This window comes from Pseudomonas sp. GZD-222, from assembly GCF_049310525.1.
GTDB lineage: Bacteria > Pseudomonadota > Gammaproteobacteria > Pseudomonadales > Pseudomonadaceae > Aquipseudomonas.
The window spans coordinates 1-57,098 of the sequence record NZ_JBMOWO010000114.1; the positions used below are offsets into that span (position 1 = coordinate 1).

Consider the following 57,098-nt stretch of genomic DNA (forward strand, 5'->3'; position numbering starts at 1 on the left):
CGGACAGTCGCCACTTCCAGCCTGTCGCACGCAATGTGCTTGACCGTCAGTTTTCGGTACAGAGCGCCAATCCAGCCTGGGTGAGCGACATCACCTACATTTCAACCCGAGAAGGCTGGCTGTACCTGGCGGTGGTCTTGAGCATCCAGACCCGCCAGGTGCTGGGCTACAGCTTGGCGGACAGGATGCCGGATGATTTGGTTGAGCGCGCATTTATCAACGCTTGGAACGCCTGTTTGGGGGTTTCTGGGGTTGTGTTCCATTCCGATCAGGGACGCCAATATACGAGCAGTAAATTTCGCCAAGCATTGGCCGAAAAAGGTTTTACGCAGAGCATGAGCCGCAAAGGAAACTGCTGGGACAATGCCGTCGCTGAAAGCTTTTTCGCTACGCTTAAGAAGGAAGAAGCAAGTGGGGTCTATCAGAGCAAGAGGCTAGCTTATGGGGCAATCGCGAGCTACATCCATGGTTTCTACAACAGCAGTCGGCTGCATTCGGCGTTGGGTTATCGTTCACCGAATGCTTATGCAAAGGGCTTGAAGCAGAAGCCTTAACACCCAGCTTCTTCGCGTCCGCTGCCAAGGGACAGTTCCAGAATTACTCTAAGGTGGCCCCGCTCTGGCAGAGGGCGAGCGCCGCGCTCAAGCTTTCGCCAGGCCTGACGATAAGCTAGTCAACGCGCTGCCGCCGTCTCGATGGCCCATGACCCATCGCCTGCAGGCCCAACGCTGAAGAAAACGAGGCGGCGCAGAGAGTCGCTTGTCCAGGAAGTCGCAGGGGCCTTATGAGTGCTTTTTCGCTTGATTCAGATGGTTTCGAGATTTTTTCGAACGCCATTCCCCAGCCTTACATCTCAGGTATCGAAACGGAACTGCTCGACGTCGCCGCCCAGTTGGCGGGCCAGTCCTTCGCCTCGCTGGACGCGGCCTGGAACCATTTCAAGGCGCATGACCGGGCACTGGGCGGGCTGCTATATAACGCCTTCAAGCGTCTGCCTTCGGTTATGAGCCTGGCCAGTTCCCCCGAGCTGCTGGCGTTGGCCCGTCGGCATGGCGACGTGGCGTCACCGGCGATCATCGATATCAATTGCCGCATCGACTCGTTCGGTGAGGACCGTTTCCTGTTCGACTGGCATCAGGACTACTGGTTTTCGGTGTGTTCGCCGCAATCGCTGGTGGCCTGGGTGCCACTGACGGCGGTGAACCAGCACACCGGCGGCCTGGACCTGATCTCCCATCGGCATACCCAGGGGCGGCTGTACCGGACCCGGCCCGGCGACACCTATGTCACCTATGCCGACTCGGTGCTGCTGGACGAGGCGATTCCGCAGGCGCACGCGCAGTCCATCGAAGGGCTGTGCTGCCCGGGCGATGTGGTGCTGTTCAGGTTCAATACGCTGCACAAGTCACGGCCGGTCGCGTCCGCGCAACACTCGCGGTTCACCATCCAAATCAGGATTGCCGACTTCGGCAATGCAGAATTCATCAGCCATGCGTTCAAACCCAATGTGGTTTCTTCGTTGTAGTTTTCAAAGTAAAGGTGGTCTATGGCGATCTGGGATCTAACCCCGCATGACGCACCCCTCGAACAGATGTACGGGGTGCAGTCTAACAAAGACAAAAAGTTCTGGAACGAACTGGAAGACATTCAAACCCAGTATCCGCACGGTACGCTGCACACGCTGACGCATTGGCCGGTGTACACCAAGCGGATCCTGATGACGCGTTTCCTGGCTCATTTCGAACTGTTCAAGATGACCGTGGACCTGCCGGGGAGCATCGTCGAGCTCGGCGTTTCGCGTGGCGTGTCGTTCTTCACCTTCCACAAGTTCCTGGAGATCTTCGCGCCCACCGACACCTCCAAGAAAGTCTATGGCTTTGACTCATTCGAAGGCCTGTCCGACTTCAACAGCAAGGATGGCGTGACGGTCAACGATCTGCAGGCCGACAAGAAGTCCGGCGGCTGGTCGGCCGAGTCGGTCGAGGGCGAGATCTTCGCCCTGACCCGGCTGTTCAATGAAGACAACATCCTCGCTCGGGAGCGCTCGCGGCTGATCAAGGGGCGGGTCCAGGACACCCTGGGGCCTTTCCTGGAGGCGACGCCTGGCCTGCGCATCAACCTGCTGCACTTCGACCTGGACCTGTACGAGCCGACGCTGTACACCCTGGAAAAGCTCTGGGACCTGGTGGTGCCGGGCGGCGTGGTGGTGTTCGACGAGTACGGCCTGCCGCCATGGGGTGGCGAGGCGACGGCGTTCGATGAGTTCGTCAAGTCGCGCAACATCAAGGTCACCTTGCGCAAGTTCCCTTGGTGCCTGACGCCAACGGCCTACTGCATCAAAGAGTGACCGTGGTTGAGCGGGCTCTTTGCGGGCCTGCAGTAAAAAAGAGGCTCACCGCAAGGTGGGCCTTTTTTGATTGTGTTTTAGTAACACCGTGCTCATGAGTTCCGAGGCTCAATCCCCCAACCGCTCAACCCTTCAGTGCTCGTGCATCAAACTCAAGGCTATAGGTCATCCAGCGAACGCTTTACCCGCTGAGGTGCAGCAAGACGTTCACGCACCGTGGCGAGCAGGGCCTCATCATCCTCAGTCATCAGCACTGGCTTGAACGGCAACTGGCCGCGCTCTACTACGTACTGCAGCGCTTGGCGCATCAGCTCAGATGGCGTGACGCCCAGCTTTTCAAGTTCGCGGTATGCACGCGCTTTGAGTTCGTCGTCGATACGAACGTTGATAGATGCCATGGCACTGGCCTCACTGTAATGACGTTAGTCTTTACAGTGACCTAAAGCGACTCGATGAGCATGCGCACCTGCAGACATGCCGACGGAGCGCCATGTCCACCGATGACCTTGCTTCTATCCCCGGTGATGACTGGCACGCCATTGCGAATAATTCTCATAATTTGTACTCTACCGCTCCTCACAGTCTTCTCGGCATCGGCCCTTCTGGAGCGCGCTTTGGCTGATAACATGGATCGGTTGTTTCGCCTCTATCACCGCGAGCTCCAGCAGATTGCCTACCGCCGCCTCGGTGATCGCGAGCTGGCTGCCGACCTTACTCAGGATACGTTCGTGCGCTATGTCGGCCTCGACCGTGCAGAGCGAACCCGTGATATCGCCAACCCGCACTTCTTCCTGATCCGCGTGCTGCGCAATCTCATCATCGACTTCACCCGCAGCCGTTCGCGCCGTGGCATTCAGGCTTCGCTGGAGGATGTGCGCGACGAGTTGTTCGACCCCGCACCGGGGCCAGCCGAATTGGTGTTGCTGCGGGAGCAGTTGCGTTTGTTGCACCAGGCGCTGAGTGAGCTTCCTGAAAGCTGTCACCAGGCTCTGTTGCTGAACCGGGTGGAGGGGTTGGGACACGCAGCAATCGCCGAGCGCCTCGGTGTTTCTCCGAGCATGGTCAGCAAATACATCATGCGCGCCCTGCACCATTGCGCCTGCCGTCTGAGCCTGATGGACAACTGAGTGAAAGCACGCCAATCCTCGGCCGCGGCCGACCAGCCCGAGCCCTCGCTGACCCAGCAGGCACTGCAATGGCTGGTCGATCTGCATTCGGGTGACGAGCAAAAGACCGACTGGGAAAGCTACCTGCGCTGGTGCGAAACCTCAGCAGAACATCAACGCGCTGCCCACGCGGCGGAGCAACTGTGGGAGCGCCTCGGCAGCGCCTTGCAACGACCCGCACCACGTTCGCGGCGTATGCCTGTGCTGGGGCTGGTACTAGCGCTCGGGCTAGGCACCGGGTTGACCTGGCAAGGAGGCGAACAGGGCTGGCTGGCGGATCAGCGCACCGGCCTGGGTGAGCGTCGTACCCTACAGTTGCAGGACGGTTCGCGGCTTGAGCTGGCACCGCAAACGCGGGTAGATATCGACCTGGATGGCAACCCGCGCTTGCTGCGTCTGTACAGCGGCGAGCTGTATGTTCAGGTGGCTGCCGATCCGCAGCGACCTTTCGAGGTCGAGGCCGCTGGCGGGCGGATTCGTGCGTTGGGGACCGAATTCGATGTGCGACGCAAGGCTGACGATGTGCATGTTGTGGTCACTGAACATGCCGTGCGTGTCAGCCTGTTGGCCGACGGTACGGCGCAAACGGCTGAAGTTCAGGAAGGTCAGGGCCTGGACTATGGAGCCCATGGCCTGTCCCGGCCTTACGCGGTTGACAAGAGTGCCGAGACCGCCTGGCGGCGTGATCGCCTGGTATTCAATAGCCGCTCGCTGGGCGATGTGCTGGACGAGATGAAGCCTTACCACCCCGGGCTGATCTGGGTCCGCGATGAGTCACTGCGCCAGTTGCCGGTCACCGGCATCGTCGGCACCGATGACCTCGCCGCTCAACTGCAGTTGCTGCAGCAATCCCTGCCTGTGCGGATCCGGCAGTTGCCGTGGCTGACCCTGATCGAGCGGGACAAATCCAAATCGGAGCCATTACGTTAAAAAAACTTTGTCGATCGCTGTCAGCTTTTCGAAGCCTGTCGTCTTTCCCTGTCGAGAGTGATTTTTATTTCGCTGATTTCAGCAGGGGAGCCGTATGCAGCATCTGATTCGACGTACCGCCTTGAGCCTGGCCATCGCCACGGCGACCAGCCTGGGCATGCCAATTACTGTCCTGGCCGCCGAGAGCGCACAGACGATCAGTCGAACCTTCAATATCGCTCCCGGCCCTTTAGACCAAGCTTTGACCCGCTTTGCCGACCAGGCGGGGTTGCGCTTGATGGTTGCCAGCGAGCTGCTGGATGAGCAGAAAAGCGCCGGCCTGCGCGGTCAGTTCACCGCGACCGAGGGCATCGAGCAACTGCTCAAAGGCAGCAAGCTGAAGGCCTCGTTCAATGGCGACATACTGCTGATCGAGAAGCTGCCGACTGCCGGGGATGCGTTGGAGCTCGGGTCAACGCTGATCCAGAGCCAGGGCTTGGGGATGGAGACCGAGAACACCGGATCCTACACCACTGGCGCGGTATCGGTCGGCGGCAAGACGCCCCAGGCGCTGCGCGAAATCCCGCAGTCGGTTTCGGTGATGACCCGGCAGAACATTGAAGACCAGGGCCTGCACAGCGTTGGCCAGGTCCTCAAGCAGACTACCGGCATCACCGTAGTCGGTGGCAACGACAATGATGTGTCGATCTACTCGCGCGGCTTCAAGATCACCAACGTCACCACTGACGGTGGCGCACCCACCATGCGCGATGAGTCGTACCAGTCGCTGCCCGACATGATCCAGTACGACCACATTGAGGTTCTGCGCGGCGCCGATGGCCTGAACTCGGGGACCGGCGAACCTGGCGGCACCATCAACCTGGTGCGCAAGCGTGCGCTGGACCATGCTCAGGTCAAGCTGAGCACCTCGGCTGGCAGTTGGGACAACTATCGCCAGGAAGTCGATGTGACCGGCCCGCTGGGCTTCGACGGCAAGTTACGCGGCCGCTTTGCCGCCGCCTATGAAGACCGTGATTACTTCTACGATAACGCCGACAGCCAGAAGCAAGCGTTCTTCGGCGTGCTGGAAGCGGACCTGACTCCGGATACCCTGCTCACCGTTGGCGGCAGTTACGAAAAGCGTGACATGGACGGCTATTGGGACAATGGCCTGGTTCGCTCCGTCACCGGCGATGACCTGGGCTTTTCGCGCCACACCTCGCTGGCATCCAAATGGTCGGCCGGCAATTCCGAAACCCTCGAAGGCTTCATCAAGGTCGAGCAGAACCTGAACGAGAACTGGAAGGCCGATGCCAGCTACACCTATACGAAATACGACACTCACCACGATCTCGGCCAGGTCGGCCTGAACGCCACCAACGGCACCTACTATTTCCAGCGCACCCTGCGCGAGTTCGAGAACGAACAGAACCTGTTCGCCGCCAATCTGCATGGCACCTTCGAAGCCTTTGGTCGCGAGCATGAACTGGTGATCGGTGCCGACCACGAGAACATCCACAAGTACTACGCCGACTACAGCAGCAACACGCCGAAGATCCCGGTCGACATCTTCAACACCGACATCGGCAGGATGCCCAAGCCGGTCAAACCGACGCTGTGGTACGAGTACCCGGAATGGGACACCAGGAAGACCGGCGGCTACATCACGCTCAAAGCGCGCCTGGCCGATCCACTCAAGCTGATCGTCGGCGCTCGCTACAACGACTATGAAGACACCCAGGTCAGTATCGTGCCGAGCTTCGGTTCAACCTTCGACCTCGGCGGCAAGACCAGCGGCGTGGTCACGCCCTACGGTGGCCTGGTCTATGACCTGAACGACAACTGGTCGGTCTACACCAGCTACGCAGAGATCTTCAAACCGCAGACCAACTACCTGTCTTTCGGCGCACAACAGCTCGAGCCTATCGAAGGCAAGACTTACGAGTTCGGGGTGAAAAGCGCGTTCTACGGCGGTCGCCTGAATTTCTCCAGCTCCGTGTACTACACCAAACGCGAGAACGAAGCGGTGCTGGTGGCGTACGGCGACACGCCTTCCAACAACTGCTGCTACGAAGCCGGCGGCGAGATCGTCAGCCGTGGCTGGGACACCGAGGTCAGCGGCGAGCTGGCCAGCGGCTGGCAGATGTCGGCCGGCTACACCTACAACATCAACGAACAGCGCAAGGCAGGCAACCCGGAAAACAATGGCATGCCATTGAGCAGCCAGACGCCCAAGCATCTGTTCAAGCTCTTCACCACCTATCAGTTGCAGGGTGATCTTGAGCGTTGGAAAGTCGGCCTTGGCGCCAACATCCAGAGCCACAACTACGTCTCCGGCAACGTACGTCTGCGCGGAGACGACGGCTCGCTGAGCCCTAGCACGACGCCGTTCGCCTATATCCAGCCTGGCTATGCGGTGTGGAGCTCCCTGGTCGAGTACCGCATCAACGACAACTGGACCGCGGCCTTGAACGGCAACAACCTGTTCGACAAGAAGTACTACCAGACCATCGGCAGCACAGATCGAGGCAACTGGTACGGCGAGCCGCGCAACTACATGCTGACGTTGCGGGCAGCGTTCTGATAGCAATCCTGCCTGCACAAAAACGCTCGATGCCTACTCTGCATCGGGCGTTTTCATCGCATAGCCAACTCAGGCCAATGCCACCATCCGCTGTAGCTAAAAAGGCCCCCAAGCCTGATCAGGAACTCTGCAGGACCTTCAGCGCAGCCTCTGCCAAAAAGCCTGAGCGGCTCTTCTGTTCTGGATGGTTTTTCACGTAAGCATCGATACGGCTGAGCAAATAGGCTGGCAATGTGATGTTCAGCTTCTCGGCCTTGCCCAGATACTTGCTGATATCAATATCAATCACAGCCCAGGTGCACCCCGCATAGGCCGGGTTGTTCGCATGGGTTGTCACCTTGCTGGCCTTGGGAATCATTTGCCCATCCTGGGCAAGAATCTCCAGATGGCCTTCGATGGCTTCACGCGCCATCGCCATGGCATCGTCCAGATCATCCCCTGCAGAGAAGCAACCCGGAATGTCCGGAACTTCTACTCCCCAGGCGTGACGCTCGTCACCAGGGAGAATCGCAATCGGAAAAAGCATCTCGAAATCCTCATCAGAGCTGGGCTTGTTTCAATATGCTGCTCGCAGTCCTGGCTAACAGATCCTTCTTCGGGTGAGGGATCGTCACCAGCCCAGGTTTAACTGGATGCTTGAAATGGTGGTGACTTCCTCTGATTCTCACCAGATACCAACCATCCGCTTCGATTTGAGCAATGAGCTGTCGGCTATTCATAGTCATCCTTGACCCGCCAGCTAGTGGTTATTATAACCACCAACCTGATTTTATCAACACTATAACCACCATGGGCTGGGTAACCAATCCGCTGAAGGCGGTGGGCGAACAGTATGACAAAGGCGGAGTTTCCCTCTCGTCATGAAGTGCTGCAGCATTTTGCCGTTGCCGCAACCTTGTAATCCCACCTACCGTCTCCCGGTAGCCTGAGGTTAGGTATCCGATTCGGATAGACGCTCCAATTGAGCCCCTACCCCAAACAACCGGTCGGCTATCTCCCGGCCTCGCTCCAGCCCTTCCTCCGTCAACCAAATCGATTTGTTCCTGTTGACCGGGTTGCTGATGAAACCATGTTCATGTAATCGGTTCATGATCTCGAAATCGAACCCTTTCCACGCATTGCCGTCATCGGAACTGAAGGTTGCCAAGAGGGCAAGCACGGCGTCTTCAATCAGCTTTTCATCGTATTCCATGGTCGCTGCTCCGCTCTTATTCAACAGATGTAGTCGAGCTTATGATTGTGAACTCAGGCGTCGGATCGCATCAGGGTGGGACGACTCCGTGCTCTCAAGATCAGGAACTCAACTTCCTGACCGCTCAGCCGCCTTCCGATAAACTTGCTCCCGCTCTCGTTTATCCACCGCGACCGACCCAATGAGCAAGCGCACCTGCAGACATGCCGACGGAGCGCTGATTAGGGGAGTAGTCGTTACAATTTGGCCAATTCTTGGCGTTGACCGTCATCTTCCGACGCCTATAATGCACCCCAACACACCCGCCAAGCCTAGGTTGACAAAGTCAGCATGCTCAAATCGTGCGGGTTTTTTTTGCCTGGAGAAAACTACATGAGGCCATTCGCCAAGCCGGCTCTCAATGTTGAACAGCAATTGGATCTGCTGAAACGACGTGGTCTGCACGTCGCGAATGAGACAAAGGCGCTGCGCTTTCTGGAAGTGGTCACGCTGTTTCGCCTGAGCCCTTATATGCGGCCGTTTCAAGAACAGGATGTGGATCATACGTTCAAGGCTGGCGCGACATTGCGAGAGGTGGTCGATATCTATTGATTCGACGGTCTCTTACGACGTCTGATCATGGATGCCATTGAACGAGTTGAAGTCGCAATCCGAGCGGCCATCAGCAATCACATGTGCCCGCGCCACGGCCCTGACTGGATCGCCTGCCCAGATATGTTCCTGTCTTCATACGCACACGCGGAGCTGTTGAAACCACTAAGGGACCAGCTAAGAAAAGAAGCTCAGAAGCTTCAACGGGAAATTACCAGAGCCGGGCCACAGCCTCATGTCGCTCATCCAAACCGAATCGAGAAGCGGGTAAGAGACAACTACTTTCGTTACTACGGAGCAACCTACAATCACCCGGAACTTCCACCTGCGTGGGCCATTTTGGAGGAGCTGAGCCTGGGGACTGTCTCAACGTTGTACAGAGCCATCGCGAAGAGCGCTGACAAGAAAGCCATTGCTTCCAGATTCTCATTGCCATTCGAAGTACTCGAATCCTGGCTTCATACCCTCACGTTTATTCGCAATTGCTGCGCCCATCACTCACGGTTGTGGAATCGAGAACTTGCGGTTCGGCCCAAGTTGCCCAATGACTGGGCCTTCCCTCCAATTGGCAAGCCCCACCCCCAACCAAACCAGCGTGTGTATGTTGTGTTGACTATGCTGGCATATCTGACTGATCTCATTAGTCCGGACAGCAAATGGACATTACGGGCGGTGGAATTGATGCGGGTTCAAGACGAAAATCGCTTGAAACTCATGGGTTTCCCAGACGAGTGGTGGCTACAACCTCAATGGTCTGACCTGTGAATCTACCTTGTAATCCCACCCCCCATCCGTTATAGCTAAAAAGGCATCCATAACGAAAAGAGGCAGAATCAGCCCATCATGAACGAGACCACACGTATCTTTCGCCCCCAAGGCCCGTTTGCCGCGCTGTTCGGCAAGACGTTCGGGCCCATCACCAACTCGCCCCTCTCGACACTGTTCCACACCCTGTCGATTCCACCTCGCGACGCCCTGCTCGCCCACAAGCGCAAGCGCCCTGTCCCTCCGCCTGCCAGCTGACACCTGAATTTTCCGCTTTCCATTGCCCTCGGCCATGCCGTTCAGGGCTGGAGACGCTTTGCATTTTTTTCAGTGTTTTCTGTCAGGAAATCTTATGACTATTCGTGTTGCCATTATCGGCGCAGGCCCTTCCGGCCTGGCGCAGCTGCATGCCTTTCAATCCGCTCATGCCCAGGGCGCCCCGATGCCTGAAGTGGTCTGTTTCGAGAAGCAGGCCGACTGGGGCGGGATGTGGAATTACACCTGGCGCACCGGGCTGGATGAGCACGGTGAGCCGGTGCACGGCAGTATGTATCGCTACCTGTGGTCGAATGGGCCGAAGGAGTGTCTGGAGTTCGCCGACTACAGTTTCGATGAACATTTCGGCCGGCCGATTTCGTCGTATCCGCCGCGGGAAGTGCTTTGGGATTACATCCAGGGCCGGGTGAAGAAGGCCGGTGTGCGCGATTACATCCGCTTCAACACAGCGGTAAAAGCCGTACGTTTTGATCAGGCCAGCCGCACCTTTACCCTCAACGCCTACGACTACGCCCTCGGCCAGGGTATCGAGCAGGTGTTCGATTATGTGGTGGTGGCCAGCGGGCATTTCTCCACGCCGCATGTACCGGACTTTGCCGGTTTCGAGCGCTTTTCCGGGCGCATTCTGCACGCCCACGATTTTCGCGATGCGCTGGAGTTCAAGGGCAAGGATGTGCTGATTGTCGGCAGCAGCTATTCAGCCGAAGACATCGGTTCGCAGTGTTTCAAGTACGGCGCGCGCTCGATCACCAGCGCCTGGCGTAGCCAGCCGATGGGCTACAAGTGGCCCAAGGGCTGGGAAGAACGGCCGCAACTGCAACAAGTGGAAGGCGACCTGGCGTTTTTTGCCGACGGTTCGAGCAAACGCGTCGATGCGATCATTCTCTGCACCGGTTACCAGCATCACTTCCCGTTCCTGCCGGACGAGCTGACCCTCAAAACCAGCAATCGCCTGTGGCCGTTGGGGCTCTACCAGGGCGTGGTGTGGGAGCAGAACCCGCAGCTGATCTACCTGGGCATGCAGGACCTCTGGTACAGCTTCAACCTGTTCGACGCACAAGCCTGGTTTGCTCGCGATTACATGCTCGGGCGTATCAAGCTGCCGGAGCAAGCAACCATGCAGGCCGACAGCGCCCGCTGGCGTGACGAAGAACAAGCGCTGGAAACCACCGCTTCGATGTACGAATTCCAGGGCCGCTACATCCGCCACCTGATCGAACAGACCGATTACCCGAGTTTCGATATCGACGCCGTGAACCGGATCTTCCTGAAATGGAAGTCGGACAAGAAGCAGGACATCATGGGCTATCGCGACAAGTCCTACCGCTCGGTCATCACCGGAACCGCAGCGGTGCCCCATCACACCCGTTGGCTACAGGCCATGGATGACTCGCTGAGCGAGTACCTGCGCGAGACGTCAGCCAAGGGTGATGTGAAAACCCTGCGTCAGCATTAAGCAGCAGCCGCCTGCCGATAAGGTGCAGGCGGCGGGCTTTCACTCCTCTGTAACCAGTCACAGTAGCGTGCCACACCCTGCTCGACCGTCAGCGTTGGCGCCTGATAACCCGCAGCGCGCAAGCGCTCAAGGTCGGCGCAGGTATAGCACTGGTATTTGCCGCGCAGATGCTCGGGGAATTCGCTGTACTCCAGAATGCCTTCGAGCAAGGCCATTTCCAGCGACAAAGGTGGCTGGTCCTGCTGTTCGGGCAGGCGGTTGATCACGGCCAGCGCTACATCGTTGAACGGCTGGGCACGACCACTGCCGACGTTGAAAATGCCGCTCAGTTGCGGGCGCTCAAGGAAGAACAGGTTGACCTTGACCACATCTTCCACCGAGACGAAATCGCGCAGGTGCCCGCCACTTGGGTAATCACCATAACTACCGAACAGGCTGACTTTGCCATGGGCCTGATACTGGTTGAAGCAGTGCAAGGCCACCGAAGCCATTGCGCCCTTGTGTTGTTCGTGGGGGCCGTAGACGTTGAAGTAACGCAGACCGACGACCTGGCTACGGGCGACAGGCAATTGCCGGCGCACGCGCTGGTCGAAGAGAAATTTGGAATAGCCGTAGACATTCAGGGGCCGCTCACATTCGCGCTGTTCGCGAAAGTCCCTGCCTGCGCCATACACCGCCGCCGATGAGGCGTACAGCAATGGCACCTGCAAGCCTTGGGCAGCTTCGAGCAGGTCGCGGCTGAAGCGGTAGTTGTTGTCCATCATGAAGTGCCCGTCGCCTTCGACGGTGCTCGAGCAGGCGCCCTGGTGCAGCACCGCGCGAACCTTGCCGAACTGGCCGCGGGCAAAACGATCAAGGAAGTCGTCCTTGTCCAGGTAGTCAGCGATCTCGCTGTCGGCCAGGTTGCAGAACTTGTCGCCATCAGTCAGGTCGTCGACAGCGATGATCTCGGTTTCGCCACGCTGGTTGAGGGCTTGTACCAGGTTGCTACCGATAAAGCCGGCAGCACCGGTCACGATAATGGTCATGCCTTGTCCCCCTTTGAGGGTGCAGAGCATTCAGTCTAAAACGGACTAGTTGAACAAAATTTAACCAGGATCAATAAATGACCAGTTAGCATTCCTTCGCCATGACCAGTGATCGGGCACGCCAGCGACCGAATAGTCGCCCCAGGCTCACCAGCCAGTTGAGCAGGGCAATCACCAACAAGGCCGCGAACATCGCCTCGGTACCACCGCTGACGATCAGGTTCCCGGCCAGCCAGGGAAAGCCGAATACCCCAAGAAAGTACGCCAGACTGAATAGCAGCAAGGCTTGTGGGGTGTGCCCGGCCGGCGCCTGGTTCGCCGCCAGGCCATTGATCACCGAATAGTTCAGGCCATAGCCGACGCCCAGTAATGCCGCCGCCAGCAGGTAGCCGAGGTTGCCCTGCACCCACCAGCCCAGCGCCAGCACGGCGAGGACGATAAAGCCCGAAAGCAGGCCCGACGCACGGTAGGCATCGCGCTTGACCACCCAGCCGGCAATCAGCAACCGGCAGCCGATTGCTGCACTCATGAAACCGATGAAGAACAGTGAATAATCCAGACCACGCGCGGCCGCGTAAGAGGTCTGGAAACTGCCCAGGCCACCAAAAATCGCGCCACCAAGACCGACCATGAGAATCGGCCAGCGCGCCGCCGAACCCAGCACTTGAGCGCAGGTGCGCACACTGATGCCGACCCGGCTTGAAGGCTGGCGTGGCTGCCGCGCCAGGTGATTGAACAGCAGCAGACCGCAGATCGCGGCCAATGCGGCAACGTAGAAAGCAGTCTGTACCGGCAGGTGAAAAATGCTGGCGAGTTTTCCCACCAGGGGCCCGGAACCAATGCCGCTCATCATGCTGCCCGACAGCAAGGCGAAACAGTGCGTGCGCCGCTGCGGCGCCACCCGTTCGGCCACCAGAATCGGCCCCAGGGTGTAGAACGCGCCCCAGCCGAGACCCAGCATCAGACCACAAAGCATCAAGCCGCCACCGGTACCGGGCACCAGGGCAAAGCCCAGGCAGGCCGCAACCAGGCACAACGCCGAGAGTGCTATGGCTCGCGCCGAGCCCAGGCGGTCGGCCAGATGACCGCTGCCGAGCACGGCAACCACGGTACTGAGCATGGCCAGGGAGATGATCTGGCCAGCGTCCTGTTCATTGCCGCCACGGGTGCTGACCAGCAGTGACAAGAGAAAGGTCGAACCGTAAGACAACGACAGCAGGTAGCTGGCCAGGCACAGCAGGCCGAAGCCCTTGGCAGCAGGTTCAATACCTGATCGAAACCATCCGCCCGGAAATCCGCCAGTATTTGCTCGAAGGCGACGACGACAAACTGCCGTTCTCGCGTGCTCAACGCTCGCTGGTATATGCACGGGCCAAGAATGAAAGCGCCGAGAAAGCCTTCGGCACCCTCAACGATGTCTATCGGCCCGGCTTCGAGTTCATCAGCCATTCGATGCTGCCGGCAGACACCCCCGATCCTGCCTCATTTCGCATTGCCATCGGTGGCCCGCAGTGTCGCCAGCCCTACTCGGCTTCGATCTTCAATATCTCGGCAATGAGCTTCGGCGCCCTCAGCGCCAACGCCATTGCCGCGCTCAACCAGGGGGCGCGGCTGGGCCGTTTCGCCCACGATACCGGTGAAGGCAGTATCAGCCCGTATCACCGCGAACATGGTGGCGACCTGATCTGGGAAATCGGCAGCGGCTACTTTGGTTGCCGCACCGCAGCAGGGCGTTTTGATCCCAAGCGCTTCGCCGAGCAGGCGCGCGACCCGCAGGTGAAGATGATTGAAGTCAAGCTGAGCCAGGGCGCCAAGCCCGGGCATGGCGGGATTTTGCCCGGGCATAAGGTCAGCAGCGAAATCGCCGCTACGCGTGGGGTGACGGTCGGCGAAGATTGCATCTCACCGGCAGCGCACAGCGCCTTTCGCACACCGATCGAGCTGTTGCAGTTCATCGCGCAATTACGGGAGCTGTCGGGTGGCAAACCGGTGGGCTTCAAGTTCTGTCTGGGCCACCCATGGGAGTTCATGGGCATTGCCAAGGCCATGCTGGTGACCGGTATTGTTCCGGACTTTATCGTTGTCGACGGCAAGGAAGGTGGCACCGGTGCCGCGCCGCGCGAGTTCAGCGACAACATCGGCGTGCCCATGCGTGAAGGCCTGATGTTCGTGCACAACACCCTGGTTGGTCTGAACCTGCGCGACAAGGTACGCATTGGTGCTGGCGGCAAGATTGTCAGTGCATTTGATATCGCCAGCGTGCTGGCCATTGGTGCGGATTGGGTCAACTCGGCACGTGGCTTCATGTTTGCCATTGGCTGCATCCAGTCGCAAAGCTGTCACACCAATAAATGCCCCACCGGCGTGGCCACCCAGGACCCACTGCGACAACGCGCACTGGTAGTACCGGACAAGGCCGAACGGGTTTACAGCTTTCACCGCAATACCTTGCATGCCCTGGCCGAGATGCTTGCCGCCGCCGGTCTTGAGCATCCGTCACAGCTCAAGCCTAAACACCTTGTTCGGCGTATCAGCGCTAGCGAAATCCGCCTGTTTTCACAGTTGCACGTGTTCCTCAAGCCCGGTGAATTGCTCAACGGCCCCATCGACAGCGAGTTCTATGCACGGATGTGGCGGATGGCCCGCAGTGACAGCTTCGAGCCGGAGACCGGCGAGACAACGGCGGTCAAGCCAGCCGTACGCCGTAAACAAACAACCCCGGCCTAGGCCGGGGTTGTTGGAGACACAAGCAGCAATCAGAGGATGCTGATCGGGTACTCGATGAACACGCGGACTTCGTTACCGTCGTCGTTGAGTTCGGCCTGACGCATGCTGGTGTCGGTACGCAGGAACGAGCTACGCAGTTTGACGGAAAGGTCCTTGGCCGGGCCTTCCTGAACTACGTATTTGAACTGGTTGAAGATCTCGCGCTCTTCACCTTCGCCGAAGCCACGGGTGTTGATGTGGTCACCACGCACGTAGGCCAGTTTATAGGTCAGGCCCGGTACACCGAAGGCACCGAAGTCCAGACCGTAGCCCAGCTGCCAGGAACGCTCGTCTTCGTTGTTGAAGTCAGACCAGTAGGAGTTGGCCAGGTAGATGGTCGAACCGCCATCACCCACGCCACCGGCGTTCTGGTAGAAACCGTAGTTGTAGCCGGTGTTACCGGTGCTGCGCTGGTGCGCGAGGGTCACCGAGTGCGGGCCGAAAGCGTAAGTTGCCGCCAGGCTCCAGATGGTGTTGTCGCGACGGTCATCAACGGCGAACTCGCGATCCAGCTTGGTCTTGTAACCGTTGAAATCCAGGGTCAGAGACTGATCAGACGCGAGCGGGTGCACATAGTTGACGCCCAGGTACTGCTTCTTCAGCACGTCTTCAACGTCGGAACCGTACAGGGAGGCCGACAGGTTCTCGGTGAACTTGTAGCTACCACCGAATACGTTGATCGACTTCAGGCCACCGCTATCGCGACCTTCAGCACTTTTACGCGCTTCCTGAGTGAAACGACCAGCGTTCAGCTCCAGGCCCTGGATCTCTTTGGAAGTGATCAGGGTACCGGTGTAGCTTTCTGGCAACAGACGGCCATCGTCGTACTGCAGCACTGGCAGTTCCGGCATCTGGTCGCCGTACTTCAGTACAGTGTTGGAGACGCGGAATTTGACCGCAGCGCCACCACGAGCGAGGTTGTGCGGGGAGTTCTGCTGGTTGCTTGGCGAGTCGCCATCAGCCGGCTTGAAGAAGTCGATACCGGCGCCGCCGTTATGACCTTTACCGCCGTCCAGACGCACAGCGTACAGACCGAAAGCATCCACACCGACACCAACGGTGCCCTGGGTGTAGCCGGAGGAGAACTTGCCGATGAAGGCCTGGCCCCATTCGCGCTGGTCGTTGGTGTCGTGCTTCTTGTCGCGGTTGATGAAAGCGTTGCGCAGCAAAAGGCTGGCACTGCTGTCTTCGATGAAGCCCTTTGAAGAGGCCTGGTCATTGGCCGATGCCTGAGTCGCTGCCATAAGCCCCAGCGCGATCAAGCTGATCCTGGTTTTGAACATTTTATTTTCCTTATTACGTAGTCAAATACGCGCTGCGGCCTACGCCAGAACCACGCCCCCTGCGTGGGTTGACGCTCGCGGGTCAGAAAATAAAAAGCCCGCCTGCGAGTGATCGCAGCGGGCCTTTTATTCTGGACTCTTGGCCTATGGGCCGACAGGCGTTGACCGAATCCTATCCGTGTGCGGATCAACATGTCAAAATTTCGTGAAATTACCCTGTTTATTGAGCCAGATCGCAGCCGTCCAATGCACAAAATGCCGCAGGGGGCGTTTTGCTCAAGTGTTGTTCAGACGCCTTATCCAGCCATTGGCCGAACCGCTCGGGCTTGCCCAGGAACGGGCCAATATCGATCACCTGCAGTTGCCCCTCACGCTCCAGCACCAGCGTCGGATAACCCTGCCCACCGACACTGGCGAGCAGCGCCCGGCTGGTGCGCATATGGCGTTCGCTATCGACCTGGGCAATGGCTGCATTGAAGGCAGGCAGTGCCAGGCCAAGTTCGCCTGCGACAACCTGCAGCACTTCGTGGTCAGCGATGCGACGACCTTCTACATAGTGCGCCTGCTGCAGCCGCGCCAGCATCTCCAGCCCTCGCCCGGCCATTTGCTCAGCCGCGAGGATCGCCGCAATCGGTGGCTGTGAATCGAATACCGCGCTGTGGTCGCGCAGCAACCCCTCGAAGTAACCCTCGCCAAACGGCTGCCCGGTGTACTCGGCGATGCGCCGGTCGTGGGGGATGACGAAATCACGCAGCTGTGCCGACACCTTCTGCCGATTCGCTCCCGCCATCATTCCACCACCGTGCAATACCACCGGCAGGCGTGTACTCGCGGCATGAATCAAGGGTTCGGCACCGTAGCACCAGCCGCACAGAGGGTCGAAAACATAGTGAAGGGTCAGTTGGGCAGACATCGGGTTCTCCGGACAACGCTAAAACAGTGCCCGCAGGTTATGCCGGTTACTACATAGGAAAAACGCTGCTATCAGTGCAGCTTTATTGTCAAAAACAGATCAAATATGGATCCAATTCAAGGATTTACATCCAAGAAACATATTGAAACATTAATATGTAACAGCAAATGAGAAACAATTAACGCAAGTAAATGGCAAGCATTATCATCCGCGCAAAATTCTCATACCACTTTTGTCTACTACTCAAACCCTGCGGATGTCCTCATGCCTGCCCCCTGCCGCCTGTCACCCTTGACCCTGGGTGTCTCCCTGTTTCTCAGTTCCGGACTGGCGCTAGCTGCCACTACCACCCTCCCCGAGCTTGCGGTTAACGCTGAAAGTGACCGTGATCGCGATGATCCACGGGTGAAGGAAGTCAGCACCGCTACCCGCACCTCCACCCCTGCACGCTACGTGCCTCAGGCAATCGACTCGGTGAAGACCAGCAACGTCCTGGACTACGGCAGCAACGACCTGGGCAAGGCATTGAGCGGCATTCCCAACGTCAGCACCGGTGCCGACACCCGCTTCGACAGCGTACGCATCCGCGGTTTCGATGCCAGTAACGACTTCTACCTCGACGGTATCCGCGACGACAGCCAATACGTGCGTGACCTGCATAACATCGAGCGGGTTGAAGTACTCAAGGGCCCGGCTGCCGTGCTTTACGGCCGTGGCAGTCAAGGCGGCATCGTCAACCGCGTGAGCAAGCTGCCAGAAGCCGGCCGGCGCTCGACCATCGAAGCCCAGGGCGGCAGCGAAGACCTGCGCAGCCTGTACGCCGATCTCAGCGCCGACCCGTCGGAGAACATCAGCCTGCGCCTGAACATGGGTAACCAGGATAACAACAGCTTCCGTGATGGCATCGACGGCAGCCGCCAGTTGTTCGCCCCGTCCATGAGCTGGCAGCTGACCCCGGACCTCAACTGGTTGGTGCAGTACGAGTACAGCCGTTACAACCGTACCCCTGATCGCGGCATCCCCAGCGTCAACGGCCGCCCGGCCGATGTCAGCCGCAGCACCACCTACGGTGACACCCAGCGCGACTTCATCGACGACAAAGCGCAGTCGCTGCGCTCGCGCCTGAACTACCAGCTCAGCGACAACTGGCAGGTGCGTCATACGCTGGGCCTGTTCAAGCTCAACAGCGATTTCGACAACACCTACCAGACCGGCTACAACGCCAAAACCAACCAGGTTACCCGCCAGCGCTGGCAGCAAGACCTGAACACCCGCAACCTGTTCAACAACCTGGAACTGGAAGGCAACTTCGACACCTTTGGCCTGCAGCACACCCTGCTGACCGGCCTTGAGTTCGGCAACCAGCGTCGTGACCCACTGCTCTACAACGCAGCGACCAAGGGGCCCGATGCCAGACCGGTGCCAAGCGTTGACCTGTACAACCCCAACCGCGATTTGCAGCACACCGGTGCAATGGCGGTGTCCAGCAACAACCACACCGTGGTCGATAGCCGTGGCCTGTACATCCAGGATCAACTGCGCCTGAACGATCAGTGGCAAGTATTGGCCGGTGTGCGTTTTGACCAGTTCGACGTGGAGACCACCAACAAGCTCAAGGGCATTTCCGAGAAGCAGGACAGCAACAGCACCAGCCCACGCCTGGGTGTGGTCTATTCACCCTGGAAAGAGCACTCCCTCTACGCCTCCTGGAGCAAGACCTTCTCGCCGGTGGGTGGCGGTTTGATCGGTATCACCCCGGGCGCCGCTGGCAACAGCAATGAAACCAGCCCGGAAGAAACCCGGCAGAAGGAAGTCGGGATCAAGAGCGACTGGCTCGACGAGCGTCTGAGCACCACCCTGGCAGTCTACGAGCTTGAACTCTACAACCGCCGCACCAGCGACCCGAACAACCCGGGCATCACCCTGCTGACCGGCCTGCAGCGCTCACGTGGTGTGGAGCTGACGGCGACCGGCAACATCGTTGGCAATTGGTATGTGCGTGGCGGTATCGGTATTCAGGATGCCACTATCGTCGAGGACAACAATGGCCAGGAAGGTAATCGAGTGAGCAACGTCGCCAAGCGTAATGGCAGCCTGTTCGTCACCTGGAAACCGGAGATGGGCTGGTATGGCGAGACCGGCCTGACCCTGGTCGGCGAACGCTATGCCGACAACCAGAACACCGCGGTATTGCCTGGCTACGGACGATGGGACGCCCTGGCCGGTTTCCGTACCAAGGACTGGGACCTGCGCGCGGCGCTGAACAACATTACCGACAAAACCTACTACAGCTCGGCGACCAGCGCCGCGCAGATCCAGTTTGGTGATCCGCGCAGCCTGGTGGTTACGGGTACTTACAGCTTCTGATAGCGGGAGCTTGACGCTCCCACCAGTCAGCCACCGAGCAGGGCTTCAAGCTCTGCTTCGGTGATCAGCCCCGCCGGGTAACGCGCCATCACCGAACGACGCTGATCGGACTTCCTGCCCCGGATTGCTCCATGGTGTTTCAACCACTGCGCCACACGCTGGAGTGACTTGTAGTTCATTGCTGATGCGGGCGAAGCCGGCTCACTTACTGCATTCATTTCGACACGTACTCCCCTGGGCCGTGAGCGGCTAACCTACTCAAACTTTGTGACAGAAAAACGCTGCCCTATCTGTTTGAAATACAATGCAAAACAAATACAAGAGGTGTGCCAGCGCACACGCCGATTGTCGACCGCCCATAAAAAAACCCGTCCGAAGACGGGTTTTATTTTTGTGTGAACTCAGCCCTTGAACGGAGCCGGTTGCTGCTGGGTCAGGCAGTGGATATTGCCGCCACCCAAAAGCATCTCGCGTCCCGGAATCATCACCACTTCATGGTCGGGGAAAACCCGAGCCAGAATCGCTCTAGCCTCGGCATCTGCCGGATCGTCGAAGCTCGGCGCAATGATGCCGCCGTTGACGATCAGGAAGTTGACGTAGGAGCCAGCCAGGCGAACCGACGGGTTACGCTCCTGGCTACCGGCCACTGGATCGACGCCTGCGCACTCTTCTTCAGTGGCAAACAGCGGACCCGGGATCGGCATCTTGTGCACGGTAAACGTGCGCCCTTTGGCATCGCGGCTGTTCTGCAGCACTTCGAGTGCGGCGTGGCAGCGTGCGTAGTTGGGGTCTTGCGGATCATCTGTCCAGGCCAGTAACACTTCACCCGGGCGTACGTAACAACAGAAGTTGTCGACGTGGCCATCGGTCTCGTCGTTGTACAGGCCATCGGGCAGCCAGATGATGGTGTCCACCGCCAGGTGATCACGCAGCACCGCTTCAATCTGCTCGCGATCGAGGTGCGGGTTGCGGTTGTGGTTGAGCAGGCATTCTTCGGTGGTGATCAGGGTGCCTTCACCATCAACGTGGATCGAGCCGCCTTCAAGCACAAAGCCTTCGGTGTGGTAACGCTGGCAGCGTTCCATCTCGAGAACCTTGCTGGCCACTTGCTCATCACGGTTCCACGGCGCATACAGGCCACCTTCGAAGCCACCCCAGGCATTGAAGCCCCAGTCGACGCCACGGACTTCGCCGCTGTTATTGATGACGAAGGTCGGGCCGGTGTCACGCACCCAGGCATCGTCGTTGCTGATTTCCACCACACGCACGTTCGGCACATCCAGACGGGCGCGAGCGTTATCGTACTGGGCAGCCGAGACAGCCACGGTTACCGGTTGGAAACGGGCGATGGCCTTGGCCAGCGTCACGTGTGCGGCTTGTACCGGTTTGCCGCCCAGGCGCCAGTTGTCCGGACGCTCGGGCCAGACCATCCATACCTGGGTTTGCGGCGCCCATTCGGCAGGCATGTAGAAGCCGTCGGCGCGTGGGGTGCTGGTCAGGGTCTTCATGAGTAAACCTTTGCAGTGTCCGCTGCGGGCAGCAAAGCCCGCAGCGAGGTCATTGAACGATCAGGATTCCAGCGCGCCATCGAGGCTTTTCACCGGGCCGTACAGGTTCGGACGGCGGTCACGGAAAGTGCCCCAGGCGCTGCGGATGTGCTCCAGTTTGTCGAGGTCGAAAGTATGCACCAGCACACCCTCTTCGGTCTCGTTGAGCTCCTCGACTTTTTCGCCGAACTGGTTGGCGATGAACGACGAGCCGTAGAAGGTGATGTCGTAGCCGTCCTGCTCTTCGTTACCGATACGGTTGCTGGCGATCAGCGGCATCAGGTTGGCGCCGGCATGGCCCTGCTGCACACGCTGCCAGTGGTCTCGCGAGGAAATGCTCTTGTCGTGCGGCTCGCTGCCAATCGCGGTCGGGTAGAACAGTACTTCAGCACCGAGCAAGGCCATGCTGCGCGCGCACTCCGGGAACCACTGGTCCCAGCAGATGCCAACGCCGATCTTGGCGTAGCGGGTCTGCCAGACCTTGAAGCCGGTGTCGCCCGGGTTGAAGTAATACTTTTCGTGGTAGCCAGGGCCATCCGGAATGTGGGTCTTGCGGTACACACCGAGGTTGCTGCCGTCGGCATCGATGATCGCGATGCTGTTGAAGCGCGCGCGCCCGGCCAGTTCGAAAAAGCTGATAGGCAACACCACCTGCAGTTCTTTGGCCAGCGCCTGGAAGTGTTCGATAGCCGCGTTGGTTTCGACTGGAGTGGCCAGTTGCAGGTAATCCGGATTCGGCTTCTGGCAGAAGTACGGAGTTTCGAACAACTCCTGGATCAGGATGATCTGTGCGCCCTTGGCCGCCGCTTCGCGGACCAGTTTTTCGGCAGTGGCCAGGTTGTCCTGACGATCCCAAGAGCACGCCATCTGGGTGGCGGCGACGGTAACGGTGCGGCTCATGAAAACCTCTCGAAAGATGACTGGGCGTACTGACCGTGCAGACGACCGATGACAGATTGCAGGGGTAATGAGCCACTTTATATCCGATAAATATCGACTTTAAAAGCGACAAAATAAAAATATCGGCCACAAAAAAGCCGGTTAATCCGATAACAATCGGATTAACCGGCTATCAGCCCACGTGCTAGAGCGCTTCGGACAACACCCTGTCGATGCTGTCGACAAAGTAATCCACGCTCTCGCGGGTCGTGCACATCGGCGGCTTGATCTTGAGGATGTTCAGGTAGTCACCGGTTGGCTGCATGAAGATCCCCAGGTCGCGCAAGCGGTTGCACAAGGTGGTGGTTTCTTCGCTGGCCGGTTCCAGAGTGGTGCGGTCGCGCACCAGTTCCAGGCCCAGGTAAAAGCCCGAACCGTGCACCGCACCGGCTAGCGGATGTTTATCGACCAAATGCTGCAGGCGTGCCTTGAAGTAGCGGCCAACGTCACGGGCGTTGTCCCACAAGCCCTCTTCCTTCATCACGTCCAGCACGGCGATGCCGATCCGGCAGCTGACCGGGCTGCCACCGGCAGACGAGAAAAAGTAACCCTGGGCTTCCAGCGCCTCGGCGATTTCGCGGCGGGTGATCACCACACCCAATGGCTGACCATTGCCCATGCCTTTGGCCATGGTAATGATATCCGGCACCACACCCTGTTGCTCGAAGCCCCAGAAATACTCACCAAGCCGACCGTAGCCGACCTGCACTTCATCGGCGATGCACACGCCACCGGCAGCGCGGACTTTGGCGTAGGCCTGCTGCAAGTAACCCGGTGGCAGCGAGATGCCGCCAGCGTTGCCATAGACCGGCTCGCAAATGAAGCCGGCCAGTTGCCGTTGCTCGCCAGCCAGGGCATCAAGCTTGGCATCGACATCGCGCAGATAGTCGGCGGTGCTTCCTTCACCGCGATAGGCGCCACGATAGGTATTCGGTGCAATCACCGGGTGCACCCATTCCGGCCTGGTGCTCAGCGCCTGCGGGTTATCGGCTATCGAGGTGGAAATCGCATCGGTGGCCACCGACCAGCCGTGATAGGCCTCCAGCACACTCAATAGATCGCGGCCGCCGCTGTAGGCCCATGCCAGGCGAATCGCCAGATCGTTAGCCTCTGTGCCGCTGTTGACCAGGAACACCCGGTCCATTGAGTCGGGGGCCAGCTCGAGCAGGCGCTCGGAAAACTCGGCAATGGCTGCGTAATGGAAACGTGAGTTGGTGTTCACCAGCGACCATTGCCGGGCTGCCTCGCTGGCCATGCGCGGATGGCCATGGCCGAGCACCGCGACATTGTTGAGCATGTCCAGGTACGAGCGACCCTGCATGTCGATCAGGTAGTTGCGCCAGCCGCGTTCGATATGCGGTGGCTGCTCGTAGTAGTGCTTTTGCGAGCGGGCAAAGCTGGCGTCGCGGCGTGCCAGCAGTTGCTGGGCATCGACCAGTGGTTCGGCGTCACAGGGGAAGCCGAGCACTGCCTGTGGCGATGGACACAACGACGTCCATGCGGCGGCCCGTGAAGGCACCACGAAAGCAGGCGGATACAGATCCGCGACGCGGCATAGCTGGATGCGCAACACTCCGTCCGTCTGCCCCAGGCGCTGCCCTTGGTTCAAGTGTGCGCCGGCGTCAGGCGCATCATCCACCCCGCGCAACCAGAGGCTGCAGTGTTCGCCTTTCAGACAGCCCTGGCCTTCTGCCGTGTGTACCCAGACACCCGCCCAAGGCGCCTGCAACTCGGTGCCCGCGGCCACCTGTAGCTCGACATGCAACGCAAAGGTATGCGGCTCCAGCGGGTTGTCGATATGGGTTTGCGACAGACGATACTCACCGTAGAGCGAACAGGCTGCACCTTGTGCGCCAGCCTGCTCACGCAACAGTTGCTGGTCGATACCGGGTTGTTCCCAGTTGCCAGCCTGCAAGTGATTGCTCAACACACCCAGATCCACCGGGGTAACGGTGCCGCCCTGCAAGCCAGGCAGCAGTAGGCTTGCCTGCAACGGCAAGGTGCCTGGTTCGAAGCCGGCGACCTGTAGAATCGCAGCTTCCATCAGCTCGAACGGAACACTGGTCGCGACGTCAAAGATCTCCCATTCGTGAGTCAGGTTGTCGCGAATATAGCCATTACCCGGATCGACACTCAGTTGCTGCTCGCTGCTGAGCACCAGCACGGCGGCGCGCGCAACGATCATCGGCCAAAGGGCCTTGAGCTCGGCTTCGCTCAGCGGATTAAGCGCATGGTAGGCCTGGACGGCAGGCAGAATGCGCAGCGGATCGCCCTCGGCATGATGCAGCAAGGCGGCGCAGGTTACCGACAGGTCGGCTATACGCCAGGTATGCAGCAGGTCACCGAAATCGATGACCCCTTGCAGCTGCCATTGCCGCTGCTCATCCCGCTGCCAGACAGCGTTGTCATCGGTGATGTCCAGATGCACCGCCTGCATCGGCAACTGCTCGAGCAACGGTTGCAGGCGCTGTTCGGCCTTGCCAGTGGCTGCCAGCAGTTGCGCCTTGCGCGGCTCGTCGGTGAGCACCGGCGACAGGTGCGCAATCAGCGCCGGGGCATGCCGTGGGTCCCACTGCAAGGTGCGCTCAAGCCCGGGATGGGTGAAACCGGCCAGCGCCTGATCGATACGGGCGCAGAGCCTGCCCAGCTCGGCGATCAACTGCGGCTCCATGTACTTGAGGCGGGTCAGCGATTGCCCCTCTATGTACTCGAGCAGACGTACCCGCAGCGGCTGGCCGTCCAGTTCCAGGGCCAGCAGTTGCTCACCAGACCCTGCCGCTATCACGGCGGGCACCGGTAACCCGCGCTCATGTAAGTAACTCAGGGCGGCGTGCTGGGCCTCGAGTTCGACAACGGTATAATCGCCGTGACAGATTTTCAGCACATAGCGTCCCTCGGCGCTATCGACACGAAAGTTCAAGTCTTGCTGACTGCCTAACGGTTGCAACGAGCCACTCAGCCCGTAGCGCTCCTGCAACACCTGCAGCGCTTGCGGCTCGCTGACGTCGGGACAAGGCTGGCTGGAGCGGTGAAGCAAGGTATTGAGCGGCATGATGGGACCTCATTTTTTTGTTGCTTATATCGCCACTGCTTCAGCCGATAAGCAAGTACGGCAGGGAAAAAGCGATGAACTACGAAGCGCAGCACAGTACCCTGCCGTATCGGCATAAATACCTTGCCGCGGTTTGTCCGCAAGCTAGGCTTGAGCGAAACATCATCAGACTCATCAAAGGTCATTGGAAATGCGCATACTCATAACCGGCGGTGCCGGTTTTATCGGCTCGGCCTTGATTCGCCACCTGATCGGCGCCACAGAGCACGAGGTCCTCAACCTCGACAAACTGACCTATGCCGGCAATCTGGAATCGTTGACCAGTATCGCGACCAACACCCGCTATGAGTTTGTCCAGGCTGATATTGCCGACCAGGCAACTGTCAGCGCGGTGCTGGAGCGCTTCCAGCCCGATGCGATCATGCACCTGGCGGCAGAGTCACACGTCGACCGCTCAATTGATGGACCATCGGATTTCATTCAGACCAACATCGTCGGCACCTACAGCCTGCTGGAAGCGACCCGTGCTTACTGGCAGGCGCTACCAGCGCCAGGGCGCGCAGCGTTTCGCTTTCATCACATTTCCACCGACGAAGTGTATGGCGACCTGCATGGTGTCGATGACCTGTTCACCGAAACCACGCCGTACGCGCCAAGTTCGCCCTACTCCGCCAGCAAGGCGGCATCCGATCACCTGGTCCGCGCCTGGCAGCGCACCTATGGCCTGCCAGTACTGATCACCAACTGCTCAAACAATTACGGGCCGTTCCATTTCCCGGAAAAGCTGATCCCACTGGTGATCCTCAACGCCCTGGCCGGCAAGCCGCTGCCCGTTTATGGCAATGGCCTGCAAGTACGCGACTGGCTGTTTGTCGAGGACCATGCGCGCGCCTTGCTTAAAGTGGTGAGCGAAGGTCAGGTCGGCGAAACCTACAACATTGGCGGCCACAACGAGCAGAAAAACATCGATGTGGTACGCGGCATCTGCGCACTGCTCGAAGAACTCGCGCCACAGCGCCCGGCAGGCATAGCCAACTATGCCGAGCTGATTACCTTCGTTGCGGATCGTCCTGGCCATGACCAGCGCTATGCCATCGACGCCAGCAAGATCGAACGCGAACTGGGGTGGACCCCCGAAGAAACATTCGAAAGCGGCTTGCGCAAGACCGTGCAGTGGTACCTCGACAATCTGGAGTGGTGCCAACGCGTACAAGACGGCAGTTATCAAGGGCAACGCCTGGGCTTCAGCAACTACAAGGATCTCATTGCATGACCAAAGGTATCGTTCTCGCCGGGGGCTCCGGAACCCGCCTGCACCCCATCACGCTGGGTGTATCCAAACAACTGCTGCCGATCTTCGACAAACCGATGATCTACTACCCGATCTCCGTGCTGATGCTGGCCGGTATCCGCGAAATCCTGCTGATTTCCACTCCGCACGACTTGCCGCAGTACAAGCAGCTGCTGGGCGACGGTAGCCAGTTCGGTATCGAACTGAGCTATGCCGAACAACCTTCTCCCGATGGCCTGGCACAGGCCTTCCTGATTGGTGAAGCGTTCATTGGCAATGATCCGGTCTGCCTGATCCTGGGCGACAACATCTTCCACGGCCAGGGCTTCAGCGAACAATTGCTGCGAGCTATCAAACAACCTTCCGGCGCCACGGTTTTCGGCTATCTGGTCAAGGATCCGGAGCGCTTCGGTGTTGTCGACTTCGACCAGCATGGCCGCGCCCTGTCGATCGAAGAGAAGCCGGCCAAACCCAAGTCGCCCTATGCGGTGACCGGCCTGTATTTCTACGACAACGATGTGGTGGAAATCGCCAAGAACGTCAAACCCTCGCCGCGCGGCGAGCTGGAAATCACCGACGTCAACAACGCCTACCTGCAACGCGGCGATCTGCGTGTCGAGCGTTTCGGCCGGGGCTTTGCCTGGCTCGACACCGGCACCCACGACAGCCTGCTGGAAGCCTCGCAGTACGTACAAACCATCGAGCGCCGTCAGGGCTTGAAAGTGGCCTGCCTGGAAGAGATCGCTTTCCAGCAAGGCTGGATCGATCGCTCACAATTGCTGGAACGCGCCAAGGCATTCGGCAAGACCGGCTACGGACAATACCTTTACGGCTTGGCTGAAGAATATTAATGAACGTAATCACTACTGATCTGCCCGGCGTACTGATCATCGAACCCAAGGTGTTCGGTGATGAGCGCGGTTTTTTCTACGAGAGCTTCAACGCCAAAGCGTTCAAAGAACAAACCGGTGTAAGCACAACCTTTGTCCAGGATAACCACTCCCGGTCGCAGAAGGGTGTACTTCGCGGGCTGCATTACCAACTGGAAAATACCCAAGGCAAGCTGGTACGCGTGACCCACGGAGAAGTGCTGGATGTGGCCGTCGATGTCCGTCGCAGCTCTCCACACTTCGGGCAGTGGGTCGGGATCAGGTTGTCTGCCGACAATCGCCGCCAGCTTTGGATTCCGGAGGGTTTCGCTCACGGTTTCGTCGTACTCAGTGACAGCGCCGAGTTTCTCTACAAAACCACTGACTACTACAACCCGGCAGCCGAACGCTGTATTCGTTGGGATGATCCGGACCTGGCCATCGACTGGCAGTTGAGCGAAGGGCCGCAATTGTCCGCCAAAGACCAGCTCGGAAAATCGCTGAAAGACCTGGACTTGCTGCCATGACTGCACGCCCATTGAGCATCCTTATCAGTGGCCAGCACGGCCAGGTTTCCCGGGAGCTGCAACTGCGCCTGGGCGACCTTGGCCAGTTGCATGTGCTGGGTCGCGAGCAACTCGACCTGGCCCACCCCGAGGCTATCCGCGAGCAAGTCCAGGCGCTCAAGCCAGACCTGATCATCAATGCCGCCGCCCATACGGCGGTGGATCAGGCCGAAAGCGAGCCGGAGCTGGCCTTTGCGATCAATGCCCAGGCACCGGGGATCTTCGCCGAGGAAGCGGCGAAGCTGGGCATCCCGCTGATCCACTACTCCACTGACTATGTATTCGACGGTAGCAAGGACAGCCCGTACAACGAAGATGACGTGCCCAACCCACTGGGGGTCTACGGGCGTAGCAAACTAGCGGGCGAACGGGCCATCGCCGCTGTCGGTGGTGAGCACCTGATCCTGCGCACCAGCTGGGTGTACTCCCTACACGGGCGTAACTTCCTGCTGACCATGCAACGCTTGCTGCAGGAAAAACCGGAACTGAACATCGTCGCCGACCAGATCGGCGCACCGACCTGGGCGGGCACCATCGCACTCAGCACCCGTGCCCTGATCGAACGCTGGCAGGCAGGTCAGGCCGGTGCCTGGGGTACCTACCACCTGACCGCCGAGGGGGAAACCTCCTGGTTTGGATTCGCCCAGGCCATCGCTGAGCAGCTCAAGGCCCAGGGCCTGCCCTGTGCCAGACTGGTACCTATTCCTTCCAGTGATTACCCGACTCCGGCCCGGCGGCCGCTGAACTCACGCCTCGATTGCAGCCGCCTGCTACGCGAGTGGCAGGTCAGCCAGCCGCACTGGCAGCAAGCGCTGATCGACTGCCTGAAGTAGCGCATAATGCGCCAGATCATTCTGGCGCAATTACGATGACCAAGATTCCACCACTTCCCCGCCGCCCGCGATGGCGCAGCCTGGCCTTGCTGGCCGTGTGCCTGGCACCGCTGCTCTGGCCTTTGCAGCACCTGGCCAAACACTACTATCAGGGCGAACTGGCCGGTCAGAACCGCCAGACCCTGGACCTGTACGTTGCCAACTTGCTCGGCACCCTGCACCGCTATGAAACCCTGCCGCAGATCCTTGGCGACCTGCCTGCGCTGCGTGCCGTGCTGGCTGATCCACTACGCATTGAAACCCTGACCAACGCCAACCGCCTGCTCAAGGATATCGCCACCCAGACTGGCGCCGAAGTCATGTACCTGATGGATTCCCGGGGCAATACCCTGGCAGCGTCCAATTGGGACAAGCACGACAGCTTCGTCGGCCGCAACTTCGCCTTCCGGCCTTACTACTCCGAAGCGATTGCCGGACGCCTGGGGCGCTTCTTTGGCCAGGGCACGACGTCGGCCAAACGCGGTTATTTTTTCGCCGCTGCCGTGCGCGATGGCGAGCAGATCATCGGTGCCCTGGTGGTCAAGGTCGATCTTGACCACACCGAAACCTTATGGGGCAAAACCCCCGAGCAGTTGCTGCTGACCGACCATAACGGCGTGGTGATCCTCACTTCCCGACCAGACTGGCGCTTTCGTGCCACCCGGCCACTGACCGATGATGAACGCGAGGCCATCGCCGCCATTCAACCCTACCCGACCCAAGCCCCGCAGCCGCTGAACCTTGACCAGGCGGCCTGGTTGATCCAGACCCAGGCCATCGAGGAAACCGGCTGGCAGGTCAGCATCCTCGCACCGCGAACCCTGATCGACCGCTCGGTCAACACCGTGGTCGCCATCGGTGCTGCCACCCTGCTGGTGCTGATGCTGTTGCTGGGCCTGATGATGCAACGCCGACGCCATTACATGGACCGCATCGATTTCGAGGCGCACGCACGCCAGGAGCTGGAAAAGCGTGTGATTGAACGAACTGCCGACCTGGAAGGCCTCAACACCCGCCTCAAAGACGAGGTCCTGGAACGCGAACAGGCTCAGCAGGAACTGGTGCGTGCTCAGGACGAGCTGGTCCAGGCCGGCAAACTGTCGGTGCTGGGCACCATGTCGGCGAGCATCAGCCACGAACTCAACCAGCCCTTGGCGGCGATTCGCAGTTACGCAGAAAATGCCGAGATCCTGCTCGATCACCAGCGCACCGACGACGCCCGCAGCAACCTCAAGCTGATCAGCGAACTGACCGGGCGCATGGCCTCGATCATTGCTCACCTGCGTGCCTTCGCGCGGCGGGACCGCCATGCCCCGGAAAGCGTGGCCCTGCAACCTGCCCTGGATGACGCCCTGGCGCTGCTGGCCAAGCGCCGTCGCGCCATGGCGGTGGAACTGGTGCGCGATCTGCCGGATGCGACGCTGTGGGTCCAGGCCGGGGAAACCCGCCTGCGCCAGGTTCTGGGCAACCTGCTGGCCAACGCCCTCGACGCCCTGACCGAGAAAGCCAACCCGCGTAAACTCATGCTCAGTGCCGAACAGCGCGATGGCAACGTCTATCTCTACATTCGCGACAACGGCCCGGGCTTTACCAGCGAAGCCATGGCCCGTGCCCGCGAACCGTTTTTCACCACCAAGACGCGCACCCAGGGTCTTGGCCTGGGCCTGGCGATCTGCGATACCTTGATGCGGGCGCTGGGCGGCGAGTTGCTGCTCGGTAACCACCCTGAAGGTGGCGCCCTGCTCACCCTGCAACTTCGCGTGGCCACACCCGGCGCCACCCTGCACACTTCAGAGGACCCATCGGCATGACCACCGAGCCGCTCATCGACAGCCACGTACAGGTGATCCTGGTCGACGACGACCCGCATCTGCGCCAGGCCCTGAGCCAGACCCTGGATCTTGCCGGCCTCAAAGTGCTGTCCTTGAGCGACGCCCAGAACCTGGCCGGACGCATTCCCCAGGACTGGCCCGGCGTACTCGTCAGCGATATCCGCATGCCCGGCATCGATGGCCTGGAACTGTTGCAGCACGTGCATGCCCAGGACCCAGACCTGCCTGTGTTGCTGATTACCGGCCATGGCGACGTGCCCCTGGCGGTACAGGCAATGCGGGCGGGCGCCTACGATTTTCTCGAAAAGCCCTTCGCCAGTGACGCCCTGCTCGACAGCGTGCGCCGGGCCCTGGCCCTGCGCCGCCTGGTTCTGGATAACCGCAGCCTGCGCCTGGCTCTGAGCGACCGTCAGCAACTGAGTACTCGCCTGGTCGGCCACTCCACGCCGATGCTGCGCCTGCGCGAACAGATCGGCGCCCTGGCTGGCACCCGTGCCGACGTGCTGATCCTGGGCGAGACCGGAGCGGGCAAAGAGGTAGTCGCCCGTGCCCTGCATGACCTGTCGAGCCGCCGTGACGGCCCGTTTGTAGCGATCAACGCCGGCGCCCTGGCCGAATCGGTGGTCGAGAGCGAGCTGTTCGGGCACGAACCCGGCGCCTTCACCGGCGCGCAGAAGCGCCGGATCGGCAAGTTCGAATTCGCCAACGGCGGTACGCTGTTCCTCGACGAAATCGAGAGCATGAGCCTGGATGTCCAGGTCAAGCTCCTGCGCCTGCTGCAGGAACGCGTGGTCGAGCGTCTGGGCGGCAACCAGCAGATCCCCCTGGACATCCGCATCATCGCCGCCACCAAGGAAGACCTGCGCCAGTCTGCCGACCAGGGGCGCTTCCGCGCTGACCTTTACTATCGCCTGAACGTTGCGCCCCTGCGTATTCCGCCGTTGCGTGAACGCGGCGATGACATCCTGGTGTTGTTCCAGCATTTCGCCGACGCTGCCAGCGAACGTCATAGTCTGCCGCCCCACACCTTGCAACCGGCACAGCGTGCGTTGCTGTTGCGCCACAACTGGCCAGGCAACGTCCGTGAGCTGCAAAATGCCGCAGAGCGCTTTGCCCTGGGCCTTGAACTGGCGCTGGATGGTGAAGCTCCGCCGCCAGCCCATGTACAAGCTGTCACGCCCGGCAGCGGCAACCTCAGCGATCAGGTCGAACAATTCGAGCGCTCACTGATTGCCGCCGAACTGGCCCAATCACACAGTTCCATGCGCAGTCTGGCCGAAGCGCTGGGTATCCCACGCAAGACCTTGCACGACAAGCTGCGCAAGCATGGTTTGAGCTTCGCCGACAGCAACAGCAGCCCCGACGAGATGGAGGACAACCGCCCATGACCACCGACAGCCGCTACCTTGAATCCGTGCTGCACGGTGACATTCCGCTGACCCGCGAGATGGGCCTGCAGGTACTCGACTGGCAGCACCAGCAACTGCGCCTGCAGTTGCCGCTGGCAGCCAACGTCAACCACAAGAGCACCATGTTCGGCGGCAGCCTGTACTGCGCGGCGGTGCTGGTCGGTTGGGGCTGGTTGCACCTGCGTCTGCGCGAGGCGGGGATCGACGATGGCCATATCGTCATTCAGGAAGGGCAAATCAGCTATCCGCTGCCGGTTACCGGCGCGGCCATCGCCGTGTGCGCAGCGCCTGAGGAGAAAGTCTGGGAACGCTTCGTTGCCACCTACCAGCGCCGCGGCCGGGCGCGCCTGAACCTGCACACCCAAGTCAACAACGCCGGCAGCGATCAAGCCGCTGTGTTGTTCAGCGGCCAGTACGTGCTACATCGTTGAAGCCAGCTGCAGCAGCTTGCCGCGCCACGGCGCGGCGGCTGGCAAAGCGAGGAAAAAGGGGTTGAGCAGCGATTCGCGCGGCGGGTAGGCAAAGGTCTGACCGTCTAGATCGAGCACTTCACCGCCGGCCCCTTCCAGCACACCCTGGGCGGCCGCGGTGTCCCACTGAGACGTCGGCGCCAGGCGCGGATAGCAGTCGGCAGCACCTTCGGCCAACAGACAGAACTTCAGCGAACTGCCGATATTGGCAAGCTCCAGCTCACCGACCGCTGTACTCAAACCGGCCAGCAGGGCTTCCTGCTGCGGGCTTGAATGGCGTCGGCTGGCAACCACGGTAAAACCTGCGCCCGCCGGTGGAGCCAGGCGAACTTGAATGGCTTGCGCCGTTGCATCAGCCTCGGCGCACCAGGCGCCAATACCTTGGCCACCGTAATAACAACGGCCGTTGGTGGGAATCGCCACCACTCCGAACACCACCCGGCCTTGCTCGATCAAGGCGATATTGACGGTGAACTCTTCAGTGCCAGCGATGAATTCCTTGGTGCCGTCGAGCGGGTCAACCAGCCACCAGCGCTGCCACTGTTGACGCTCAGCCAGTGGGATATTGCAGTCTTCCTCGGACAGCACCGGAATATCCGGGGCCAACGCCTGCAGGCCTTTGGCAATCACTTCATGGGCGGCCAGGTCGGCAGCGGTGACCGGAGAATCATCGGCTTTCGCCGTTACCGCGACATCGGCGCGCCAGAACGGCAGGATGGCCGTGCCCGCCTGACGGGCCAACTCGACCACCTGTTGCATCAGTTGCACGTCACTCATGCGCTGAACGCTCCACGTTGCGTCAGCAGGTCACGGACCAAGTACAACGCCGCCAGCGCACGGCCTTCAGAAAACTGCGGGTGCTGGGCCAAGGCCGAAAGTTCGCGCAGGTTGATCTTGTCGACTCGCATCGGCTCCGGCTCATCGCCTTCCAGACGCTCTTCGTACAGATCAGTGGCCAGCACCACCTGAATTTTCTGGCTCATGTAACCCGGCGACAGCGACAGCTCGGTCAAGTGTTCGAGCTGACGAGCGCCAAAGCCAGCCTCTTCCTTGAGTTCGCGGTCAGCCGCCGCCAGCACATCCTCACCCGGCTCGATCAGGCCCTTGGGCAAGGACAGCTCGTACTCGTCGGTACCGCCGCAGTACTCTTCGACCAGCACCGCGTGCTCAGCGTCGAGCATCGCCACGATCATCACCGCGCCATAACCGTTGCCGCGCCCCACAAGCCGCTCATAGGTGCGCTCATTACCATTGGCGAAGCGCAATTGCACAGCTTCGACCCGAAACAGGCGACTGCTGGCGACAATCTCTCGGGAGAGGACGGTGGGTTTCTGGCGCATGGGGCGGCTCCTTGGCGTGAACGGGTTACTATACCGTGGCTTGCCCAGCCACCGCTGCCTGACTGTCCGAGAATTTCATATGCCCGTTTTAGCCTGGTCCACCATCGACACCGTCCTGCTGGACATGGACGGTACCTTGCTGGATCTGCACTTCGACAACCACTTCTGGCTCGAACACCTGCCCCAGCGCTACGCCGACCTGCACGGCATCAGCCGGGCGATGGCCGAGCTCGAGATGCAGCCCTTGTTCGAGCAGCACGCAGGCTCGCTGAACTGGTACTGCCTGGACTTCTGGAGCCGCGAGCTGAACCTCCCGGTGCGTGACCTGAAGCTGGAAACCGCCCATCTGATCGCTCTGCGCCCCGACGCTGATACTTTCCTCAAGGCAATCAAACAGGCCGGCAAACGGGTGATCCTGATCACCAACGCCCACCGGGATTCGCTGTCTTTGAAACTGGAAAGGGTGGAGCTTGCGCCCTACTTCGAGCGCCTGATCAGCTCTCACGACTACGGTTATCCCAAGGAAAACCCGCAGTTCTGGGAGGCCCTGCAAGCTGACATCGACTTTGTGCCAGCGCGCAGCCTGTTTATCGATGACACCTTGTCGATCCTGCGCAGCGCCCGCGACTTCGGCGTGGCGCACCTGCTTGCGGTGCGCCAGCCCGACAGCCGTAAAGGCCCGCGGGATACCGAAGAATTCGCTGCAGTCGAGGACTACCGGACCCTGCTCGAAGGGCTTTGAGGGTTATTCGGGAATACGCAGGGTCTGGCCTGGATAGATCTTGTCCGGGTGGCTGAGCAGTGGTTTGTTGGCCTCGAAGATTTTGTTGTACTGATTGGCGTTGCCGTACACGGCCAGGGAAATGGCACTCAGGGTGTCGCCTTTCTTCACTACAACGAAGCGGGCAGCCGCAACAACCGGGCCGGTGACAGTGATCTGATCGTCCACGCTAGCCACGCCGGCAATGTTACCCAGCGCCAGGAGGATCTTCTCTTTCTCCTCCTGACTGGCCACCTCACCAGTCACGGTAACCTTGTCGCCGTCCACCGTCGTCTGAATGTTCGGATTGCCCAGTCCCACCTTCGCCACATGGTCCTTCAACTGCTCGCTGGCATTGGCATTACCTGGGGTCAGCAGGTCGATGATTTTCTCACCGGCCTCTTTGATAAAACTGAAAATGCTCATACCGCTCTCCTTGGTGATGAATCTCGGAGCCTGGAGTCTAGGACAGGTTAGAATGCTTCGCCTGCTTTGCGCCACGGAGCGACGATGGACATCAAACAACTCAAATTCCTCATCGCCCTGGACGAAACCCGTCATTTCGGCCAGGCCGCCGCCCGCTGCCATGTGACCCAACCGACCCTGTCGATGCGCCTGCGCAACCTGGAACAGGAGCTGGACCTGGCCCTGGTCAACCGTGGCCAGCGCTTCGAAGGCTTCACCGCCCAGGGCGAGCGTGTACTGGCCTGGGCCCGTACGGTGATTGCCGCGTTCGATGGCCTGCACGCGGAAGCCGCGGCCTGTCGCGGACACCTGGTCGGTAACCTGCGCCTTGGCGTGGTACCGCTGTCGAGCTTCGATCCGCTGCCGCTGCTGCAACGTCTGCACCAGCAGCACCCGGACCTGAACTTCGAACTCAGCGCACTGAGCTCCGAACAGATCCTTGAGCAGCTGACCAGCAACCGCCTGGACCTGGGTGTGTCGTATCTGGAGCGCCTCGACCACGAGCGCTTTGTGTCCCAGCCCCTGGGTGAAACGCGCATGGGCCTGTTGTATGACCCAGATCATTTTTGCTTCGACGAGCAACCTTTAAGCTGGCAAGCACTGACCGAACTGCCGTTGGGCTTGCTCACCGCCGGCATGCACTTTCGCCAGTCGATTGATCACAACTTCCACAGCCGGGGCCTGGAGCCGCGGTTGCTGCTACAGACCGATGCCGTCCATCAGCTGGTTCAGGCGGTCAGCGGCGGTTTGTGTTGCGCGATCATGCCACTGGCGGCAGGTCTGGAAGTGCTCACCGAACGGCTGCGCCTGCAACCGATCGAGCAGGCCAGCACCCTCGCGCCACTGGGCCTGATCATGCGGCGCACGGCACCACGCTCGGCCCTGGCCGAAGCCTGCCTGGCTGAATTTCAAGCCATGCACAGCGGTGCCTGATCGACGCGCTCTATCAAGGCATCAGCATTAGCGATTAGACGATACCCCAGCGCAAGCCTAGGCTTAAACCAGACCAGCCGCCGGTATCTCTGATGAGCACAACACCTCCGGCCTGCGCGGCGTCCGCCCCCCTGACTGCGCCCGCGGCCAGCAACCGCTATGACTACAGCCACCTGACCGATGACAGCCAGGCCAGCACGCCTTTGGCCGAAGAAGTCGCCCTGGGCATTGCCTACAACGGCATCAACCAGGCGGTAATGCTGGTAAGCCCGACTGACCTTGAAGACTTCATCGTCGGTTTCAGCCTCGGCAGCGGCATCATTACCTCGCCAGACGACATCTATGACCTCAAGCTTACGGGCGGCGGTTCAGCGATCAGCGCGGAAGTGGAAATCGCCAGCCGCGCCTTCTGGAACCTGAAAAACCAGCGTCGGCAACTGGCCGGCACCAGTGGCTGCGGTCTGTGCGGGGTCGAAGCCCTGGAACAGGCCCTGCCAGAACTGAACGTATTGCCTGGTGCGCCGCTGCCGCCCGCGCAGTGGCTCGACGGCCTGCGCCAGCGTATCGACGCCTTCCAGCCTCTGGGCCAGCACTGCGGTGCGGTGCACGCGGCACTGTTCATGAACAACCAGGGCGAACTGCTGCTGGGTCGCGAAGACATCGGCCGCCACAACGCGCTGGACAAGCTGATCGGCGCCCTGCTGCGCCAGCACATTAGCCTCGATGGCGGCCTGGCGATTGTCACCAGCCGCTGCAGCCTGGAGCTGATCCAGAAAGTCCTGCGTGCCGGCATCCAGACCCTGGTCAGCCTGTCGTCGCCCACCGGCCTGGCCCTGCAGTGGGCGCGCCGGCACAACCTGAACCTGATTCATCTGCCCAAACACAGTGCGCCACGGGTCTTCAGCCCCGTGCTGGAGAATTGACCGTGAGCCTGCATCATCAAGCCGACCAGAAGCCCGTTCCGCGTTACAAGCCCTACCACGGTGCCGCTGGCGGCTGGGGCGCGCTGCGCAGTGTGGCCCAGGCCTGGATCGGCAGCGATAACGCGCTGAAGAACATCCGCGCCCTGCTCAAGACCAACCAGAATGGCGGTTTCGACTGCCCGGGTTGCGCCTGGGGCGACTCGCCGGAAAGCGGCATGGTGAAGTTCTGTGAGAACGGCGCCAAAGCAGTGAACTGGGAGGCCACCAAACGCCGCGTCGATGCCGCGTTCTTCGCCCGCCACAGCGTCACCTCACTGCTCGCCCAGAGTGATTACTGGCTCGAATACCAGGGGCGGCTGACCGAGCCAATGGTCTATGAGCCGAGCACCGATCGCTATCGCCCGATCGATTGGGATGCGGCCTTCGCCCTGATCGCCAGTCACCTGCAAAACCTCGCCAGCCCCGACCAGGCCGAGTTCTACACCTCGGGCCGGGCCAGTAACGAGGCGGCCTACCTGTACCAGTTGTTCGTGCGCGCCTACGGCACAAACAACTTCCCGGATTGTTCGAACATGTGCCACGAAGCCAGTGGCGTGGCCCTGGGCCAGAGTGTCGGCGTCGGCAAGGGCACCGTGACCTTTGACGACTTTGAACACGCCGAAGCCATTTTCGTCTGGGGCCAGAATCCTGGCACCAACCATCCGCGCATGCTCGAACCGCTGCGCGAGGCGGTAAAGCGCGGTGCTCAGGTGGTGTGTATCAATCCCCTCAAGGAGCGCGGTCTGGAGCGTTTCCAGCATCCCCAACATCCGCTGGAGATGTTGACCAACGGCGACCGCCCGACCAACACCGCCTATTTCCGCCCGGCCCTGGGCGGTGACATGGCCGTGCTGCGCGGCATGGCCAAGTTCCTCCTGCAGTGGGAGCGCGAAGCGCAAGCGAACAACGCAGCGGCGATCTTCGATCACGACTTTCTCAAGCAGCACACCCAAGGCGTAGATGACTATCTGCAAGCGGTGGATACCACCGCCTGGGCACAGATCGAGGCGCAGTCCGGCCTGAGCCTGGCAGAGATCGAACAAGCCGCGCGGATGTACTGCAAGGCTGGCAAAGTCATCATGTGCTGGGCCATGGGCATTACCCAGCACCGCCACTCGGTGGCGACCATCCAGGAAATCGCCAACCTGATGCTGCTGCGTGGCAACCTCGGTGTTCCCGGTGCTGGTCTGTGCCCGGTGCGTGGTCATAGCAACGTGCAAGGCGACCGGACCATGGGCATCAACGAACGTCCACCGGTTGCCCTGCTCGACGCCCTGGAGCGTCGTTTCAACTTCACGGTGCCGCGGCACAACGGCCACAACACCGTAGAAGCGATCGGCGCCATGCTCGCCGGTCAAGCCAAGGTGTTCATCGGCCTTGGCGGCAACTTCGCTCAGGCCACTCCCGATACCGAACGCACCGCGCAGGCTTTGCGCAACTGCGACCTGACCGTGCAGATCAGCACCAAACTCAACCGCAGCCACCTGATTCACGGCAAACAGGGTCTGATCCTGCCTTGCCTGGGCCGCACCGATATCGACCTGCAGCACGAAGGTCCGCAAGCGGTCACAGTGGAAGACTCGTTCAGCATGGTGCATGCCTCCAACGGCCAGTTGCAGCCACTGTCACGGCAGATGCGCTCGGAGCCTGCGGTGGTTGCCGGCATTGCTGCTGCCACGCTCGGCGCCAAGCCGGTGGACTGGAACTGGCTGGTAGCCGACTACTCGCGCATCCGCGACCTGATCAGCGACACCATCCCGGGCTTCGACAACTTCAACCAGCGTCTGCAACATCCGGGCGGCTTCTACCTGGGCAACAGCGCCGGGCAGCGGCAGTGGAAGACCGCCAGCGGTCTGGCCAACTTCAAGGCCAACGGTTTGCCAGATGACCTGGTGCACGAGCGTGTACGCGCGACCGGCCAGGAACCGGACCTGATCATGCAGTCGATGCGCTCCCACGATCAGTACAACACCACTATCTATGGCCTCGACGATCGCTACCGTGGGGTCAAGGGCCAGCGCAACGTACTGTTCGCCAACGAAGCCGATATCATCCGCCTGGGCTTTCACCCTGGGCAAAAGGCCGATATCGTTTCGCTCTGGAGCGATGGCCGCGAACGTCGGGTCAAAGGCTTTACCCTGTTGGCGTTCGATATTCCGGCGGGGCAGGCAGCTGCGTACTATCCGGAAGTCAATCCATTGGTGCCGCTGGAGAGCGTGGGCGACGGTAGCCATACCCCGACCTCCAAGTTTGTCGCGATCAAACTGCAAGCTGCCAGCGACAACACCCGCATCCTCTGACAGAATCCGCTGTTCGACACCCACAAAAAAAGGCCCTGGCAGCGATGCCGGGGCCTTGTCTCAAGTAAGCTCAGACAGCGTAAAACCAAGAAAGTTTCACAGTTAAAACAGTAACTTAGCGAATTGTGTACAAGTCGTGTTACTCGTCGGATTTCCATTGCCAGTCCCCTTCGCCAGCCTCAGGATCGCCTCGTCATCCTTATGAGGCTCTCTTGATGAAGTACTCCTCGATTCTGTTGTTGTCTCTTGGCCTGCTCAGTGGCGTTGCCTCGGCAGGTGGCACCACCGAAGCCGGTATCGGCGGCGCATTGGGTGGGGTACTGGGCTCGGTGGTCGGTAATTCCATCGGCGGTAGCACCGGTTCGACGATCGGTGCAGGCCTGGGCGGCGCAGCCGGCAGTGCGGTCGGTGCCGACAAGCGCCAGCGTGGTGAAGCCGCAATCGGCGGCGCCCTGGGCGCAGCGGGCGGTAACGCCATCGGCCGCAGCGTCGGCGGCACTACGGGCGGCTACATGGGTGCCGCCGCAGGTGGTGGTGCCGGTGGCGCGCTGGGTAACTACATGGGCAACAAGGCCGATGAAGACGAGCGCCACGAGGCCCGCCGCTATAGCCGCGGTTATGACGACCGTCGTCATTACCGCGACCGCGGCCACCACTATGGCCATCGTAAGCACAAGAAGCACTGGCGCCATCGCTAAGCGCATCAGGGCTTAAGCCAATCTCTTAGTCCCTGTCCTCACGGGCAGGGACTAAGAAAGATCCCTGCGCGTTACGCTTCAAGCCATTCAGCCACGTTCCCCGCGCAGCCCCATCGACGTCACACAACCTGCACTTACCCCTACCCTACGTACGGCTTAGGGGCCACCCCGATTCTGGCAAAAATAGCCAGTAGCTATCATCGTCCATTCCCCAATCAGCCAATGGACGCAGGGAATGCGCATCGATTCTGCAACGCCGATCCGACTGCCCATTGCCCGCAGAGGCTGATATGCCGGCTGGCAAACGCATACCTGCGCTTGATGAAATACAGTTCCTTGAGCTGCAATCACTTGTCGAGCGGGCAGCTGGCGTGATTTTGCCGCTTGAGCGCCGCGCGGTCATTGCCGCCCGCCTGGCCAGGCGCCTATGGCATTTCAAACTGGCCACTTTCTCCGACTACCTGCACCTGCTTGCCCTGCCTGAGCAGAGCATCGAGCGCCAGCGCGTGATCGAACTGCTGGTAGCCAAAGAGACCTATTTTTTTCGCGAGCATCGGCATTTCGAATTCCTCGCCCATTGGCTACGTGACCACCCTGGTCCCGTGCGCCTGTGGAGCGCCGCCTGTTCGTCTGGTGAGGAAGCCTACAGCCTGGCCATGGTCGCCAGCGAACACGCCGGTGACGCCAACTGGCACATCCTGGCCAGCGACATCAGTCCAGGGATGCTCGACCGTGCCCGCGCAGGCACCTATGACATTGCCCAGGCGCGTTACTTTCCTGAAGGCTGGCTGCAACGCTATTGCCAGTACGGCACCGGTGAAATGGCCGGGCGTCTGCAAGTTCAGCTGGCGTTGCGTGAGCGTGTCAGCTTGCGGCAAATCAACCTGATCCAGTCACTGCCCGATGACCTGGGTGTATTCGATGCGATAGTTCTACGTAATCTGCTGAACTGCTTCAGTCTGGATGACAAACAACGCGTGCTCCAGCAACTGCTGGCCCGGCTACGCCCGGGGGGACTGCTGATCATCGGTCACAGCGAAAGCATTCACGGGCTTGATCTGCCGTTGCGGCCGATACTGCCCTCGGTGTTCGAGCGCCTATGCTGACCTGCGCTGCCGACACCGACGGCAGACCTTCGAAACTGATCGCGCCCCGTCGCGGCAGCGCTCATACGGACCGAGCAAACCTGCCGCCTCCCAACTCTTGCGAAACAGGCTCGAACCCATGCTTTGCCGAATTCTACTTGCCGATGACTCGCCGCTCTTTCGAGCTGGCTTGCGGGCGTTGCTCGAACAAAAAAAACAATACGCCGTAATCGGTGACGCAGGCGATGGCATGACCGCTGTCGCCCTGGCGGAAAGGCTCAAGCCTGATGTCATTGTCCTCGCCATGACTGCCGACACCCTGGACAGTGAACAGATCTTGCGCGAGTTGTATTTGCGCGCACCGACCTGCCACGTGCTGATGCTCTCGTCACGTTCGGAACTGGACTTCGTCATGCGTTGCCTGCAACTCGGCGCCCATGGCTTTCTGCTCAAAAGTGCCACCGTGCAAGAGCTGGAGCAGGCGTTGCAGGCCTTGAAGAATGGTGGTCAGTACCTGTCCTCGGCAGTTCTGCCAATGGTCATCGGCCAGGCCGTCAAACACAGCCGCAAGCGCACGCCCGCAAACAACGCCATGCAGCTGACGACCCGTCAGCTGGAAATCCTGCGGCTCATCGCCCGTGGCGAAAGCACCCGCTCGATTGCCGACGGCCTGGGCCTGAGCGTGAAAACCATCGAGGCGCACCGTTCACAGATCATGCACCGCCTGCAGATTCATGATGTGCCGGGCCTGGTGCTGTTTGCGGTACGTGAAGGCATCATTCGCCTGAACGACTGACCGCGTGACTCAGCCTTGCAAGCCCTGCAGCGCAGCCTGGAGCCCGGGCGGCAACGGTACCGGCCGCCCGGAGGCGCGCTCGACGAACACCTGTATCACTTTGCCTGCGGCACAAGGCTGCATCTCGCCAACCCGGAACAGACCCAACTGGTACTCCACTGAGCTGCCGGCCAGGCGCGCTACGCGCAGTCCCACCTCAAGGGTGTCGGGAAACGCCGGCAAGGCGAAGAAATCCGCGGCAGAACTGACCACAAAACCGACCACTTCGCCTTCCTGCGGGTCCAGACCACCCTGCAACTGGAGAAATGCCTGAATGGTGGTATCGAAATAGCTGTACACCGTGGCCCCGGCGATATGGCCGTTGAGGTCACTGTCCTGCCAGCGCGTGAGGATCGGTTGCAGGTGCGGGTAGTCGTGGCGTTGAGGTGATTGCGACATAGCAGGCCCGGGAAGTTGAATACAATGAAGCTTCCATAATACCTGTAGGAGCGGGCTTGCCCCGCGAAGCGATGTAGCTGACGACCCGCCATCGCGGGGCAAGTCGAGGCGTCGCACCGCCGCTCCCACAGACAACAAAAAGCCGCCCCTAGGGGCGGCTTTTTCGTTTCACACTGGCTTCAGCTTACAGCTGTGGACCAGCGGCCTTGATGGCGTCGGACACTTCAAATTTCTTGAAGTTGTCGATGAACAGGTTGGCCAGAGCCTTGGCTGCTTCATCGTAGGCGGCTTGGTCAGCCCAGGTGTTGCGTGGGTTGAGCAGGACGGTATCGACGCCAGGAACGGCTTTTGGCACGTCCAGGTTGATGATGTCCAGGTGCTCGGTCTCGGCACCGACCAGCGCGCCGCTCTGGATCGCTGCGATCACCGCACGGGTGGTCGGAATGTTGAAGCGCGTGCCAACGCCGTAGCCACCACCGGTCCAGCCAGTGTTGACCAGGTAGACCTTGGAGCCGAAGCCACGGATACGCTTGATCAGCAGCTCTGCGTATTCGCCAGCAGGACGCGGGAAGAACGGTGCGCCGAAGCAGGTGGAGAAGGTCGACTTGATGCCGCTGCCCGAACCCATCTCGGTGGAACCCACCAGTGCAGTGTAACCCGAGAGGAAGTGGTAAGCCGCTTGCTCTTCGCTGAGGATCGACACTGGCGGCAGCACGCCGGTCAGGTCGCAGGTCAGGAAGATCACAGCGTTAGGCTCGCCGCCGAGGTTCTTCTCGGAACGCTTGGCAACGTGCTCCAGCGGGTAGGCGGCGCGGCTGTTCTGGGTCAGGCTGACATCGGCGTAGTCGGCGTGCTTGGCGTCGTCGATCACGACGTTTTCCAGGACTGCACCGTGCTTGATGGCTTTCCAGATGACCGGCTCGTTCTTCTCGGACAGGTCGATGCACTTGGCATAGCAACCGCCTTCGATGTTGAACACCACGCCTTCGCCCCAACCGTGCTCGTCGTCACCGATCAGGTAACGGCTTTCGTCAGCCGACAGGGTGGTCTTGCCGGTACCCGACAGACCGAAGAACAGGGTGACGTCACCCGCTTCGCCGATGTTGGCAGCGCAGTGCATTGGCAGCACGTCGGCGGCCGGCAGCAGGAAGTTCTGCACCGAGAACATGGCTTTCTTCATTTCACCGGCGTAACGCATGCCAGCGATCAGTACTTTCTTCTGAGCGAAGTTGATGATCACGCAACCATCGGAGTTGGTGCCGTCACGCTCTGGCACGCACTCGAAGTTGGCAACATTGAGCACTTGCCACTCATCACGGCCAGCCGGATTGTATTGTGCCGGGTTGATGAACAGGCAACGGCCAAACAGGTTCTGCCAGGCAGTCTGGGTGGTCATCTTGACGGCCAGGTAGTGCTCGCTGGCAGCACCTACGTGAACGTGGGAAACGAAATGCTCTTGCGCATTGTTGAAGGCCTCGACGCGGTCCCACAGGGCATCGAACTTGTCGGCCGGGAACTTGCGGTTGATCGGGCCCCAGGCGATGGCTTCCTGAGTGGACGGCTCTTCGACGATGAAACGGTCAACCGGCGAACGGCCGGTACGGTGACCAGTTTTCACGACCAGCGCGCCAGTATCGGCCAGCTCGCCTTCACCGCGGTTCAGCGCTTCTTTTACCAGCTCATCGACGCTCAGGTCGGTGTACACGGTGTTGTTGGCTTGCGTCATGAGATTCCCCATCCGGCCTGCGGCCGAGTGCTCCAAACGTTTTGTAGTAGAGCTTTGAAAACTACTACAGCGAAAAAAGTGGCCGGATTATGCCAGAAACGCCCAAAAAAAGTAGGGTCCTCCTGTCAGAACGGCATGTTTCGGGCGTTAGACAGGAGATTTACCTGTGGTGAAACGTTTTAGTGACGAGTATCTGACGGCGTGTCTACACCGCCACCGGCGAACAATTGCTCGATATCGGCTGCATCGAACTGATAGCTCTGGTTACAGAACTGGCAATCGACCTCGATCTTGCCGCCATGTTCATCAACCAGCGCCAGCGCGTCGTGTTTGCCCAGGCTAACCAAGGCATTGCCGGAGCGCTCACGCGAGCAGCTGCAGCGGAAATGCAGGGGCTGGATATCGAACAGGCGCACGGCGTCTTCGTGATAAAGGCGATGCAGCACGGTTTCGTTGTCGAGACCGAGCAGTTCCTCGGCTTTCACCGTGTTGGCCAGGGCCTTCACGTGGTTCCAGCTTTCCTCACGCTCCTCGATGTCCTTCTGGCGATCAGCGGGCAGCTGCTGCACCAACAGGCCGCGGGCACGGATGCCGTCGGCGGTGAGGGAAATGCAGGTGTTGATCTGCTGGGACATGACGAAATAGTTGGTAAAACACTCCGACAGGTCCTTGCCGTCCAGCTCCACCGTGCCCTGGTAGCGCTGACCGTTGACCGGAATGATGGTCAAGACCAGATGCCCGCCAGGCATCAGGTCGGCAAGGGTCGCACCATCCTTGATCTGCTCGGCCGTATAGCGTGCCAGGCCGCGAATTTCGTGCTCGCTGGTGCATTCGATGGCCAGCAGCGGCACTGGCCCGCTCGACTGTGCCTGAAGGATCAGCAGACCATCGAACTTCAGGGTGCCAACCAGCAGTGCGGCAGCCGCCATCAACTCGCCGAGCAGCTGCGCGACGGGCTGCGGGTACGGATGCTTGGCCAGCACCTCGGCGTAGCTGCGCTCCAGCCCGACCATCTCACCGCGTACATCGCGGTCGTCGAAGATGAAGCGTTGGGTGTAATCGGTATCCGGCAATTCAGACATGGGTTCGGGTTTTCGCGTGAATGAGTTAATGGCGCCTAGTTTATCAGTGCACCACCCGCCCGTTAACTAGCGCTGTCGTGAAGCTGGTGGAGCTGGCGCCGTTGTTTCTTGGTCGGCCGACCATCGGTAGTAACCCCGAGCGCCCCGGCCTTGCGCATGGCCGCTGCCTGTTCGCGGCGAGCGATGCTCTCGGCGGTTTCCTCGTACAGCGTCTGCGCTTCGGGTGCACCTCGGCGCACCACAGACAGCGCCCGGACCACCACCGTGCGCTCATCAAAGCCGGTGCGCAAGACGAATTCGTCGCCTATTCGTGGCTCTTTGCCCGGCTTGCATCGTTCACCGCGACAGTGCACCTTGCCACTTTCGATGGCCGTCTTGGCCAGCGCCCGGGTCTTGTAGAAACGCGCTGCCCAGAGCCACTTGTCGAGACGAACCTTGTCGTCTTCCTCCGGCTTTTGTGCCATGACATTTCCCCGCTTATTTTCGTAAACAGAACTGTACTACCGTATCAGGCGGATGCAAAAAAACCGCGGCGTGCTTACAGTTCACCGACCTGTCGCGTACGCCGGTTCCGGCCATGCGACTTTTTATGCTGGTTGAGCAATTTGAAGACATTTGATCATTTGACTGTAATTGGCCTGCGCGAGTGGGTAGCCTTGCCCGACCTCGGCGTGGCCGGCCTGCGCGCCAAAATCGACACCGGCGCCAGCACCTCGAGTCTGCACGCCACCGAGGTCGAGACCTTCGAGCGCAATGGCGAGCCCTGGGTACGTTTCAATGCGCACCTGGGTTCCGTCGTGCAACTGCGTCACCGTCGCTGCGAAGCGCCGCTGGTGACGATGAAAACCATCAAGAGCTCCAACGGCCAGGCGCAAATCCGCTACGTGATCCGTACGCCGCTGGCACTGGGTGACCGGGTCTGGGAAGTCGAATTCACCCTGGCATGCCGCAAGGCCATGCGCTATCGCCTGTTGCTCGGTTCCAAAGCCCTGATCCATGGCCAGTTGGTGGTCAATCCGGGTCTCAAGTACGTTCAGGACAAGCCGGCATTTCCGGCCACTATTTCTCCTTCCACAGGTGTTGCATGAAGATCGCCGTGCTGTCGCGAAATCCGCGTCTGTATTCCACTCGTCGTCTGGTTGAAGCCGGTACTGCACGAGGCCATGAGATGGTTGTGATCGATACCCTGCGCGCCTATATGAACATCGCCAGCCACAAGCCGCAGATCCACTACCGCGGCAAGCCCCTCGAAGGCTTTGATGCGGTGATCCCGCGCATCGGTGCCTCCGTGACGTTTTATGGCTGCGCGGTGCTGCGTCAATTCGAAATGATGGGCGTGTTCCCCTTGAATGAGTCGGTTGCCATCGCCCGCTCGCGGGACAAATTGCGCTCGCTGCAGTTGCTGTCGCGACGAGGCATCGGCCTGCCGGTCACCGGCTTCGCTCACTCGCCAGACGATATTCCCGACCTGATCCAGATGGTCAATGGCGCACCGCTGGTGATCAAGGTGCTCGAAGGTACCCAGGGCATCGGCGTGGTCCTGTGCGAGACCACCAAGGCTGCCGAGTCGGTGATCGAGGCATTCATGGGCCTGAAGCAGAACATCATGGTCCAGGAGTACATCAAGGAGGCAGGCGGAGCAGATATCCGTTGTTTCGTGGTCGGCGACAAGGTCATTGCCTCGATGAAGCGTCAGGCCAAACCCGGTGAATTCCGCTCCAACCTGCATCGCGGCGGCAGCGCCAGCCTGATCAAGATCACCCCCGAAGAACGCATGACCGCCATCCGCGCGGCCAAGGTCATGGGCTTGAGCGTGGCTGGCGTGGATATCCTGCGCTCCAATCACGGCCCGCTGGTGATGGAGGTGAACTCTTCGCCGGGTCTTGAGGGCATCGAAGTCACCACCGCCAAGGACGTTGCCGGGATGATCATCGAGCACCTGGAGAAGAACGGCGGGCCAAACCTGACCCGCACCAAAGGTAAGGGCTAGTGGGAGCGGCGGTGCGACGACTCGACTTGCCCCGCGATGAATCCACCACCCAGACCACTACACCCCACTACACCGCATCACGCGGCAGCAGCAGCCCCAGCGGCAAGCGCACCCGGGCTTCCAGCCCGCCGCCGGAGCGGTTGCGCAACTCGACATTGCCACCATGCTGGGCGGCGATTCGCTTGACGATCGCCAGCCCCAGCCCCGTGCCCTTGCCACTGCGGGCACGATCACCGCGAATGAACGGGTTGAAGATAACCTCCAGCTCGTTCGGGTCGATGCCCGCCCCCCGGTCCAGCACGCTGAGCACCACATAAGGCGCGCTGCTGTCACCCGACACATAGGCCGCCACCTCGACCCCCTTGCCAGCGTGGTACAGGGCATTGCCAATCAGGTTGTTGAGCATGCGCTTGAGCGACACCCGGCGCAGCGGGAACGGTGGAATCGGCTCCAGGCACAGGCGGACGCGTTCTTCCGGCTGGTTGAACGGGGCTACCACTTCGCGCACCAGATCGCTCAGGTCGACCTCTTCAACCGGCTCGTCACGGCCGTCACGGATAAAGGCGAGGAACTGGTCGAGAATGGCGTCCATGTCTTCGATGTCGCGCACCATGTCGTCGGTCAGGTCACTCTCGTTGGCCAGCATCGACAACGACAGGCGTAACCGGGTCAGAGGCGTACGCAAATCATGGGACACACCGGCCAGCATCAGTTCTCGCTCGCGTCCGGCCTGTTCGACATCTTCGGCCATCTGGTTGAAGGCCCGGTACACCTCGGTCATCTCGCTGGGCGTATCGCTGACCGGCAAGCGCACACTGCGCCCCTGCCCCAGTTGCCGTGCTGCAAACACCAGGCGCTTGAGCGGCTGGTTGAGCTGACGGACAAAGATCCACGCCGATGCCGTCGACAACAAGCCGATGGCCAGGAACCAGCCGAGCACGCTCCAGATTTTCTGACCGCGCAGCGGATGCGGGTACAGCGGCACCTTCAACCAGCCGTCACCCAGGCTCGGCGCCCTGACCCAGAGCGCCGGTGGCGCGTGGATGCGCAAGCGCACTTCGGTGTCGGCACCCAACTCGGCCTGCATCTGGCGCTGATAGATCTCACTGTACGGCCAGTGCTGTTCACCTTCAGGAACACCGGAGCCGACCACCCGGATCAGCCCTGCAGCTTCGGCAATCTTGTCGCGGTCAGACTCATCGGCCGCCCAATAGGCGCGCAGGGTAAGGGCCACCCCGTGGCTGTACTGGCGGTCGACCAGTACGTCTTCGTTCATCAGCAGGTAAACCAGGGTCAGCGCCTTGGAAAACAGCACGACGATAAGCACCAGCCACAGGGTGCGGGCGAAGAAGCTTTGCGGGAACCACAGGGGCGTTTTCATCGACAACGGCTACACACTTTGCAGGAACGAGCATGGCTCGCAGGCTTTGCGGATCTCGGCACATGCAAAAACAGGGCAACCCGAAGGTCCGCCCTGCTTGCAGTGACTGGCTCCTACACTCGAAACATCACTTGCTGGCATTGCCATCCGGTACAAACACGTAACCAACTCCCCAGACCGTCTGGATATAACGCGGCTTCGACGGGTCGGGTTCGATCATGCGGCGCAAGCGCGAAATCTGCACGTCGATGGAACGCTCCAGGGCATCCCATTCGCGGCCACGGGCCAGGTTCATCAGTTTGTCGCGGGTCAGCGGCTCGCGCGCATGCATGACCAGCGCCTTGAGCACGGCGAACTCACCGGTGGTGAGCATATGGACTTCTTCGCCACGCTTGAGCTCACGGGTCGCCAGCGACAACTCGTAGTCGCCAAAGGTGACAGTTTCGTCTTCGCTGCCCGGAGCACCCGGCACCGCAGGGGCCTGGCGACGCAGGACGGCTTTGACCCGGGCCATCAACTCGTCGGGGTTGAACGGCTTGGCCAGGTAGTCGTCGGCGCCCAGCTCGAGGCCCTTGATCCGGCTCAACTCATCGCCCTTGGCGGTGAGCATGATGATCGGGATCTGGTTGTTCGCTGCACGCAGGCGGCGGCAGGCGGTGAGGCCATCCTCGCCAGGCAGCATCAAATCAAGGACCACCAGGTTGAAAACCTCACGGGCCAACAGGCGGTCCATCTGTTCGGTATTGGGTACTGCACGGGCGCGATAGCCCTTGCTGGTGAAGAAACGTTCCAGCAGGCTGCTCAAGCCTGGATCGTCATCGACGATGAGAATTTTTTCGCCTTCAGCGGTTTGGGCAGTGCTGCTCATGGATAACTCCTCTAATCTCGGCACGCATTATGGCTTAGCCGCCATCGACCGTGCCGTGTGCATTGTTAGCAGATTTTTCCCTATGCGCCAGTTCTGCCTGGTTAAGAGCTGGCGCCCTGCTATCACCGCAAGCCCGGCGTGCTGGGTATAATGCGGCGCTTTCAGCCAGCGCCGCATTGCTCCGAGCGCCCCATGGCGCCCGCCCGCGGCCTTTGTTTTCACAATTTGTCAGGTGGTTTTATGGACAGCATCAACAGCCGCATCGCCGAGGAACTCGGTGTCCGCCCGCAACAGGTCGAAGCGGCCGTGGCCCTGCTTGATGAAGGCTCGACGGTGCCTTTTATCGCCCGTTACCGTAAAGAGGTGACCGGCAGCCTGGATGACACTCAACTGCGTCATCTGGAAGAACGCCTGCGCTACCTGCGTGAACTGGACGACCGCCGCGCCAGCATCCTGGCCAGCATCGAAGAGCAAGGCAAGCTGACCCCGGAGCTGGCCCGCGAGATCAAGCTGGCCGACACCAAGACCCGTCTTGAAGACCTCTACCTGCCTTACAAGCAAAAACGCCGCACCAAGGGCCAGATCGCCCTGGAAGCCGGCCTCGGCGAGCTGGCTGATGGCCTGTTGAACGACCCGCAGCTGAGCCCGGAAGTCGAAGCCGCGCGCTTTGTCGATGCGGAAAAAGGCGTGGCCGACGTCAAAGCCGCCCTCGAAGGCGCCAAGTACATCCTCATGGAGCGCTTCGCCGAAGACGCCAGCCTGCTCGACAAGCTGCGCAGCTTCCTCAAGCAGGAAGCCGTGCTCAGCGCCCGCCTGGTGGCTGGCAAGGAAGAGGAAGGCGCCAAGTTCCGCGACTACTTCGAACACGATGAACTGCTCAAAAGCGTGCCGTCGCACCGCGCCCTGGCGATTTTCCGCGGCCGCAACGAAGGTGTGCTGGCTGCCTCGCTGAAGGTCGGCGAAGAGCTGCCGGGCACCCTGCACCCCTGTGAAATGATGATTGCCGAGCGTTTCGGCCTGCAGAATCAAAACCGTCCGGCAGACAAATGGCTGGGCGAAGTGGTGCGCTGGACCTGGAAGGTCAAACTCTACAGCCACCTGGAAACCGATCTGTTCGGCGAACTGCGCGACAACGCCGAAGGCGAGGCCATCAACGTCTTCGCCCACAACCTGCACGACCTGTTGCTGGCCGCTCCGGCCGGCCCGCGCGCGACTCTGGGCCTTGACCCGGGCCTGCGTACCGGGTGCAAAGTTGCTGTGGTCGATGCCACCGGCAAACTGCTCGATACCGCCACGGTCTACCCGCACGTGCCAAAAAACCAGTGGGACCAGACCATCGCCGTGCTCGCTGCCCTGTGCGCCAAGCACTCGGTTGAGTTGATTGCCATCGGCAACGGTACCGCCAGCCGCGAAACCGACAAGCTGGCCGCCGAGCTGATCAAAAAATACCCAGCACTGAAAATGACCAAGATCATGGTCTCCGAAGCCGGCGCTTCGGTGTACTCGGCGTCGGAACTGGCTGCCCGCGAATTCCCCGACCTCGACGTGTCGATCCGTGGCGCCGTGTCCATCGCCCGCCGCCTGCAGGATCCACTGGCTGAACTGGTGAAGATCGACCCGAAATCCATCGGTGTCGGCCAGTACCAGCATGACGTTTCGCAGCTCAAGCTGGCCCGCGGTCTCGACGCCGTGGTCGAGGACTGCGTGAACGCCGTCGGCGTTGACGTCAACACCGCCTCGGTGGCCCTGCTGGCGCGGATCTCCGGTCTCAACAGCACCCTGGCACAGAACATCGTCAGCCACCGCGACGCCAACGGCGCGTTCAAAACCCGTGCAGCGTTGAAGAAAGTCAGCCGCCTGGGCGAAAAAACCTTCGAACAGGCCGCCGGTTTCCTGCGCGTCATGAACGGCGACAACCCGCTGGACGCCTCGGCGGTGCACCCTGAGGCCTATCCGCTGGTACAGCGCATCGCTGCTGAAACCGACCGTGATATCCGCTCGCTGATTGGCGACAGCGGTTTCCTCAAGCGCCTGGACCCGAAAAAATACACCGACGAAACTTTCGGCCTGCCCACTGTCACCGACATTCTCCAGGAACTGGACAAGCCCGGCCGTGACCCCCGCCCAGAGTTCAAGACCGCTGAATTCCAGGAAGGCGTCGAAGACCTCAAGGACCTGCAACTGGGCATGATCCTCGAAGGCGTGGTGACCAACGTCACCAACTTCGGTGCCTTCGTCGATATCGGCGTGCACCAGGACGGTCTGGTGCACATCTCGGCGCTGTCGGAGAGATTCATCAAGGACCCGCGTGAAGCGGTCAAGGCCGGCGACGTGGTCAAGGTCAAGGTCATGGAAGTCGACATCCCGCGCAAACGCGTCGGTCTGTCGATGCGCATGAGCGACACCCCGGGCGAGAAAATCGACGGCGCCCGTGGCAGCCGCCCAGGCTCGGCACCCCGCCAACAAGGCGCTCCAGCCCGCGCCAAAGAAACCCCGGCGCCGGCCAACAACGCCATGGCATCGCTGTTTGCCAACGCCAAACAGTTGAAGAAGAAGTGATGGAGGCCCCGCAAGAGGTCGTCCTCAGCGCCTTCAGCCAGCTGCTTGGCTGTCGTCTGCAACGTCTGGAGGCGGGGGTTGCAGAAATGACCCTGGCCCTGGAGCCGCATTTGCGCAACCGCGGCGCCAAGCTGCACGGCGGGGCGATCTTCAGCCTGGTCGATACCGCCATGGGGCTGGCCTGCTCCAGTTCCCATGGCTTCGACCAGCAGAGCGTAACCCTGGAGTGCAAGATCAATTACCTGCGCGCAGTCAGCGAAGGTGAGGTGCTGTGTATCGCCCGGGTGCTGCATGCCGGGCGGCGCACCCTGGTCGTCGACGCCGAGGTACTCCAGAACGACAAACTGGTGGCCAAAGCCCAGGGAACGTTCGTCGTCCTCTAGCCGCAAGCAGCCAAACTGCGATACTTTCGGCAGAGCGCAGGCACTGCCGAAAGCCGGCCAAAACCAGGCGACAACGCCAGTTCCTCTGTCCACCCTTGTAGACCGTCATTTCCACCCCCATATTGGGGCGACTGACGCGTGAAGGAATCCATCTTGAGCGAACTTCTCAACCGCCGCCTGAGCCTGCTCGGCCAAGGCGACAACCTCTCCCTGCTCAAGCAGTGCCTGCACGGCATCGAGCGCGAATGCTTGCGTGTGACCGAGGAAGGTCGCCTGGCACAAACCCCGCATCCCGAGGCTCTAGGCGCGGCGTTGACCCACGAGCAGATCACCACGGACTACTCGGAGTCGCTGCTGGAGTTCATCACCCCAGCCCTGGCCGACCCTGCGCAGACCCTCGAAAGCCTGGAGAACATCCACCGCTTCGCCTACACCCAGCTGGGCAGCGAGTACCTGTGGAGCCCGTCGATGCCTTGCCCGCTACCGGCCGAGGAAGACATTCCGATCGCCTGGTACGGCAGCTCCAACATCGGTCAGCTCAAGTATGTCTACCGCAAGGGTCTGGCCCTGCGCTACGGCCGCACCATGCAGTGCATCGCCGGGATTCACTACAATTTCTCGCTGCCAGAGAAACTCTGGCCGCTGTTGCGCGCCGCCGAAGGCAGCAACCTCGATGACCGCGCTTATCAGTCGGCGGCCTACATCGCCCTGATCCGTAACTTCCGTCGCTACAGCTGGTTGCTGATGTACCTGTTCGGCGCTTCGCCGGCGCTGGATGCCGGTTTCCTGCGCGGTCGCCCCCATCAGCTCGAACAGTTCGACGCCGATACCCTCTATCTGCCCTACGCCACCAGCCTGCGCATGAGCGACCTGGGTTACCAGAGCAATGCCCAGGCTGGCCTGACGCCCTGCTACAACGATCTGAACAGCTACACCGACAGCCTGCGCAAGGCCGTCGCCACCCCGTATGCGCCTTACGTGGAAATCGGCACACACAAGGATGGCGAGTGGGTACAGCTCAATACCAACATCCTGCAGATCGAAAACGAGTACTACTCCAACATCCGCCCCAAGCGCGTGACCTACAGCGGCGAGCGGCCGATCCAGGCCCTGATGGCCCGCGGCATTCAGTATGTTGAAGTGCGCTGCCTGGACATCAACCCGTTCCTGCCGACCGGCATCGACCTGAGCGAGGCGCGCTTCCTCGACGCCTTCCTGTTGTTCTGTGCCCTGGAAGACAGCCCGCTGCTGGGCTACCTGGAGTGTGGCAACTGCACCGGCAACTTCCTCAGCGTGGTCAAGGAAGGTCGCCGCCCGGGCCTGGTGCTGCAACGCCATGGCAAACCAGTTGAACTCAAGGAATGGGCGAGTGAACTGCTCGAACGTATCGCGCCACTGGCGGCACTGCTTGATCGCAGCCAAGGCAGCGACGAGCATGGCAAAGCCCTGGAACTGCAGAAGGCCAAGGTCAGCGATCCGTCCCTGACCCCATCGGCACAGGTGCTGGCGAGCATGACTGAGCACAAGCAAAGCTTCAGCCGTTTCGCCCTGCGCCAGAGTCAGGCCCATGCCGAGTTCTTCCGCGCCCAGGCGCTGCCAGCAGCAGAGCAACAGCGCTTCGAAGCAGCGGCACGCGAGTCTCTCGAGGCCCAGGCCAAACTTGAGCGTGAAGAGGACAAGGCCGACTTCGACCTGTTCGTCAGCGCCTATCAGGCCAGCATTCTAGCGATCAGCAACTGACATGAGCCGTACCGTCTCCCCGCGCAAACCCCGCGCCGCCAGCCAGGCGCGGATCGACTCGATCCTCGAAGCGGCGCGTACCTTGCTGGCCAGCGAAGGCGTGGCCAGCCTGTCGATCTACAGTGTCGCCGAGCGCGCGCAAATCCCGCCGTCCTCGGTGTACCACTTTTTCGCCAGTGTCCCGGCCCTGCTCGAAGCCCTCACCGCCGATGTGCATCGCGCCTTCCGGGCGTGCCTGGCGGCGCCGATTGACGCCGCAGCGCTGAACACCTGGCATGACCTGTCGCGGCTGGTCGAGCAGCGCATGCTGAGCATCTACAACCAGGATGCGGCCGCCCGCCAGTTGATCCTCGCCCAGCATGGCCTGAGCGAAGTGACCCAGGCCGACCGTCAACACGACATCGAACTGGGCGACCTGATGCACAAGCTGTTCGCCCAGCACTTCCAGTTGCCGGTACTACCGGAAGACGTCGATGTGTTTGCCCTGGCCATGGAGCTGGGTGATCGGGTGTATGCCCGCTCGGTGCAACTGCATGGGCAGATTACGCCGCGCATGGCCGAGGAAGGCATGCGCGTGTTTGATGCGTATCTGAGTTTGTATCTGCCGCCCTATCTAGCCAAACGAAGCACTTGCTGACCTAGCAACATATACCGCATGTGTTCATGAGTTGACCGCTGAAATGAGAGCCCACTTCAAGGGCTCAGCCTTTCAGAGATCATGATCATGACGGAAAACCTCTCTCCTGCCGATGATACTTCCTACGTCGACATCGGCGACACCGCAGTCCCCCTCACTATTCCCGCGGACGCCTGGATAACCGCGGGGCGCGGTAACGCTCTGCTCAAGGCCGACCAACAGCGTCGGCAATCAGTGCAAGCGTTGCAGCCCGTACTGGATCAGGCCCCTTGTCTACGCGCGACATTGCGAAATCACCTGCAAAAGTCGTTGCAAATCGATCCCGACGCGTGCGGCCTGTATGCTGGCGACAGTCAGGTGACGCTACTGAGTTTCGCCGCCCGCGTACTCTCCAGCGCGGTATTTGCCAATCCATTTGCCGAATGGTCAACCTGGGGGCTGGCGAGCGATTCGATGTACGCTGCCTGGACAGGCCGAGACTGGGTACAGGCACTCAATCCAATACTTGTCCCATTGCTTGCCGATAGCCGTTCCGCTTACTGGGACACGCGCATGCCAGGTCATGCGGTATCGCGCCGGACCTATACGGAACAAGGCTTGAAAGAGCATTTCCAGCGCACAGTAGAGCTCAATTACGGACTCGACCGTATCAACGTACAAGCCTCGCAGCTCGGTCAACTGGATAACAGCAGCCACTATGCACAGCTGCTCTGGAACCACCCGGGCGCCACTGCCGAGTTATGTCCGACAGCATTACTGGTCAAGCCCCAGACCGACGACGCACCGTGGCTGCTCTATAGACCCGACGCCAACAATCCCATCCGTTCGTTCCAGAGCCAGTCGGCGCTGCTGCGCTGGTCGCACAAGCATCGCCAACTGCTCTGGCCAAACCCGGCGACGCCGCTTGAAAGCGAAAGTGATAGTACCTTGATCGCCGTCCGGGACCTGTCCGCTGATGGCTTTGTCGGTCTTCTGGACGCCATCCTGAAAGACAATGAACGTCTGACCGGGGCATACCTCCTGGAAGCGGCTCAGGAAAGTGCGACCGATCCGCTGGACTGGTCGCTAATAGAAACCTGGGAAGCGAAGCGGGGCGTACAGCTGAAGGAGACATTGCACGAGAAGCTCAAAGAGTCGTTGGACCTGCTGGTCAGCGCGGACGAATCGCTGGCAGCTGAGGAAATTCACTTCGACTCGCTCAACGAGCGCCTGCCATTGGGGTGGTGCAAACAAAGGATCGAGCGGCAGGAGCAGCTCCTGATTGACCATTTAGGCGGTGAGACCGAACCAGCAGCGGAAAAAATGAAGGAACTGCGCAAGCGTCAGTCGCAGTTGGACAAGGAAGATGACACGCTGCAGAAGCTGCTGGCCGATCTTCCCGATACCCTGGATGCGGAAACCTGGGGGCAGACATACGGCGAAACCAGTCGTTTCGAACAACTCAGCCAGCATTTCTCCCAGGAATTGTTACTGGAAGCCCGCTTCCAACATCTGCTCGGTGATCTGTCAGCGGCTCGCCTGGCGTGGGTCGAGCATATCGTCGAAAGGCCCGCGCCGAGCCTGCAACGTCCGGTCGTGGCGAGTGCACTGAAGCTGGTCATTGGCGAGCGGTCCTGGGCGCTGACTGGGTACCTGGCCCTGCGGGCAGCGATCAGTGATGACAGCGAAGAACCTGACAGCGCATGGCTGCTGCACAAATCTGGTCATGACGGCGGGCTTATCGTGTTCACCGATGAGACACAACTGACCACAGCCCTGCTCAAGACACTCTATGGTGCCTGGCCAGAAACCCTGCTCGAAAGCGCTTGGCCTCAGGACACAGATGAACTGCTCAAACGCCTGGGCGAGACAACCGAGGTGCCCTCCATCGTCATGGCACCAATCACCACGCATGTCTTTGATTACCTGACACAGACACAACTTGCGCTGCTCACCAGCACGCCCTCTTCTGCGCTGGAAACGTTGCGCCAGAAGCTGGGCATCAGCACTAACATGGCGAGGGTTCAAGCCTTCGAACGGCTTGCAGAAAAGAACCGTACCGCCCACATCCACACACACCTGCAATCATTTGCCCGCCTGGACGATGCCCAGCGAGCAGCATTGGCCACAGAACTCGAGGCGTTTCGCGCGAGCATGCTGCTTTCCAATAAGCTCCTGGCGCGGGACCTGCCTGAGCGCGGCCAGTTTGCACGCAACAAGCTGCATGAGCGTTTGCGTAAGTCTTTCTCCGTGCCCACGCTACCGAGCATCACCCTTGATATCGCGGATCGCACTTACAAGACTAGAGTTGCCTTACCCGAGTCTGGCTTCGCCAATGCACACAAAGAAGTCGTAGCCTTCAGCCAGGAACGTAGCAATGTCCCCCTGGAGAAATTCCTGTTATGGGCACTGGATGATGATCTGACCTTGCGCCTGGGCAACGCCCGGATCCTGTTCGACGCCACCGCGCCTGCTGATATGCGTGA

General features: G+C 60.4%; 52 protein-coding genes and 2 pseudogenes (1 of these 54 running past the window's edge). 33 read left to right on the plus strand and 21 right to left on the minus strand.

Features of this window, described 5'->3' with window-relative positions; genetic code table 11:
- The 3 genes from ACO6VD_RS21255 to ACO6VD_RS21265 all read left to right on the plus strand — a co-directional run.
- Positions 1 to 554, plus strand: a 554-nt coding sequence (locus ACO6VD_RS21255; protein ID WP_422421893.1) for an IS3 family transposase, incomplete at its 5' end; no start/stop codon positions are given.
- A 230-nt stretch (positions 555 to 784) separates the two neighbouring features.
- Positions 785 to 1,525 carry a phytanoyl-CoA dioxygenase family protein gene (locus ACO6VD_RS21260; RefSeq protein ID WP_422421895.1) on the plus strand — a complete coding sequence of 247 codons (741 nt, stop codon included), beginning with the start codon at positions 785 to 787 and terminating at the stop codon, positions 1,523 to 1,525.
- A 75-nt stretch (positions 1,526 to 1,600) separates the two neighbouring features.
- Complete coding sequence (locus tag ACO6VD_RS21265; protein WP_422421896.1) at positions 1,601 to 2,347, plus strand: TylF/MycF/NovP-related O-methyltransferase; 747 nt, start codon at positions 1,601 to 1,603, stop codon at positions 2,345 to 2,347.
- A gap of 158 nt (positions 2,348 to 2,505) precedes the next feature.
- Here ACO6VD_RS21265 and ACO6VD_RS21270 read toward each other — a convergent pair whose 3' ends face one another.
- Positions 2,506 to 2,745 carry a type II toxin-antitoxin system RelB/DinJ family antitoxin gene (locus tag ACO6VD_RS21270; protein ID WP_422421898.1) on the minus strand — a complete coding sequence of 80 codons (240 nt, stop codon included), beginning with the start codon at positions 2,743 to 2,745 and terminating at the stop codon, positions 2,506 to 2,508.
- Positions 2,746 to 2,961: 216 nt separating this feature from the next.
- Between ACO6VD_RS21270 and ACO6VD_RS21275 the strand changes: the two genes are divergently transcribed.
- The 3 genes from ACO6VD_RS21275 (at position 2,962) to ACO6VD_RS21285 (ending at position 7,006) form a co-directional block, all read left to right on the plus strand.
- A complete protein-coding gene (locus ACO6VD_RS21275; RefSeq protein ID WP_422421900.1) occupies positions 2,962 to 3,474 on the plus strand; it encodes an RNA polymerase sigma factor in 513 nt (170 codons plus the stop codon).
- Positions 3,475 to 4,443, plus strand: a complete 969-nt coding sequence (locus ACO6VD_RS21280; RefSeq protein ID WP_422421901.1) for a FecR family protein — start codon at positions 3,475 to 3,477, stop codon at positions 4,441 to 4,443. It begins immediately after the preceding gene.
- 94 nt (positions 4,444 to 4,537) lie between these two features.
- Positions 4,538 to 7,006 carry a TonB-dependent siderophore receptor gene (locus ACO6VD_RS21285; RefSeq protein ID WP_422421903.1) on the plus strand — a complete coding sequence of 823 codons (2,469 nt, stop codon included), beginning with the start codon at positions 4,538 to 4,540 and terminating at the stop codon, positions 7,004 to 7,006.
- 118 nt (positions 7,007 to 7,124) lie between these two features.
- On the opposite strand, the gene ACO6VD_RS21290 is transcribed toward ACO6VD_RS21285, so the two are convergent.
- From ACO6VD_RS21290 to ACO6VD_RS21300, 3 genes are all read right to left on the minus strand, one after another.
- Complete coding sequence (locus ACO6VD_RS21290) at positions 7,125 to 7,532, minus strand: type II toxin-antitoxin system HicB family antitoxin (protein ID WP_422421905.1); 408 nt, start codon at positions 7,530 to 7,532, stop codon at positions 7,125 to 7,127.
- A gap of 13 nt (positions 7,533 to 7,545) precedes the next feature.
- On the minus strand, positions 7,546 to 7,725 hold the full coding sequence (locus ACO6VD_RS21295) for a type II toxin-antitoxin system HicA family toxin (protein WP_157190834.1): 180 nt from the start codon (positions 7,723 to 7,725) through the stop codon (positions 7,546 to 7,548).
- A gap of 212 nt (positions 7,726 to 7,937) precedes the next feature.
- A complete protein-coding gene (locus tag ACO6VD_RS21300; RefSeq protein ID WP_422421908.1) occupies positions 7,938 to 8,198 on the minus strand; it encodes a DUF6429 family protein in 261 nt (86 codons plus the stop codon).
- Positions 8,199 to 8,570: 372 nt separating this feature from the next.
- Between ACO6VD_RS21300 and ACO6VD_RS21305 the strand changes: the two genes are divergently transcribed.
- The 4 genes and pseudogenes from ACO6VD_RS21305 to ACO6VD_RS21320 all read left to right on the plus strand — a co-directional run bounded on the left by ACO6VD_RS21305 (position 8,571) and on the right by ACO6VD_RS21320 (position 11,286).
- Positions 8,571 to 8,789, plus strand: a complete 219-nt coding sequence (locus ACO6VD_RS21305) for a hypothetical protein (protein WP_422421910.1) — start codon at positions 8,571 to 8,573, stop codon at positions 8,787 to 8,789.
- 12 nt (positions 8,790 to 8,801) lie between these two features.
- Positions 8,802 to 9,554 (plus strand): annotated as a pseudogene (locus ACO6VD_RS21310) (Abi family protein); the annotation flags it as partial.
- A 78-nt stretch (positions 9,555 to 9,632) separates the two neighbouring features.
- Positions 9,633 to 9,812 (plus strand): hypothetical protein, encoded by a 180-nt coding sequence (locus tag ACO6VD_RS21315; protein ID WP_422421911.1) that lies wholly within the window; start codon positions 9,633 to 9,635, stop codon positions 9,810 to 9,812.
- Positions 9,813 to 9,906: 94 nt separating this feature from the next.
- On the plus strand, positions 9,907 to 11,286 hold the full coding sequence (locus ACO6VD_RS21320; protein WP_422421913.1) for an NAD(P)-binding domain-containing protein: 1,380 nt from the start codon (positions 9,907 to 9,909) through the stop codon (positions 11,284 to 11,286).
- Here ACO6VD_RS21320 and rfaD read toward each other — a convergent pair.
- Together rfaD and ACO6VD_RS21330 are read right to left on the minus strand one after the other, a co-directional pair.
- Positions 11,283 to 12,314, minus strand: a complete 1,032-nt coding sequence (gene rfaD, locus ACO6VD_RS21325) for an ADP-glyceromanno-heptose 6-epimerase (RefSeq protein WP_422421916.1) — start codon at positions 12,312 to 12,314, stop codon at positions 11,283 to 11,285. The genes ACO6VD_RS21320 and rfaD overlap by 4 nt on opposite strands.
- An 85-nt stretch (positions 12,315 to 12,399) precedes the next feature.
- Entirely contained in the window at positions 12,400 to 13,581 is a 1,182-nt protein-coding gene (locus ACO6VD_RS21330; RefSeq protein ID WP_422422042.1) for an MFS transporter, read from the minus strand.
- Between ACO6VD_RS21330 and ACO6VD_RS21335 the strand changes: the two are divergent.
- Positions 13,575 to 15,041 (plus strand): annotated as a pseudogene (locus tag ACO6VD_RS21335) (FMN-binding glutamate synthase family protein); the annotation flags it as partial. The gene ACO6VD_RS21330 and the pseudogene ACO6VD_RS21335 overlap by 7 nt on opposite strands.
- Positions 15,042 to 15,070: 29 nt before the next feature.
- Here ACO6VD_RS21335 and ACO6VD_RS21340 read toward each other — a convergent pair.
- The gene (locus ACO6VD_RS21340; protein WP_422421918.1) at positions 15,071 to 16,363 is read right to left on the minus strand and encodes an OprD family porin; all 1,293 of its coding nucleotides are present in this window, start codon (positions 16,361 to 16,363) and stop codon (positions 15,071 to 15,073) included.
- 220 nt (positions 16,364 to 16,583) lie between these two features.
- On the minus strand, positions 16,584 to 17,276 hold the full coding sequence (locus ACO6VD_RS21345) for a DsbA family protein (RefSeq protein ID WP_422421919.1): 693 nt from the start codon (positions 17,274 to 17,276) through the stop codon (positions 16,584 to 16,586).
- Between the two features lie 264 nt (positions 17,277 to 17,540).
- On the opposite strand from ACO6VD_RS21345, the gene ACO6VD_RS21350 reads away from it, so the two are divergent.
- Positions 17,541 to 19,643, plus strand: a complete 2,103-nt coding sequence (locus tag ACO6VD_RS21350) for a TonB-dependent receptor (protein WP_422421920.1) — start codon at positions 17,541 to 17,543, stop codon at positions 19,641 to 19,643.
- 26 nt (positions 19,644 to 19,669) lie between these two features.
- Here ACO6VD_RS21350 and ACO6VD_RS21355 read toward each other — a convergent pair whose 3' ends face one another.
- From ACO6VD_RS21355 to ACO6VD_RS21370, 4 genes are all read right to left on the minus strand, one after another.
- Positions 19,670 to 19,861 carry a hypothetical protein gene (locus ACO6VD_RS21355; protein WP_400170331.1) on the minus strand — a complete coding sequence of 64 codons (192 nt, stop codon included), beginning with the start codon at positions 19,859 to 19,861 and terminating at the stop codon, positions 19,670 to 19,672.
- Between the two features lie 183 nt (positions 19,862 to 20,044).
- On the minus strand, positions 20,045 to 21,151 hold the full coding sequence (aguA, locus tag ACO6VD_RS21360) for an agmatine deiminase (protein WP_422421922.1): 1,107 nt from the start codon (positions 21,149 to 21,151) through the stop codon (positions 20,045 to 20,047).
- A gap of 60 nt (positions 21,152 to 21,211) precedes the next feature.
- Positions 21,212 to 22,090: an N-carbamoylputrescine amidase gene (aguB, locus tag ACO6VD_RS21365; protein WP_422421924.1), complete on the minus strand. Its 879-nt coding sequence runs from the start codon at positions 22,088 to 22,090 to the stop codon at positions 21,212 to 21,214.
- A gap of 184 nt (positions 22,091 to 22,274) precedes the next feature.
- Positions 22,275 to 25,181 (minus strand): aminotransferase, encoded by a 2,907-nt coding sequence (locus tag ACO6VD_RS21370; protein ID WP_422421926.1) that lies wholly within the window; start codon positions 25,179 to 25,181, stop codon positions 22,275 to 22,277.
- 190 nt (positions 25,182 to 25,371) lie between these two features.
- Here ACO6VD_RS21370 and rfbB point away from each other — a divergent pair, with 190 nt between their 5' ends.
- From rfbB to ACO6VD_RS21405, 7 genes are read left to right on the plus strand one after another with little or no spacing between them, the layout of a single operon-like run.
- A complete protein-coding gene (gene rfbB / locus ACO6VD_RS21375) occupies positions 25,372 to 26,454 on the plus strand; it encodes a dTDP-glucose 4,6-dehydratase (RefSeq protein ID WP_422421927.1) in 1,083 nt (360 codons plus the stop codon).
- Positions 26,451 to 27,323: a glucose-1-phosphate thymidylyltransferase RfbA gene (gene rfbA, locus ACO6VD_RS21380; protein ID WP_400170337.1), complete on the plus strand. Its 873-nt coding sequence runs from the start codon at positions 26,451 to 26,453 to the stop codon at positions 27,321 to 27,323. Before rfbB ends, rfbA begins: the two co-directional genes overlap by 4 nt.
- Complete coding sequence (gene rfbC, locus ACO6VD_RS21385) at positions 27,323 to 27,868, plus strand: dTDP-4-dehydrorhamnose 3,5-epimerase (RefSeq protein ID WP_422421929.1); 546 nt, start codon at positions 27,323 to 27,325, stop codon at positions 27,866 to 27,868. The genes rfbA and rfbC overlap by 1 nt, the downstream gene beginning before the upstream one ends.
- On the plus strand, positions 27,865 to 28,740 hold the full coding sequence (gene rfbD / locus ACO6VD_RS21390; RefSeq protein WP_422421930.1) for a dTDP-4-dehydrorhamnose reductase: 876 nt from the start codon (positions 27,865 to 27,867) through the stop codon (positions 28,738 to 28,740). Before rfbC ends, rfbD begins: the two co-directional genes overlap by 4 nt.
- A 35-nt stretch (positions 28,741 to 28,775) precedes the next feature.
- Positions 28,776 to 30,590 (plus strand): sensor histidine kinase, encoded by a 1,815-nt coding sequence (locus ACO6VD_RS21395; RefSeq protein ID WP_422421932.1) that lies wholly within the window; start codon positions 28,776 to 28,778, stop codon positions 30,588 to 30,590.
- A complete protein-coding gene (locus ACO6VD_RS21400) occupies positions 30,587 to 31,999 on the plus strand; it encodes a sigma-54-dependent transcriptional regulator (protein WP_422421934.1) in 1,413 nt (470 codons plus the stop codon). Before ACO6VD_RS21395 ends, ACO6VD_RS21400 begins: the two co-directional genes overlap by 4 nt.
- Positions 31,996 to 32,451: a YiiD C-terminal domain-containing protein gene (locus tag ACO6VD_RS21405; protein WP_422421936.1), complete on the plus strand. Its 456-nt coding sequence runs from the start codon at positions 31,996 to 31,998 to the stop codon at positions 32,449 to 32,451. The genes ACO6VD_RS21400 and ACO6VD_RS21405 overlap by 4 nt, the downstream gene beginning before the upstream one ends.
- On the opposite strand, the gene cysQ is transcribed toward ACO6VD_RS21405, so the two are convergent.
- Both cysQ and nudE read right to left on the minus strand, forming a co-directional pair.
- Positions 32,440 to 33,267, minus strand: coding sequence for a 3'(2'),5'-bisphosphate nucleotidase CysQ (cysQ, locus tag ACO6VD_RS21410; RefSeq protein ID WP_422421937.1), 828 nt, complete (start codon positions 33,265 to 33,267; stop codon positions 32,440 to 32,442). The two genes, ACO6VD_RS21405 and cysQ, sit on opposite strands and share 12 nt — an antisense overlap.
- Positions 33,264 to 33,830: an ADP compounds hydrolase NudE gene (gene nudE, locus ACO6VD_RS21415; protein WP_107025876.1), complete on the minus strand. Its 567-nt coding sequence runs from the start codon at positions 33,828 to 33,830 to the stop codon at positions 33,264 to 33,266. Before nudE ends, cysQ begins: the two co-directional genes overlap by 4 nt.
- Positions 33,831 to 33,909: 79 nt before the next feature.
- On the opposite strand from nudE, the gene yrfG reads away from it, so the two are divergent.
- Positions 33,910 to 34,572, plus strand: coding sequence for a GMP/IMP nucleotidase (gene yrfG, locus ACO6VD_RS21420; RefSeq protein ID WP_422421938.1), 663 nt, complete (start codon positions 33,910 to 33,912; stop codon positions 34,570 to 34,572).
- A gap of 3 nt (positions 34,573 to 34,575) precedes the next feature.
- Here yrfG and lysM read toward each other — a convergent pair whose 3' ends face one another.
- Positions 34,576 to 35,016, minus strand: a complete 441-nt coding sequence (lysM, locus tag ACO6VD_RS21425; protein WP_400170346.1) for a peptidoglycan-binding protein LysM — start codon at positions 35,014 to 35,016, stop codon at positions 34,576 to 34,578.
- Positions 35,017 to 35,100: 84 nt separating this feature from the next.
- Here lysM and ACO6VD_RS21430 point away from each other — a divergent pair, with 84 nt between their 5' ends.
- The 6 genes from ACO6VD_RS21430 to ACO6VD_RS21455 all read left to right on the plus strand — a co-directional run bounded on the left by ACO6VD_RS21430 (position 35,101) and on the right by ACO6VD_RS21455 (position 41,829).
- Positions 35,101 to 35,988, plus strand: a complete 888-nt coding sequence (locus ACO6VD_RS21430; RefSeq protein WP_422421940.1) for a LysR family transcriptional regulator — start codon at positions 35,101 to 35,103, stop codon at positions 35,986 to 35,988.
- A gap of 92 nt (positions 35,989 to 36,080) precedes the next feature.
- Positions 36,081 to 36,911, plus strand: a complete 831-nt coding sequence (fdhD, locus tag ACO6VD_RS21435; protein ID WP_400170348.1) for a formate dehydrogenase accessory sulfurtransferase FdhD — start codon at positions 36,081 to 36,083, stop codon at positions 36,909 to 36,911.
- Between the two features lie 2 nt (positions 36,912 to 36,913).
- Positions 36,914 to 39,250: an FdhF/YdeP family oxidoreductase gene (locus tag ACO6VD_RS21440; RefSeq protein ID WP_422421942.1), complete on the plus strand. Its 2,337-nt coding sequence runs from the start codon at positions 36,914 to 36,916 to the stop codon at positions 39,248 to 39,250.
- Between the two features lie 212 nt (positions 39,251 to 39,462).
- Entirely contained in the window at positions 39,463 to 39,948 is a 486-nt protein-coding gene (locus tag ACO6VD_RS21445; RefSeq protein WP_422421944.1) for a glycine zipper domain-containing protein, read from the plus strand.
- 290 nt (positions 39,949 to 40,238) lie between these two features.
- Positions 40,239 to 41,054, plus strand: coding sequence for a CheR family methyltransferase (locus ACO6VD_RS21450; RefSeq protein ID WP_422421946.1), 816 nt, complete (start codon positions 40,239 to 40,241; stop codon positions 41,052 to 41,054).
- A gap of 118 nt (positions 41,055 to 41,172) precedes the next feature.
- A complete protein-coding gene (locus tag ACO6VD_RS21455; protein ID WP_422421947.1) occupies positions 41,173 to 41,829 on the plus strand; it encodes a response regulator in 657 nt (218 codons plus the stop codon).
- 9 nt (positions 41,830 to 41,838) lie between these two features.
- Here the strand turns inward: ACO6VD_RS21455 and ACO6VD_RS21460 are convergent, their stop codons facing one another.
- The 4 genes from ACO6VD_RS21460 to ACO6VD_RS21475 form a co-directional block, all read right to left on the minus strand.
- Positions 41,839 to 42,267: an acyl-CoA thioesterase gene (locus ACO6VD_RS21460; RefSeq protein WP_422421948.1), complete on the minus strand. Its 429-nt coding sequence runs from the start codon at positions 42,265 to 42,267 to the stop codon at positions 41,839 to 41,841.
- A 184-nt stretch (positions 42,268 to 42,451) separates the two neighbouring features.
- Positions 42,452 to 43,993, minus strand: a complete 1,542-nt coding sequence (locus tag ACO6VD_RS21465; RefSeq protein ID WP_400170354.1) for a phosphoenolpyruvate carboxykinase — start codon at positions 43,991 to 43,993, stop codon at positions 42,452 to 42,454.
- A 179-nt stretch (positions 43,994 to 44,172) separates the two neighbouring features.
- Positions 44,173 to 45,075 (minus strand): Hsp33 family molecular chaperone HslO, encoded by a 903-nt coding sequence (hslO, locus tag ACO6VD_RS21470; protein ID WP_422421950.1) that lies wholly within the window; start codon positions 45,073 to 45,075, stop codon positions 44,173 to 44,175.
- Between the two features lie 62 nt (positions 45,076 to 45,137).
- Positions 45,138 to 45,539, minus strand: coding sequence for an RNA-binding S4 domain-containing protein (locus ACO6VD_RS21475; RefSeq protein WP_422421952.1), 402 nt, complete (start codon positions 45,537 to 45,539; stop codon positions 45,138 to 45,140).
- Between the two features lie 141 nt (positions 45,540 to 45,680).
- Between ACO6VD_RS21475 and ACO6VD_RS21480 the strand changes: the two genes are divergently transcribed.
- Positions 45,681 to 46,163 carry an ATP-dependent zinc protease gene (locus ACO6VD_RS21480; protein ID WP_422421954.1) on the plus strand — a complete coding sequence of 161 codons (483 nt, stop codon included), beginning with the start codon at positions 45,681 to 45,683 and terminating at the stop codon, positions 46,161 to 46,163.
- Positions 46,160 to 47,065 (plus strand): 30S ribosomal protein S6--L-glutamate ligase, encoded by a 906-nt coding sequence (gene rimK / locus ACO6VD_RS21485; RefSeq protein WP_038605625.1) that lies wholly within the window; start codon positions 46,160 to 46,162, stop codon positions 47,063 to 47,065. Before ACO6VD_RS21480 ends, rimK begins: the two co-directional genes overlap by 4 nt.
- 67 nt (positions 47,066 to 47,132) lie before the next feature.
- Here rimK and ACO6VD_RS21490 read toward each other — a convergent pair whose 3' ends face one another.
- Positions 47,133 to 48,446 (minus strand): ATP-binding protein, encoded by a 1,314-nt coding sequence (locus tag ACO6VD_RS21490; RefSeq protein WP_400170358.1) that lies wholly within the window; start codon positions 48,444 to 48,446, stop codon positions 47,133 to 47,135.
- A 127-nt stretch (positions 48,447 to 48,573) separates the two neighbouring features.
- On the minus strand, positions 48,574 to 49,314 hold the full coding sequence (gene ompR / locus ACO6VD_RS21495; protein ID WP_045180947.1) for a two-component system response regulator OmpR: 741 nt from the start codon (positions 49,312 to 49,314) through the stop codon (positions 48,574 to 48,576).
- Positions 49,315 to 49,554: 240 nt separating this feature from the next.
- Between ompR and ACO6VD_RS21500 the strand changes: the two genes are divergently transcribed.
- From ACO6VD_RS21500 to ACO6VD_RS21520, 5 genes are all read left to right on the plus strand, one after another.
- Entirely contained in the window at positions 49,555 to 51,873 is a 2,319-nt protein-coding gene (locus tag ACO6VD_RS21500; RefSeq protein WP_422421957.1) for a Tex family protein, read from the plus strand.
- The gene (locus ACO6VD_RS21505; protein WP_422421959.1) at positions 51,873 to 52,256 is read left to right on the plus strand and encodes a PaaI family thioesterase; all 384 of its coding nucleotides are present in this window, start codon (positions 51,873 to 51,875) and stop codon (positions 52,254 to 52,256) included. Before ACO6VD_RS21500 ends, ACO6VD_RS21505 begins: the two co-directional genes overlap by 1 nt.
- A 153-nt stretch (positions 52,257 to 52,409) precedes the next feature.
- Positions 52,410 to 53,996, plus strand: coding sequence for a glutamate--cysteine ligase (gene gshA / locus ACO6VD_RS21510; protein ID WP_422421961.1), 1,587 nt, complete (start codon positions 52,410 to 52,412; stop codon positions 53,994 to 53,996).
- Position 53,997: 1 nt separating this feature from the next.
- Positions 53,998 to 54,633 carry a TetR/AcrR family transcriptional regulator gene (locus tag ACO6VD_RS21515; RefSeq protein WP_422421962.1) on the plus strand — a complete coding sequence of 212 codons (636 nt, stop codon included), beginning with the start codon at positions 53,998 to 54,000 and terminating at the stop codon, positions 54,631 to 54,633.
- A gap of 87 nt (positions 54,634 to 54,720) precedes the next feature.
- Positions 54,721 to 57,098 carry the start of a hypothetical protein gene (locus ACO6VD_RS21520; protein WP_422421963.1) on the plus strand. The gene runs 3,112 nt beyond the window's last position, so 2,378 of the gene's 5,490 nt are visible here — the first part of the coding sequence; it begins with the start codon at positions 54,721 to 54,723; the stop codon falls past the right edge of the window.

Bases quoted from the DNA above. Each gene is read 5' to 3' on its own strand.
- lysM (WP_400170346.1), bottom strand. From the start codon at position 35,016: ATGAGCATTTTCAGTTTTATCAAAGAGGCCGGTGAGAAAATCATCGAC.
- ACO6VD_RS21315 (WP_422421911.1), top strand. From the start codon at position 9,633: ATGAACGAGACCACACGTATCTTTCGCCCCCAAGGCCCGTTTGCCGCG.
- hslO (WP_422421950.1), bottom strand. From the start codon at position 45,075: ATGTCTGAATTGCCGGATACCGATTACACCCAACGCTTCATCTTCGAC.
- aguA (WP_422421922.1), bottom strand. From the start codon at position 21,151: ATGAAGACCCTGACCAGCACCCCACGCGCCGACGGCTTCTACATGCCT.
- ACO6VD_RS21455 (WP_422421947.1), top strand. From the start codon at position 41,173: ATGCTTTGCCGAATTCTACTTGCCGATGACTCGCCGCTCTTTCGAGCT.
- ACO6VD_RS21475 (WP_422421952.1), bottom strand. From the start codon at position 45,539: ATGGCACAAAAGCCGGAGGAAGACGACAAGGTTCGTCTCGACAAGTGG.
- ACO6VD_RS21340 (WP_422421918.1), bottom strand. From the start codon at position 16,363: ATGTTCAAAACCAGGATCAGCTTGATCGCGCTGGGGCTTATGGCAGCG.
- ACO6VD_RS21405 (WP_422421936.1), top strand. From the start codon at position 31,996: ATGACCACCGACAGCCGCTACCTTGAATCCGTGCTGCACGGTGACATT.
- ACO6VD_RS21505 (WP_422421959.1), top strand. From the start codon at position 51,873: ATGGAGGCCCCGCAAGAGGTCGTCCTCAGCGCCTTCAGCCAGCTGCTT.
- rfbA (WP_400170337.1), top strand. From the start codon at position 26,451: ATGACCAAAGGTATCGTTCTCGCCGGGGGCTCCGGAACCCGCCTGCAC.
- ACO6VD_RS21465 (WP_400170354.1), bottom strand. From the start codon at position 43,993: ATGACGCAAGCCAACAACACCGTGTACACCGACCTGAGCGTCGATGAG.
- ACO6VD_RS21500 (WP_422421957.1), top strand. From the start codon at position 49,555: ATGGACAGCATCAACAGCCGCATCGCCGAGGAACTCGGTGTCCGCCCG.
- ACO6VD_RS21450 (WP_422421946.1), top strand. From the start codon at position 40,239: ATGCCGGCTGGCAAACGCATACCTGCGCTTGATGAAATACAGTTCCTT.
- ACO6VD_RS21320 (WP_422421913.1), top strand. From the start codon at position 9,907: ATGACTATTCGTGTTGCCATTATCGGCGCAGGCCCTTCCGGCCTGGCG.
- rfbC (WP_422421929.1), top strand. From the start codon at position 27,323: ATGAACGTAATCACTACTGATCTGCCCGGCGTACTGATCATCGAACCC.
- ACO6VD_RS21270 (WP_422421898.1), bottom strand. From the start codon at position 2,745: ATGGCATCTATCAACGTTCGTATCGACGACGAACTCAAAGCGCGTGCA.
- ACO6VD_RS21460 (WP_422421948.1), bottom strand. From the start codon at position 42,267: ATGTCGCAATCACCTCAACGCCACGACTACCCGCACCTGCAACCGATC.
- ACO6VD_RS21345 (WP_422421919.1), bottom strand. From the start codon at position 17,276: ATGTCTGCCCAACTGACCCTTCACTATGTTTTCGACCCTCTGTGCGGC.
- ACO6VD_RS21515 (WP_422421962.1), top strand. From the start codon at position 53,998: ATGAGCCGTACCGTCTCCCCGCGCAAACCCCGCGCCGCCAGCCAGGCG.
- ACO6VD_RS21400 (WP_422421934.1), top strand. From the start codon at position 30,587: ATGACCACCGAGCCGCTCATCGACAGCCACGTACAGGTGATCCTGGTC.
- ACO6VD_RS21370 (WP_422421926.1), bottom strand. From the start codon at position 25,181: ATGCCGCTCAATACCTTGCTTCACCGCTCCAGCCAGCCTTGTCCCGAC.
- ACO6VD_RS21260 (WP_422421895.1), top strand. From the start codon at position 785: ATGAGTGCTTTTTCGCTTGATTCAGATGGTTTCGAGATTTTTTCGAAC.
- ACO6VD_RS21305 (WP_422421910.1), top strand. From the start codon at position 8,571: ATGAGGCCATTCGCCAAGCCGGCTCTCAATGTTGAACAGCAATTGGAT.
- ACO6VD_RS21490 (WP_400170358.1), bottom strand. From the start codon at position 48,446: ATGAAAACGCCCCTGTGGTTCCCGCAAAGCTTCTTCGCCCGCACCCTG.
- ACO6VD_RS21285 (WP_422421903.1), top strand. From the start codon at position 4,538: ATGCAGCATCTGATTCGACGTACCGCCTTGAGCCTGGCCATCGCCACG.
- yrfG (WP_422421938.1), top strand. From the start codon at position 33,910: ATGCCCGTTTTAGCCTGGTCCACCATCGACACCGTCCTGCTGGACATG.
- rfaD (WP_422421916.1), bottom strand. From the start codon at position 12,314: ATGACCATTATCGTGACCGGTGCTGCCGGCTTTATCGGTAGCAACCTG.
- nudE (WP_107025876.1), bottom strand. From the start codon at position 33,830: ATGCGCCAGAAACCCACCGTCCTCTCCCGAGAGATTGTCGCCAGCAGT.
- ACO6VD_RS21300 (WP_422421908.1), bottom strand. From the start codon at position 8,198: ATGGAATACGATGAAAAGCTGATTGAAGACGCCGTGCTTGCCCTCTTG.
- ACO6VD_RS21290 (WP_422421905.1), bottom strand. From the start codon at position 7,532: ATGCTTTTTCCGATTGCGATTCTCCCTGGTGACGAGCGTCACGCCTGG.
- ACO6VD_RS21430 (WP_422421940.1), top strand. From the start codon at position 35,101: ATGGACATCAAACAACTCAAATTCCTCATCGCCCTGGACGAAACCCGT.
- ACO6VD_RS21350 (WP_422421920.1), top strand. From the start codon at position 17,541: ATGCCTGCCCCCTGCCGCCTGTCACCCTTGACCCTGGGTGTCTCCCTG.
- cysQ (WP_422421937.1), bottom strand. From the start codon at position 33,267: ATGAGTGACGTGCAACTGATGCAACAGGTGGTCGAGTTGGCCCGTCAG.
- fdhD (WP_400170348.1), top strand. From the start codon at position 36,081: ATGAGCACAACACCTCCGGCCTGCGCGGCGTCCGCCCCCCTGACTGCG.
- ompR (WP_045180947.1), bottom strand. From the start codon at position 49,314: ATGAGCAGCACTGCCCAAACCGCTGAAGGCGAAAAAATTCTCATCGTC.
- aguB (WP_422421924.1), bottom strand. From the start codon at position 22,090: ATGAGCCGCACCGTTACCGTCGCCGCCACCCAGATGGCGTGCTCTTGG.
- rimK (WP_038605625.1), top strand. From the start codon at position 46,160: ATGAAGATCGCCGTGCTGTCGCGAAATCCGCGTCTGTATTCCACTCGT.
- rfbB (WP_422421927.1), top strand. From the start codon at position 25,372: ATGCGCATACTCATAACCGGCGGTGCCGGTTTTATCGGCTCGGCCTTG.
- ACO6VD_RS21395 (WP_422421932.1), top strand. From the start codon at position 28,776: ATGACCAAGATTCCACCACTTCCCCGCCGCCCGCGATGGCGCAGCCTG.
- rfbD (WP_422421930.1), top strand. From the start codon at position 27,865: ATGACTGCACGCCCATTGAGCATCCTTATCAGTGGCCAGCACGGCCAG.
- ACO6VD_RS21295 (WP_157190834.1), bottom strand. From the start codon at position 7,725: ATGAATAGCCGACAGCTCATTGCTCAAATCGAAGCGGATGGTTGGTAT.
- ACO6VD_RS21355 (WP_400170331.1), bottom strand. From the start codon at position 19,861: ATGAATGCAGTAAGTGAGCCGGCTTCGCCCGCATCAGCAATGAACTAC.